The sequence below is a fragment of the Citricoccus parietis genome (genome assembly GCF_042433045.1).
Lineage (GTDB): Bacteria > Actinomycetota > Actinomycetes > Actinomycetales > Micrococcaceae > Citricoccus > Citricoccus parietis.
In genome coordinates this window covers 1-56,582 of sequence record NZ_JBHLWH010000030.1, presented here as the reverse complement: position 1 = coordinate 56,582, position 56,582 = coordinate 1, and the positions used below count along the sequence as shown (strand labels likewise).

The 56,582-nt window shown below is 71.0% G+C and carries 48 protein-coding genes and 3 tRNA genes (1 of these 51 running past the window's edge); 28 read left to right on the top strand and 23 right to left on the bottom strand.

Annotation, left to right across the window (positions count from 1 at the left end):
• Window positions 1–1,481, top strand: the 3' portion of a protein-coding gene (locus ACFFIO_RS11520) for a PhoX family protein (protein WP_378041931.1). The gene continues 721 nt to the left of window position 1, outside the view; 1,481 of the gene's 2,202 nt are visible here — the last part of the coding sequence; the start codon falls outside the window, past its left edge; the stop codon is at window positions 1,479–1,481.
• A gap of 141 nt (window positions 1,482–1,622) precedes the next feature.
• Window positions 1,623–3,575, top strand: a complete 1,953-nt coding sequence (menD, locus tag ACFFIO_RS11515) for a 2-succinyl-5-enolpyruvyl-6-hydroxy-3-cyclohexene-1-carboxylate synthase (RefSeq protein WP_378041929.1) — start codon at window positions 1,623–1,625, stop codon at window positions 3,573–3,575.
• Between the two features lie 37 nt (window positions 3,576–3,612).
• Here the strand turns inward: menD and ACFFIO_RS11510 are convergent, their stop codons facing one another.
• Window positions 3,613–5,034, bottom strand: a complete 1,422-nt coding sequence (locus ACFFIO_RS11510) for an isochorismate synthase (RefSeq protein ID WP_378041927.1) — start codon at window positions 5,032–5,034, stop codon at window positions 3,613–3,615.
• A 65-nt stretch (window positions 5,035–5,099) separates the two neighbouring features.
• Between ACFFIO_RS11510 and ACFFIO_RS11505 the strand changes: the two genes are divergently transcribed.
• Together ACFFIO_RS11505 and ACFFIO_RS11500 are read left to right on the top strand one after the other, a co-directional pair.
• A complete protein-coding gene (locus ACFFIO_RS11505; RefSeq protein ID WP_378041926.1) occupies window positions 5,100–6,494 on the top strand; it encodes a geranylgeranyl reductase family protein in 1,395 nt (464 codons plus the stop codon).
• A 54-nt stretch (window positions 6,495–6,548) separates the two neighbouring features.
• Complete coding sequence (locus tag ACFFIO_RS11500) at window positions 6,549–7,616, top strand: polyprenyl synthetase family protein (protein ID WP_378041940.1); 1,068 nt, start codon at window positions 6,549–6,551, stop codon at window positions 7,614–7,616.
• A gap of 146 nt (window positions 7,617–7,762) precedes the next feature.
• Here ACFFIO_RS11500 and ACFFIO_RS11495 read toward each other — a convergent pair whose 3' ends face one another.
• From ACFFIO_RS11495 to ACFFIO_RS11465, 7 genes are read right to left on the bottom strand one after another with little or no spacing between them, the layout of a single operon-like run.
• A complete protein-coding gene (locus ACFFIO_RS11495) occupies window positions 7,763–8,248 on the bottom strand; it encodes an HIT family protein (protein WP_378041924.1) in 486 nt (161 codons plus the stop codon).
• Window positions 8,245–8,772, bottom strand: a complete 528-nt coding sequence (locus ACFFIO_RS11490; protein ID WP_378041923.1) for a hypothetical protein — start codon at window positions 8,770–8,772, stop codon at window positions 8,245–8,247. Before ACFFIO_RS11490 ends, ACFFIO_RS11495 begins: the two co-directional genes overlap by 4 nt.
• 22 nt (window positions 8,773–8,794) lie before the next feature.
• Window positions 8,795–9,736 (bottom strand): EamA family transporter RarD, encoded by a 942-nt coding sequence (gene rarD / locus ACFFIO_RS11485; RefSeq protein WP_378041921.1) that lies wholly within the window; start codon window positions 9,734–9,736, stop codon window positions 8,795–8,797.
• Window positions 9,733–13,872, bottom strand: a complete 4,140-nt coding sequence (eccCa, locus tag ACFFIO_RS11480) for a type VII secretion protein EccCa (RefSeq protein ID WP_378041919.1) — start codon at window positions 13,870–13,872, stop codon at window positions 9,733–9,735. The genes rarD and eccCa overlap by 4 nt, the downstream gene beginning before the upstream one ends.
• Window positions 13,869–14,990, bottom strand: a complete 1,122-nt coding sequence (locus ACFFIO_RS11475; protein WP_378041917.1) for a CpaE/TadZ family protein — start codon at window positions 14,988–14,990, stop codon at window positions 13,869–13,871. The genes eccCa and ACFFIO_RS11475 overlap by 4 nt, the downstream gene beginning before the upstream one ends.
• The gene (gene eccD / locus ACFFIO_RS11470) at window positions 14,990–16,342 is read right to left on the bottom strand and encodes a type VII secretion integral membrane protein EccD (protein WP_378041915.1); all 1,353 of its coding nucleotides are present in this window, start codon (window positions 16,340–16,342) and stop codon (window positions 14,990–14,992) included. The genes ACFFIO_RS11475 and eccD overlap by 1 nt, the downstream gene beginning before the upstream one ends.
• Window position 16,343: 1 nt before the next feature.
• Window positions 16,344–16,778, bottom strand: coding sequence for a hypothetical protein (locus ACFFIO_RS11465; protein WP_378041913.1), 435 nt, complete (start codon window positions 16,776–16,778; stop codon window positions 16,344–16,346).
• A 281-nt stretch (window positions 16,779–17,059) separates the two neighbouring features.
• Here ACFFIO_RS11465 and ACFFIO_RS11460 point away from each other — a divergent pair, with 281 nt between their 5' ends.
• From ACFFIO_RS11460 to htpX, 5 genes are all read left to right on the top strand, one after another.
• On the top strand, window positions 17,060–17,395 hold the full coding sequence (locus tag ACFFIO_RS11460; protein WP_378041912.1) for a cytochrome c oxidase subunit Vb family protein: 336 nt from the start codon (window positions 17,060–17,062) through the stop codon (window positions 17,393–17,395).
• 80 nt (window positions 17,396–17,475) lie between these two features.
• The gene (locus ACFFIO_RS11455) at window positions 17,476–17,781 is read left to right on the top strand and encodes a hypothetical protein (protein ID WP_378041910.1); all 306 of its coding nucleotides are present in this window, start codon (window positions 17,476–17,478) and stop codon (window positions 17,779–17,781) included.
• Between the two features lie 308 nt (window positions 17,782–18,089).
• On the top strand, window positions 18,090–19,487 hold the full coding sequence (locus ACFFIO_RS11450) for an FAD-dependent oxidoreductase (RefSeq protein ID WP_378041908.1): 1,398 nt from the start codon (window positions 18,090–18,092) through the stop codon (window positions 19,485–19,487).
• Complete coding sequence (locus ACFFIO_RS11445) at window positions 19,487–20,806, top strand: MFS transporter (RefSeq protein ID WP_378041906.1); 1,320 nt, start codon at window positions 19,487–19,489, stop codon at window positions 20,804–20,806. Before ACFFIO_RS11450 ends, ACFFIO_RS11445 begins: the two co-directional genes overlap by 1 nt.
• Before the next feature lie 147 nt (window positions 20,807–20,953).
• Complete coding sequence (gene htpX, locus ACFFIO_RS11440; protein WP_378041904.1) at window positions 20,954–21,823, top strand: zinc metalloprotease HtpX; 870 nt, start codon at window positions 20,954–20,956, stop codon at window positions 21,821–21,823.
• A 53-nt stretch (window positions 21,824–21,876) separates the two neighbouring features.
• On the opposite strand, the gene ACFFIO_RS11435 is transcribed toward htpX, so the two are convergent.
• On the bottom strand, window positions 21,877–22,365 hold the full coding sequence (locus ACFFIO_RS11435; protein ID WP_378041903.1) for a hypothetical protein: 489 nt from the start codon (window positions 22,363–22,365) through the stop codon (window positions 21,877–21,879).
• Between the two features lie 28 nt (window positions 22,366–22,393).
• Window positions 22,394–22,882: a YajQ family cyclic di-GMP-binding protein gene (locus ACFFIO_RS11430; protein WP_159552472.1), complete on the bottom strand. Its 489-nt coding sequence runs from the start codon at window positions 22,880–22,882 to the stop codon at window positions 22,394–22,396.
• Between the two features lie 241 nt (window positions 22,883–23,123).
• Here ACFFIO_RS11430 and ACFFIO_RS11425 point away from each other — a divergent pair.
• Window positions 23,124–23,205: transfer RNA gene (locus ACFFIO_RS11425), tRNA-Tyr, on the top strand.
• A gap of 61 nt (window positions 23,206–23,266) precedes the next feature.
• On the opposite strand, the gene ACFFIO_RS11420 is transcribed toward ACFFIO_RS11425, so the two are convergent.
• Window positions 23,267–24,199 (bottom strand): NADP-dependent oxidoreductase, encoded by a 933-nt coding sequence (locus tag ACFFIO_RS11420; protein WP_378041902.1) that lies wholly within the window; start codon window positions 24,197–24,199, stop codon window positions 23,267–23,269.
• A gap of 48 nt (window positions 24,200–24,247) precedes the next feature.
• Window positions 24,248–24,745, bottom strand: coding sequence for a hypothetical protein (locus tag ACFFIO_RS11415; RefSeq protein WP_378041901.1), 498 nt, complete (start codon window positions 24,743–24,745; stop codon window positions 24,248–24,250).
• 220 nt (window positions 24,746–24,965) lie between these two features.
• On the opposite strand from ACFFIO_RS11415, the gene ACFFIO_RS11410 reads away from it, so the two are divergent.
• Window positions 24,966–25,364 (top strand): thioredoxin family protein, encoded by a 399-nt coding sequence (locus ACFFIO_RS11410; RefSeq protein ID WP_378041899.1) that lies wholly within the window; start codon window positions 24,966–24,968, stop codon window positions 25,362–25,364.
• Here the strand turns inward: ACFFIO_RS11410 and ACFFIO_RS11405 are convergent, their stop codons facing one another.
• Window positions 25,365–26,369, bottom strand: a complete 1,005-nt coding sequence (locus tag ACFFIO_RS11405; protein ID WP_378041898.1) for a DNA-3-methyladenine glycosylase family protein — start codon at window positions 26,367–26,369, stop codon at window positions 25,365–25,367.
• Between the two features lie 141 nt (window positions 26,370–26,510).
• Between ACFFIO_RS11405 and ACFFIO_RS11400 the strand changes: the two genes are divergently transcribed.
• Window positions 26,511–28,013: a cystathionine beta-synthase gene (locus ACFFIO_RS11400; RefSeq protein WP_378041938.1), complete on the top strand. Its 1,503-nt coding sequence runs from the start codon at window positions 26,511–26,513 to the stop codon at window positions 28,011–28,013.
• An 11-nt stretch (window positions 28,014–28,024) separates the two neighbouring features.
• Window positions 28,025–29,212 carry a cystathionine gamma-synthase gene (locus tag ACFFIO_RS11395; protein WP_378041896.1) on the top strand — a complete coding sequence of 396 codons (1,188 nt, stop codon included), beginning with the start codon at window positions 28,025–28,027 and terminating at the stop codon, window positions 29,210–29,212.
• Here the strand turns inward: ACFFIO_RS11395 and ACFFIO_RS11390 are convergent.
• The 4 genes from ACFFIO_RS11390 to ACFFIO_RS11375 are packed head-to-tail and all read right to left on the bottom strand — an operon-like array spanning window position 29,209 to window position 34,153.
• Window positions 29,209–29,991, bottom strand: coding sequence for a sulfite exporter TauE/SafE family protein (locus ACFFIO_RS11390; protein WP_378041894.1), 783 nt, complete (start codon window positions 29,989–29,991; stop codon window positions 29,209–29,211). The genes ACFFIO_RS11395 and ACFFIO_RS11390 overlap by 4 nt on opposite strands.
• A gap of 21 nt (window positions 29,992–30,012) precedes the next feature.
• Window positions 30,013–31,554 (bottom strand): carboxyl transferase domain-containing protein, encoded by a 1,542-nt coding sequence (locus ACFFIO_RS11385; protein WP_378041892.1) that lies wholly within the window; start codon window positions 31,552–31,554, stop codon window positions 30,013–30,015.
• Window positions 31,551–32,726, bottom strand: coding sequence for a CaiB/BaiF CoA transferase family protein (locus tag ACFFIO_RS11380; protein ID WP_378041890.1), 1,176 nt, complete (start codon window positions 32,724–32,726; stop codon window positions 31,551–31,553). Before ACFFIO_RS11380 ends, ACFFIO_RS11385 begins: the two co-directional genes overlap by 4 nt.
• A gap of 56 nt (window positions 32,727–32,782) precedes the next feature.
• Window positions 32,783–34,153, bottom strand: coding sequence for an SLC13 family permease (locus tag ACFFIO_RS11375; RefSeq protein WP_378041889.1), 1,371 nt, complete (start codon window positions 34,151–34,153; stop codon window positions 32,783–32,785).
• A gap of 123 nt (window positions 34,154–34,276) precedes the next feature.
• Between ACFFIO_RS11375 and ACFFIO_RS11370 the strand changes: the two genes are divergently transcribed.
• The gene (locus tag ACFFIO_RS11370) at window positions 34,277–34,990 is read left to right on the top strand and encodes a FadR/GntR family transcriptional regulator (RefSeq protein WP_378041888.1); all 714 of its coding nucleotides are present in this window, start codon (window positions 34,277–34,279) and stop codon (window positions 34,988–34,990) included.
• Between the two features lie 19 nt (window positions 34,991–35,009).
• Here the strand turns inward: ACFFIO_RS11370 and ACFFIO_RS11365 are convergent, their stop codons facing one another.
• Window positions 35,010–35,591, bottom strand: coding sequence for a hypothetical protein (locus ACFFIO_RS11365; RefSeq protein WP_378041886.1), 582 nt, complete (start codon window positions 35,589–35,591; stop codon window positions 35,010–35,012).
• Between the two features lie 372 nt (window positions 35,592–35,963).
• Here ACFFIO_RS11365 and ACFFIO_RS11360 point away from each other — a divergent pair, with 372 nt between their 5' ends.
• The 6 genes from ACFFIO_RS11360 to ACFFIO_RS11335 all read left to right on the top strand — a co-directional run bounded on the left by ACFFIO_RS11360 (window position 35,964) and on the right by ACFFIO_RS11335 (window position 43,573).
• On the top strand, window positions 35,964–37,901 hold the full coding sequence (locus tag ACFFIO_RS11360) for a DEAD/DEAH box helicase (protein ID WP_378041885.1): 1,938 nt from the start codon (window positions 35,964–35,966) through the stop codon (window positions 37,899–37,901).
• A gap of 101 nt (window positions 37,902–38,002) precedes the next feature.
• Window positions 38,003–38,074 (top strand) — tRNA-Thr (locus ACFFIO_RS11355).
• Between the two features lie 56 nt (window positions 38,075–38,130).
• Window positions 38,131–38,204: transfer RNA gene (locus tag ACFFIO_RS11350), tRNA-Met, on the top strand.
• Window positions 38,205–38,344: 140 nt separating this feature from the next.
• Window positions 38,345–39,754, top strand: a complete 1,410-nt coding sequence (locus tag ACFFIO_RS11345; RefSeq protein WP_378041883.1) for an MFS transporter — start codon at window positions 38,345–38,347, stop codon at window positions 39,752–39,754.
• Complete coding sequence (locus ACFFIO_RS11340; protein ID WP_378041881.1) at window positions 39,747–41,981, top strand: molybdopterin oxidoreductase family protein; 2,235 nt, start codon at window positions 39,747–39,749, stop codon at window positions 41,979–41,981. The genes ACFFIO_RS11345 and ACFFIO_RS11340 overlap by 8 nt, the downstream gene beginning before the upstream one ends.
• Window positions 41,978–43,573 carry an FAD-dependent oxidoreductase gene (locus ACFFIO_RS11335; RefSeq protein WP_378041880.1) on the top strand — a complete coding sequence of 532 codons (1,596 nt, stop codon included), beginning with the start codon at window positions 41,978–41,980 and terminating at the stop codon, window positions 43,571–43,573. The genes ACFFIO_RS11340 and ACFFIO_RS11335 overlap by 4 nt, the downstream gene beginning before the upstream one ends.
• Here the strand turns inward: ACFFIO_RS11335 and ACFFIO_RS11330 are convergent.
• From ACFFIO_RS11330 to nirB, 3 genes are read right to left on the bottom strand one after another with little or no spacing between them, the layout of a single operon-like run.
• The gene (locus ACFFIO_RS11330) at window positions 43,545–44,687 is read right to left on the bottom strand and encodes a uroporphyrinogen-III synthase (protein ID WP_378041878.1); all 1,143 of its coding nucleotides are present in this window, start codon (window positions 44,685–44,687) and stop codon (window positions 43,545–43,547) included. The genes ACFFIO_RS11335 and ACFFIO_RS11330 overlap by 29 nt on opposite strands.
• Window positions 44,684–45,529 carry a uroporphyrinogen-III C-methyltransferase gene (cobA, locus tag ACFFIO_RS11325; protein ID WP_378041877.1) on the bottom strand — a complete coding sequence of 282 codons (846 nt, stop codon included), beginning with the start codon at window positions 45,527–45,529 and terminating at the stop codon, window positions 44,684–44,686. Before cobA ends, ACFFIO_RS11330 begins: the two co-directional genes overlap by 4 nt.
• Window positions 45,526–48,165: a nitrite reductase large subunit NirB gene (gene nirB / locus ACFFIO_RS11320; RefSeq protein WP_378041875.1), complete on the bottom strand. Its 2,640-nt coding sequence runs from the start codon at window positions 48,163–48,165 to the stop codon at window positions 45,526–45,528. Before nirB ends, cobA begins: the two co-directional genes overlap by 4 nt.
• 185 nt (window positions 48,166–48,350) lie before the next feature.
• On the opposite strand from nirB, the gene nirD reads away from it, so the two are divergent.
• The 8 genes from nirD (at window position 48,351) to ACFFIO_RS11280 (ending at window position 53,675) form a co-directional block, all read left to right on the top strand.
• Window positions 48,351–48,737 (top strand): nitrite reductase small subunit NirD, encoded by a 387-nt coding sequence (gene nirD / locus ACFFIO_RS11315; RefSeq protein WP_378041874.1) that lies wholly within the window; start codon window positions 48,351–48,353, stop codon window positions 48,735–48,737.
• Complete coding sequence (locus tag ACFFIO_RS11310) at window positions 48,734–49,504, top strand: sirohydrochlorin chelatase (RefSeq protein WP_378041873.1); 771 nt, start codon at window positions 48,734–48,736, stop codon at window positions 49,502–49,504. The genes nirD and ACFFIO_RS11310 overlap by 4 nt, the downstream gene beginning before the upstream one ends.
• The gene (locus tag ACFFIO_RS11305) at window positions 49,453–49,707 is read left to right on the top strand and encodes a hypothetical protein (protein WP_378041871.1); all 255 of its coding nucleotides are present in this window, start codon (window positions 49,453–49,455) and stop codon (window positions 49,705–49,707) included. Before ACFFIO_RS11310 ends, ACFFIO_RS11305 begins: the two co-directional genes overlap by 52 nt.
• 38 nt (window positions 49,708–49,745) lie before the next feature.
• On the top strand, window positions 49,746–50,192 hold the full coding sequence (locus ACFFIO_RS11300; RefSeq protein WP_378041936.1) for an FAS1-like dehydratase domain-containing protein: 447 nt from the start codon (window positions 49,746–49,748) through the stop codon (window positions 50,190–50,192).
• Window positions 50,193–50,197: 5 nt separating this feature from the next.
• A complete protein-coding gene (locus ACFFIO_RS11295) occupies window positions 50,198–50,623 on the top strand; it encodes a MaoC family dehydratase (protein ID WP_378041869.1) in 426 nt (141 codons plus the stop codon).
• The gene (locus ACFFIO_RS11290) at window positions 50,620–51,741 is read left to right on the top strand and encodes a UDP-N-acetylmuramate dehydrogenase (RefSeq protein WP_378041867.1); all 1,122 of its coding nucleotides are present in this window, start codon (window positions 50,620–50,622) and stop codon (window positions 51,739–51,741) included. The genes ACFFIO_RS11295 and ACFFIO_RS11290 overlap by 4 nt, the downstream gene beginning before the upstream one ends.
• An 82-nt stretch (window positions 51,742–51,823) precedes the next feature.
• Window positions 51,824–52,636 (top strand): SGNH/GDSL hydrolase family protein, encoded by an 813-nt coding sequence (locus ACFFIO_RS11285; RefSeq protein ID WP_378041866.1) that lies wholly within the window; start codon window positions 51,824–51,826, stop codon window positions 52,634–52,636.
• 76 nt (window positions 52,637–52,712) lie between these two features.
• Window positions 52,713–53,675 carry an NAD(P)/FAD-dependent oxidoreductase gene (locus tag ACFFIO_RS11280; protein ID WP_378041864.1) on the top strand — a complete coding sequence of 321 codons (963 nt, stop codon included), beginning with the start codon at window positions 52,713–52,715 and terminating at the stop codon, window positions 53,673–53,675.
• Here the strand turns inward: ACFFIO_RS11280 and ACFFIO_RS11275 are convergent.
• On the bottom strand, window positions 53,672–54,949 hold the full coding sequence (locus ACFFIO_RS11275) for an acyl-CoA dehydrogenase family protein (protein ID WP_378041862.1): 1,278 nt from the start codon (window positions 54,947–54,949) through the stop codon (window positions 53,672–53,674). The two genes, ACFFIO_RS11280 and ACFFIO_RS11275, sit on opposite strands and share 4 nt — an antisense overlap.
• Window positions 54,946–56,334: an NtaA/DmoA family FMN-dependent monooxygenase gene (locus tag ACFFIO_RS11270; RefSeq protein WP_378041860.1), complete on the bottom strand. Its 1,389-nt coding sequence runs from the start codon at window positions 56,332–56,334 to the stop codon at window positions 54,946–54,948. The genes ACFFIO_RS11275 and ACFFIO_RS11270 overlap by 4 nt, the downstream gene beginning before the upstream one ends.
• Window positions 56,335–56,582: the final 248 nt, after the last annotated feature.

Sequence of the window (56,582 nt, the reverse complement as noted above, 5' to 3'; positions counted from 1 at the left end):
CCGCCGGTTCGGACCTGCTGAAGACGAAGGACGACACCACCGGGACCAAGGTGCTCGGCACGTTGAACAACTGCGCCGGCGGCACGACCCCGTGGGGCACCGTGCTGTCCGGGGAGGAGAACTTCGACCAGTACTTCGTGGGCACCGGTGCCCCGGAACAGACCCGCATCGGCATCTCGCCCGGGCCGACCTCGCGCCGCTGGGAGACCGTGGACCCGCGCTTCAACCTGAACACCGAGGGTTACGCCAACGAGGCCAACCGCTTCGGCTGGATCGTGGAGATCGACCCGGAGGACCCGGAGTCCACCCCGGTCAAGCACACCGCACTGGGCCGCTTCAAGCATGAGGCCGGTACCGCGATCATCTCCCGGGACGGCCACGCCGTGGTCTACTCCGGTGACGACCAGGCCCATGACTACGTGTACAAGTTCGTCTCGAAGCAGAAGTACCGCAAGGGCAACAAGAAGCACAACATGACCCTGCTCTCCGAGGGCACCCTGTACGTGGCCCAGTTCTCCGGCAACTCCCCGGCATCCGAGATCGACGGCACCGGGGCCGTCCCCTCGGACGGCGACTTCGACGGCTGGGGCCGCTGGATCCCGCTGGTGAAGAACGACAAGTCCCTGGTGCCGGACATGACCGTGGACCAGGTGCTGGTCAACACCCGGCTCGCCGGGGACAAGGTCGGCGCCACCAAGATGGACCGCCCGGAGGACATGGAGACCAACCCCGTCACCGGCAAGATCTACCTGGCCCTGACCAACAACTCCGGCCGCACCCGCGACGGCGTGGACGAGGCCAACCCGGTCTCCAAGCCCGACGGCGGCAACCGCGACGGCCACGTCATCGAGATGATCGAACGCCGCGGGGACCACACCTCCGAGCGCTTCAACTGGAACATCCTGCTGCTCGCCGGTGACCCGGCCGCCTCCGACTCGGTGTACTTCTCCGGGTTCCCCGCGGAGAAGGTCTCCCCGATCTCCTGCCCGGACAACCTGGCCTTCGACTCCGAGGGCAACCTCTGGATCTCCACGGACGGCCAGCCCGGCAAGATCGGTTACTCGGACGCCCTGCACAAGGTCACCCTCGAGGGCCGCAACCGCGGCCGAGTGGAGCAGTTCCTGGCGGTGCCGGTCGATGCCGAGACCTGCGGGCCGGTGATCCACGACCAGGACAACTCCGTGTTCGTGGCCGTGCAGCACCCCGGTGAGGGCGGCGACTGGGGCGCCCACACCTCCTACTTCCCGGACTTCGTCCCAGAGGGCCCGCTGAAGGGGGACAAGGTCGCCGTCCCGCGCCCGGCCGTCGTCCAGGTCTTCTCCACCACGGGCAACAACGGAGGGGGCTGGGGCAAGGGCGGGAAGAAGCGCAACGGCGGCTTCCGCAAGGGCCACGGCAACAAGCGACGGGGCGACTGGAACGATGGCCGCGGACACGGTCGGGACAACGACCGAGGTCGCGGTCGGGACAACGACCGCTGACCGACGTCCCCGGCCGGAATCCCCGCGCGCACAGTGACGCCACCCCCACCGTAGTGACGTGGTGGCGTCACTGTGCGCTGAGGGTACAGATCGTCCACCGGAGTTCACCGCCTGCTCAGGCGGGCTCCGTAGGATGACGGTATGGAGCATTCCCGGCACGAGCCCAGCCCGCACAACACGACCCTCGCCCTGGACTCCCAGCGGGTGGCCCGGACGGTGACGGAAGCCCTGGTGGAGGGCGGTCTTCGTGAGGCCGTGGTGGCCCCCGGATCCCGCTCGGCACCGCTGGTCTACGCCCTGGCCGAGGCCGAGCGGGCCGGCAGGATCCGGCTGCACGTCCGCATCGACGAGCGCTCCGCCGCCTACACCGCGCTGGGGCTGTCCCTGGCCTCCGGCCGGCCGGTCGGGGTGGTGACCACGTCCGGGACGGCCGTGGGCAACCTGCTGCCGGCGCTCATGGAGGCCGACCACGCCGGGGTCCAGCTCGTGGCGTTGACGGCGGACCGCCCGGAGGAGCTGCAGGGCACCGGTGCCAACCAGACCACCCGGCAGGACGGGATCTTCCCGCAGCATGTGCGCTTCGCCGCCACCCTGAGCGGGGACGTGCCCACGGACGCGGACGCCGAGGAGGTGCCTGAGTGGCTGGCAGCGGAGGCTGCCGAGGTCACCGACGCCGATCCCCGGGGCACCGCCCTGCACCAGCACACCGAGCACCTGCGCTCCGTGGTGTCCCGGGCGATGCTGGCCGCCGGGGGCTTCGACACCGAGGACGTGGAGGGGTTCGGCGGGACGCCGGGCGTCGCCGTGCGGGAATCCGCGCCGGGACCGATCCACCTGAACCTGCGGTTCCGCGAGCCCCTGGTCCCCGCGGATCCTGACGGGACGGACGCGGCGGGGGCCGACGCCGGCTGGGTCCCGCCCGCCGGTGAGGAGGTCGTCACCGGGCCTTCCGGTCCGGTGACGGTGAACCCTATGGACCTCACCGAGCAACTCGACCTGGACGTGGCCGAGCTGGCCGAGTCACGCACCGTGGTGGTGGCCGGTCACGGCTCCGGACCCCTGCCTGCCGCCTTCGCGAACGCCCTCGGCCTGCCACTGCTCGCCGAGCCGAGCTCGAACGCCCGCTTCGGCCACAACGCCGTCGGCGCCTACCCGTGGCTCCTCGGTTCCGCCGGCGGGCTGGGGGAGGACTCCCATCCGCTGGCCGGCCGGATCGAGCAGGTCATCCTCTTCGGCCGGCCGACCCTGACCCGGCAGATCTCCGCGCTGCTGGCCCGGGCCGACCTGGCCACGGCGTTCCACCAGCCCGAGCCGGTGGCCTGGTTCGAGCCCGGTGCCCGCCGCGAACGTCCGGTGGATGACCTGGAGGAGCTGGCCGTCGTCGCCGGCCGTGGCCCCGCCGGCTGGCTGACGGACTGGCAACAGGCCGGGGTGCGGGCCCAAGCCGCCCTGGACGACGCCCTGGCCATCCGGCATGACGAGGTCGGCCGGCCTGGCGCGCTGCGCACCAGCCAACTCGTGGCCAGCACCGTCCGGGGACCCCTCGTGCTGGGCTCGTCCTCGGTGATCCGGGACGTGGACCTGTCCTGGCGTCCGCCCACGGTGCCGCAGTCCATCGTGTATGCCAACCGCGGACTCGCCGGCATCGATGGCACGGTCTCCACGGCCTCCGGCGTGGCGCTGGGCACCGGCCAGCGCACCGTGCTGCTGTGCGGTGACCTGACCCTGCTTCATGACGTGGGTGGCCTGCTGGTCGGGCCGGGGGAGCGGGAACCGGACCTGGACATCGTGGTGGTCAATGACGCCGGTGGGGCGATCTTCGCCGGCCTCGAACACGGCCTGGTGGCCCAGCGCGAGGGCATGGCCGAGGTGGTGGAGCGCTTCTTCGGCACCCCGCAGGACGTCGAGGTGCGCGCCCTGTGCGCCGCCTATGGCCTGGAGTGGATCCCGGTGGACAGCGAGGACGATCTGCTGTCCACCCTCGGTGGCAGTCCGGGTGCCGGCCGCCGGGTGCTCGAGCTGCGCTCGGACCGCTCCGCCCGTCCACGCGTCCGCCGCCAGGTGGAGGCCGCGGTCCGCGCGACGTTCCGGTAGGTCCCCGCCGGCCTCCCACACCGACGCGACTGAAGTACTAGGCCCGCAGTCCCAGCGCCTGCAGCATGGGCCGCATCTTGGCGGTGGTCTCCGCCAGCTCGGCCTCCGGGTCGGAGGCGGCGACGATGCCGCAGCCGGCATACAAGCGAACAGTGTGCTCGTCCTCCACCACGGCCCCGCGCAGTGCGATACCGAACTCGCCGTTCCCATTGCCGTCCAGCCACCCCACCGGCCCGGCGAAGAGTCCGCGGTCCAGGCCGTGGTCGGCGGTCTCCAGCCGGGAGATGAGCGCGGCGGCCGCCTCGCGCGGGGTGCCGCACACGGCCGCCGTGGGATGCAGCACCTCGGTGAGGGCCAGCGCCCCTGGCCCCGTGCGCCGCGCACCCTCCGCCCCCACGAGCCGGGCGAAGACGTCCGTGGCGAGGTGCCAGACATTGGGCAGCTCCAGGACGAACGGCTCGTCCGCGGCCTCGAGACTGGTGGTGAACGGTTCCAGGCGCTCGGTCAGTGAGTCCACGGCCAGCCGGTGCTCGTGGCGTTGTTTGGGATTGTCGGAGAGCAGCTGCCGTGCGTACTCGGTCCCGGCCGCCCCGACCGGTGCGCCCTCCCGGTCCAGGGTCCCGGCCAGCACCCGGGCCCGGGCGGTGTCCCCGTCCACCTTGACCAGCATCTCCGGGGTGGAGCCGATGAGCCCGTCCACGGCGTAGGTCCAGCAGTCCCGGTACCGCTCCGTCAGGGTGCGCAACACTCGCGCGACGTCGAGCGGGCCGTCGGAGCGGACCACGGCGTCTCGGGCCAGCACGAGCTTCGTCAGGTCCCCGGCTTCAATCAGCCGGACCCCGCGGGCGACGGCGGCCCGGTAGCCCTCCTGGGACAGCGCGCCATCGCTGAGCTCAAGACCGCCGGCCGGCCCGGCGTCTGCCCACCCGTCGCGCGACCCGCGCCCAGCCTCCGCGAGCAGCTCTTCCAGCCGTTGCTCGGCCTCGGCCTGACCGGGACGCCAACCGGCGGCGGCCCTTTGCGCGTTGGCCGGGCTGTCCAGGTCCACCTGCCAGGTCAGCCAGGACCGGCCGTGGGTGGAGCCGACGACGAACTCCGGGACCACGAGGACCGAGTCGACGGGGCTGTCGTCGGCGAAGGCGAATGCCGCGAAGGCGAGCGGGGAGCGCCGGGGCAGGCCGTCGTCGGGCACGGTGCTCCGGTCCGCACCCCCTGATTCAGCCGCCTCGGCCTCCGTGGCGGCCATCCACCAGCGGCGGGCCGCTTCGAAGCGGCCAGACCCGGTGGTGGTGAAGCGGGCGGCGGTCCCCAGCCCGACCATGCCCTCGCCGCAGCGGATCCACGCGCACTCGGTGCCGGTGGCCACGACCTCCGCGAGACCGGCACCGCCGGGAAGAGGGCGGGCATAGGTGACGGACGCCAGCCGGGGCGCGGGCGTCGCGGATCCAGGGTTGTTCATGACCTGTCAAGCCTACCGTCAGTGCCCTGGGCGGGTGCGCGCCGGTGCTCTGGGAGAATGGCGGGGTGGAACGCGCAACGACACCCGTCCAGACCCAAGTCCTCATCGCCGGCGGCGGCCCGGCCGGGGCCACGGCGGCATGGCACCTGGCGAACGCCGGCATCGAGGTCACGGTGCTCGAGAAGACGGCCTACCCACGCGAGAAGGTGTGCGGGGACGGGCTCACCCCGCAGGCGGTGCGGGAGATGAACCTCATGGGGATCCCACACGCCGCCGAGGACGGGTGGCAGCACATCAAGGGGCTGCGGCTGGTGGCCGAGGGCCGCGCGGTGGAGGTGCCCTGGCCGTCCACGCAGACGTGGCCGGGCTACGCCCTGGTGCGCACCCGCCACGACTTCGACGAGGTCCTGGCCCAGCACGCCCGGGCGGCCGGGGCCACCATCCTCGAACGGCACTCCGTCACCACCGTGCTGCGCGCCGAGGACGGGACCGTCAACGGCCTGCGCGCCGAGCTGTTGGACGGTCGCGGCCGCAAGACCGGTGAGTTCAAGGACTTCCACGCCCCGGTCGTCATCGCCGCGGACGGCAACTCCACGCGCACCGCCGTCTCCGCGGGCCTGGCCAAGCGGGACGACCGTCCGATGGGCGTGGCCGTCCGCGCCTACTACTCGGTCCCCGAGGGCGCCCCGCGCCACGGCGACGACTGGATGGAGTCCTGGCTGCAGCTGCCGGACGCCGCGGGCAACCTGCTGCCCGGCTACGGCTGGCTCTTCCCGCTGGGGGACGGCACCGTGAACGTGGGCCTCGGCATCCTGGACACCTCCCCGCAGTTCGGCAAGCTCGACTACCGCTCCATCCTCAAGGACTGGTCCGGTGCGCTGACCGCCACCTGGGGACTGTCCGAGGAGACCCGCACCTCGAGGATCCTCGGCGCCGCCCTGCCCATGGGCTTCAACCGGACCCCGCAGCACGTGCCCGGCATGCTGCTCGTCGGGGACGCGGCCGGCATGGTCTCCCCGTTCAACGGCGAGGGGATCTCCTTCGCCATGGAGGCCGCCCGCATCGCAGCGGACCTGACCGTCACGGCCCTGAAGCGCCCGACGGCGGCCGGCCGGGAGGCGGAGCTGGCCCGGTACCCGGTGCTCACCCAGGAGACCTGGGGCGGGCACTTCGCGCTCGGCAGCCGGTTCGCGGAGCTGATCGGCCACCCCGCCGTGCTGAAGGCCGCCCTGGCCACGGGAATGCGGGTCAAGCCGCTGCTGCGCTCCGTGGTGCAGGTCATGGCCAACCTCGTGGACGAGCGGGGCACCGCGCCGGTGGACCGGATGGTGCGGCTGCTGGAGTCCGTGGTCCCCGCCGCCACGACGATGAGGGCGGCAGCGGGGGCAGTGCCGGAGACCGCGTCCGCCGCTGCCATGCGGTCCGACCCGGATGCGCCGACCCCGGCCAACGTTGGTTAGGCTGGCCCGGTGACTTCACCCGAGCCCGTATCCCGCGCTGGCGTCTCCACCGGCATCTCCTCCGGCATCCCCGGTGCCCCCGTCGGCGGCCTGGCCCTGCCCGCCGGCTTCGAGAACCTCGCGGAGCACGGCGTCCTGCTCGACGTGGTCACCACCGCCCTCGAGCGGGTCGAGCACGAACTCTCCGAGGCCGTCACCAACACGGACCAGCTGGCGGACCACACCTCCCGGCACCTGCTGGAGGCCGGCGGCAAGCGGATCCGTCCCCTGCTGACCATCCTGTCCTCGCTGTTGGGCGAGCCCGGGGTCGGCACGGGGCAGGTCGGCGAGGTGGCCGCGGAGGTCCGCTCGGCCGCCGTCGTGATGGAGTTGACGCACCTGGCGACCCTGTACCACGACGATGTCATGGACGAGGCACCCGTGCGCCGCGGCGCCCCGGCCGCCCACCAGGTGTGGGGCAACTCGGTGGCCATCCTGGCCGGCGACCTGATCTTCGCGCGGGCCTCCCTGCTGATGGCGACCCTCGGCCCCGAGGCCGTGGCCATCCAGGCGCGCACCTTCGAGCGGCTGGTCATGGGTCAGCTCTGGGAGACCGTGGGCCCGGAGGAGCAGGACGACCACCTGGAGCACTACCTACGCGTGATCGGCGGCAAGACCGGTTCGCTGATCGCCTCCGCCGGACGCCTGGGCGCCCACTTCGGCGGCTGCGACGAGACCACCGTGCGGATCCTCGACGACTACGGCGAGAAGGTCGGCATGGCCTTCCAGCTGGCGGACGACGTCATCGACCTCACCAGCACCTCCCACGCCTCCGGCAAGACCCCGGGCACCGACCTCAAGGAACGGGTGCCCACCCTGCCGGTGCTGCTGCTGCGCCAGGCCGCCCCGGCCGATGCGACGGCGGCTGCCGTCCTCGAACTGGTGGACGGCCCCCTGGACACCGACGAGCAACTGGCTGCAGCGGTGGCCGCCGTCTCCGCGCACCCGGTGATCGAGCAGGCCTGGGACATCACCCGTGGCTGGGCCGCGGATGCCGTCGAGGCCCTGGCCCCGCTGCCGGCCTCACCGGTCAAGAGCGCCCTCGTGGCCTTCGCCGACTACGTGGTCGACCGCGACAACTGACGGGACGGCCGACCGGCCGACTGACCAGACGCCCCCTCTCGCTTTCAGTCGAGTTGGGGTGGGTCTGCGCGCCGAATACCCACCCCAACTCGACGCAAAGCGGACGCCGAGGGGAAGCGCGGGTGGGGAAGGGTGAGTAGGGCCAGTTAAGGCAGGCGGGTGGGACCGGCGTCGAGCACGGCCGCCAGTTCGCGGGCCTTGGCCGCCCGCACCTCCGGAGCCACCGGGTGGCGCAGGTGCCGGTAGAGCTGGTCGTCGTGCCAGCGCGGGAACACGTGCAGGTGGTAGTGCCACACGTGCTGGTTCCCGGCGGGCTCGTTGTGCTGGCGGGTGGAGATGCCATCGGGGGACCACGCCTGCTTCATGGCCAGCGCCACCTGGCGGGCCATCAGCCCGATCCGCTGCAGCACCCGGTCGGGGAGGTCGTACAACGTCTCGTAGTGCCCGCTGGGGGAGATCATGGCATGGCCCTCGTGGTCGCCGAAGCCGTCCACCGCGATGAAGACGATGACGTCCTCGTCCTGGTAGACGAGGTCGGCGAGCTCGCAGCGGTTCTCCGGATCGGAGACGTCACCGGCCACCAGGCCGCAGAAGGGGCACACATAGCCCTCGGGGGCGTGGCAGGCGATCATTCGTCCCCGGGGCTCTCGGGGTCCTCGGAATCCTCGAAGGTCCAGGCGAGCAGGTCCACCGCGAACTCGCTGAAGGTCCCGCCCTCACACGTCCACACGCCGTGTTCGGCGTCCGCCCCGGTGGAGCGGCGCCAGACCAGCGGGTCCGGCAGCTCGGCGTCCGCCACGGGCAGGCCCCAGACGGTGCTCTCCCCGGCGTCCTCGAGGAACATCAGGAAGCCGTCCCGGATCTCCAGCTCATCGGCGTCGAAGAAGAAGTGGTCGGTCTCCAGCAGGTCCGGGCAGTTCCCCAGGGCACGGTGGAACTCGTAGAGGGAGAGTGGGATCGGCACGCCGTCGGATTCACCGTCGGATTCACCGACGGCCTCCCGTGCGGCCTCGGCAGCGGGCGAGGCCTCCAGCAGGGCCTCCAGTTCCCCCGCGCCGAGTCCGTCCTCGGCAGTCCACGGCGTTTCCAGGTGGGTGGGGACGAGCTTCTGAAAGGTCGAGAGGAAGACGGCGGGAGCGGAGGAGTCTGCGGGCATGCCTCCAGTCTAGGGTCCCCTCCTACGGGCCGTGGCGCGGCCGGGGATTCCGCCGGGCCGCCCGCAGCGAGTCCACCATGAGTACCACGAGGGCACACCAGATGAGGATGAAGCCTGCCCACCGGCCGGTGCTCATGGCCTCCTGGAACAACAGCAGGCCGATGAGGAACTGGATCAGCGGGTTGATGTACTGCAGCAGCCCCAGCAGGGTCAGGGGCAACCGGCTGGCGCCCGCCCCGAAGAGGATCAGCGGGATGGCCGTCACCACCCCGGACAGGGCCAGGATCCAGAAGTGCCCGGCCCCGTGGGAGAGCAGCGTCATCTGGTCCGAGGCCGCCAGCCACCACATCCCGGCCAGGCTCACCGGCATCAGCAGGATCGTCTCGGCCCCCAGGGAGGCAACCGGGCTGACCGCGGTGGACAGCCGGCTCTTGACCACGCCGTAGCCGCCGAAGGTCAGGGCGAGCAGGATCGCGAGCCACGGGAACGCCCCGTGCCCGACCACCATGACCACCACGGCCGTGACGGACAGACCGACGGCCGCCCATTGGGCCCGCCGGAGCCGTTCCCCGAACAGCACGACGCCGGCCAGCACGGAGACCAGCGGGTTGATGAAGTACCCCAGGGCCGCCTCGAGGGTCTGGCCGGAGATCACGGCGTAGGTGTAGATCGCCCAGTTGCCGGTGATGAGCACGGAGGCCAGGGCGGTGGCACCGAGGCGCCGCCCGCTGCCCAGCTGCCGGCCGACGTCGCGCCAGCGCCGCAGGACGAAGAGCAGCACGGCGCAGGTTACGAGCGTGAAGGCGATCCGGGCGAAGACCACCTCGAGGGCGGAGGCCGGGGCCGTGGCCGCCATGTACAGCGGCAGCCCGCCCCAGAACGTGTACGCGCCGGCACCGTAGGCGAGCCCGGCCGGGGTGACCGGGCGCGGGGCGCGGCCGGCGGCGGAAGCGGAGGCGGTCACTCCGGCAGGTCACCGAAGAACGTCTGCACCGTCATCACGGGCTTGCCCGTCATCAGCAGCTGGCCGCGGCCGGGGGGCATCTTGCGGGCCTTGATCCCGTTGATGAGATTGCCCTCGCGGCGGTCGCCGGACATGATCAGCGCCGAGGTCCCGTTGTCCCGCAGGGTGGAGAAGAACGTCTCATACATGCCGCGGGAGGCGCCCCGCACGCGGCGGGTCAGCACGAAGTTGATCCGCAGTTCCGCGGCCATCGGGATGAAGGGTACGAAGGCGCCGAGTGGGGACTGCCCGCCGCCCACCGTCAGCACGTCGTAGTCGTCGATCAGGGCCACGATCCGCGTCTGGCGCTGGACCGTGGTCTGGTCCTCGTCCGGGTCCTGGCGCTTACGCAGCTCGTTGATCACGGCGCCAGCCAGATTCTTGGCGACCTCGGCGTTCGTGGCGTAGCCGCCCAGGTAGTCGTCGGGCACGAGGTCCCCGAGCCCGCGGCGGGGATCGATGACCACGAACATCAACTCGTTGTCCCGGTGGTTCGCGGTGAAGCGGTTGACCACCTGACGCAGGACGTTGGACTTGCCGGATTCCTCGTCCCCCATGACGATCAGGTTCCGGTCCTGGCGTTCCAGGTCGAGGTACTCCACGCCGAGGTCCAGCTCCCGCAGGCCCAGCGGGAACAGGCCCTTCTGCTCCGGGGACGCCACCGCGGAGGCCTCCACCACAGAGGGCAGCACGCGGACCTTCATGGCGGCGCCGGTGGAGAAGCGGCCCACCTGCTCCACGAGGTCCTTCAGCCCGTCCGTGGCGGATTCCTTCTCGGCCTGGCCGTCGATCCGCGGCAGGGCCACGTGGCCCTGGAGCTTGAGTGGCATCAGGCCGCGGCCGGGGGCCTCCGGGTTCACGTTGGCAGCCAGCTTGCGGTCGATCTGGGAGTCGCCGGCCTCGGACAGCGCCAACTCGATGCGATGCGTGAAGTAGGTCTGGTGGGTGGCCCGGATCTCGTTGTTGCGGTTCACCGCCGAGATGATGTGGATGCCGTAGCCTCCGCCGCGGGTCATGATCTGGACCACCTTGGGCAGCAGGTCCTCGAACTCCTCCTGGAACTGGCCGTGGCCGTCCACCACCAGGAAGATGTCCGCACTGGGCAGCTCGGGCAGCTTTCCCTCGGCATGCATCCGCCGCATGGTCGGCAGGGAGTCGATGGCATGTTTCTCGAAGACCCGTTCGCGGTGCGAGAGCATCCCGAGGACCTCGTCCACGGTGCGTGAGACGACCTCTCCGTTGGTGCGGACGGCCACCCCGCCCACATGCGGCAGGTCCTGCAGCGGCAACAGGCCGGAGCCCAGCAGGTCGACGCAGTAGATGCCGACCTGCTGCGGCGAATGGGTCAGGGCCAGGGACGTCACGATGGTCCGCAGGGCGGTGGACTTGCCGGACTGGGGACCACCGTGGACGATCATGTTGCCCGAGCCGGAGGTGAAGTCGATCTCCCAGAGCCCCTGCCACTGGCGGGCCGGATCGTCCAGCAGACCGATGGGCACCGTGAGGTCGCCACCGGCAGGCAGGCGCAAGCCCTGTTCCGTGTTCTTCGGCTCGCCGACCACCTGGTCCAGGGTGCTCTCCACGGGCAGCGGGGGCAACCAGATCGGCTGCACGGACGGCGGGTAGGTCCGCAGCGTGTCCATCATGGTGGACATCACGGTGGGACCGGTGGAGCGGCGTGCCGGGGCGTCCTTCTTCGGGGCCGGGGCCGCCGGCTCGCCCGGCACGCCGGCGGCCTGCTGCTCTGCGAGGACCAGGGCGTAGTCCGTGGCCTGCAGCACCGGCGGGATCTCGTCCCCCAGGTCCTCCTCTTCGTCCTCCTCGAAGACCTCGTCCGCCAGCGGGCCGGAGACGTAGCCGGACTTGAAACGGGAGTACACGGTGGTGTCCACCTTGAGGTACCCATAGCCGGGCAGTGGCGGCAGGTGGAAGGCATCGGGGGTGTCCAGCACGGTGCGGGACTCGGACTCGGACAGCGTGCGCAGGCCGATGCGGTAGGACAGGTAGGTCTCGAGGCCACGCAGCTTGCCGGACTCCACCCGCTGGGAGCTCAGCAGCAGGTGTACGCCGATCGAGCGGCCGATGCGTCCGATGGACAGGAACAGGTCGATGAAGTCCGGGCGGGCGGTGAGCAACTCGCCGAACTCGTCGATGATGATGACCAGGTGCGGCAGCGGGGGCAGCGGTTCGCTGCCCGGCGTCCCCTGCTTGCCCTGCCTCTTGGCCAGTTGTTCGTCCCGGTGGATCTGGTAGTCGGTGATGTTGGCGATGTTGCCGGCGGCCTTCAGGACCTCCTGCCGACGCAGGATCTCGCCGTTGAGCGAGGCATACACGCGTTCGACCAGGGTCAGGTCATCGGAGAGGTTCGTGATGATGCCCGTGACGTGCGGTGCGCCCTCGAAGGGGGCGAAGGTCGCGCCGCCCTTGAAGTCGACCAGCACCATCGCCAGCGAGTCCGGTGAGTGGGTGGCCAGCAGGCCGAAGACCAGGGATCGGAGCATCTCGGACTTGCCGGAGCCGGTGGCGCCCACGCAGAGACCGTGCGGTCCCATGCCGAGCTGCGCGGCCTCCTTGAGGTCCAGCAGCACCGGCTTGCCCTTGTCATCCGGTCCCAGCGGCACCCGCAGGAAGTCGGCCTGGGAACGGGGTCGCCAATTGCGCTCGACGTCGGCCCGGTCCAGCGCCGGGGACAGGTGCAGCATCTCCAGGAAAGAGGAGGAGGATGCCGCCTCGGCCCCGGTGTGCTCCAGGGATTCCAGCGCCAGCCGCAATGGTGCCAGCTCGGACACGAGTCCCTCGGCGGTACTGGCGTCCATGGGGTCCAGCTCGCCCTCGGTCCGGACCGGGTTCCCCTGGTCCTTGGTGCGGTCCTCGAGCAGGAAGTGGGGACGGGCAGCCGCCTCCTCCGCCTCTGCGGTCCCTGCGGCGTTGGTGGAGTATGCGGCCCCGGACCGGCCCGCGCCGCCGTCGGTGAGGGTGATCCGGTAGTTCACCTCGGAGGGTTCGTGGAGCCGGTCCGCACACAGGTGAAGGGCGGTGATGGCCCGCGCCGGCAGGCCGAAGTGGGAGTCCCCGAAGGCGAGGTCACCGGCGGTCTGCCCGTAGCGGTCCACGATCACGATCAGACGGGGCAGCAGGGATGGGCCCCTGGTCATCTCGTCCCCGTACTTGTTGTACTCGCCGGCCACCTTGGACCGGTACTGCAGGTCCTCCTCCAGCAGCTCCAGCAGCGAGTCGTGGTCCGGGGCGATCAGCTTGACCGGTCCGGTGAAGTGCCGGTGCGAGTTGTCGTCCAAGTGGGGGAGCAGCTCCAGCCAGTCCCAGTCGGCGCGGTTGGCCTCGGGCGTGATCAGGGCGATGCGCACGTCCTCGGGAGACTGCAGTGCTGCGGCGCCGGCCACCAGCGAGCGCACGAGCTGCAGCTCCGGGTCGCGGGGGCCGACGAGGGACACGTTGCCCGCGGAGTCCAGCGGCAGGTTCACCGGCATGTCCGGGGCGGTCTCGAAGCGGTCCTTGAGGCTCTCCGCCTCACGGAGCAGGAACTCGTCCTGCAGCGAGGTGGCGGTCTCGATCAGGGAGATGTCGATGTCCCGGGTGGGGCGCCGGCCTGAGCCGATGCGGATGCGCAGGAAGTCCTCGTGGTAGCGGCGCCGCTCCCAGACCCGCGCCGGGTCCCGGACGATGTCGAACAGGGCGGTGGCGGGCGGGGAGGAGGCCCGGGCTGCCAACTGCGCCTGCTGCTCGTCATCCCGCAGCCTCACCCGGGTCCGCTCGAGGTAGCGGGCGTAGGTGTCCCGCATGCTCTTGCGCTGGCGCCCGGCCTTGCCGCGCTGCGAGAACATCATGACGACGCCCACGATCAGGGACAGCGCCATGGCGATGGCCCCGACGGCAGCGAAGGGGCTCTGCCGGAAGGTCATCATGACCATCATGGAGCCCCCGGCGGCGACCATCGGCAGCAGGCGGAGGAAACCTCCGGCCCCCTCGCCCTCCGACTGGGACGGATCGATCGGCTGGGGACCCTCGATGCGGAAGGGCTGGTAGAGCCGGGCGGGCGCCGAGGTGCGGGCGGGGCGGTGGATGACCTTCTGCGTCACCAGGCGACCCCCTGCCGGGCACGCGTGGAGGCTCCCGTGGACGGGCCTGTGGCGGTGCCCGTGGTACCCGTGGTGTTCGCGGCGGACAGGACCTGGGCGGCGAGCTCTGCGGCCGCCAGCCGGTTCTCCGGCAACAGCAGCGGCAGGCTGATCCCCACCCCTCCTGCGACGTGGCGATCGTGCCGCACGGCAACGGCGCCCACCCCGAGCCGGGTCAGGGCGGCGGCCTGGGCGAGCGGGTCCAGCACCCCGTCCCGGTCCGTGCCCACGACGGCGGCCACCACCGGGATGGCCGAGAGGAAGGGGTCGGTGAGCCAGTGGCGCAGGTAGCCGGCGGCCTCATCCACGCCGGACGCCGTGGCGGGCACCACGAAGATGGCGGCATGGGCGCGGGTCAGCATCGCGGCAGTGTCCGGATTCTCGGTGCCGGTGGGGCAGTCGATCACGGTGACCGGGAAGTAGCGGGACAGACCGGACAACAACGTGGTCGCGGCGCTCTGCCCCAGGGGGCCACCGGCCACCCGCGGGCCGGTGTAGTGGAGGTCGTTCACCCCGAGGGACATCAGCGAGGTGACGGCGTCGAAGGTGGTCGAGTCCATGGCGGCCAGTTCGGCGGCCAACCGGTCCGCGCCGTGCGACGGGCGGTGACCGAGCCGCAGGCCGAGCGATCCGAGGGCCGGGTCCAGGTCCAGTGCGGACACCGGCTCGGGACGCAGGGCGGCGAAGGTCGAGGCCGTCAGGGCCGCCACCGTGGTCTTGCCGGCGCCGCCGCGCAGGGAAACCACAGCGATGCGCCGGCCGGTGGTGACGGGGGACTGGACCACCTTGGCCGAGGCGGCCAGCCGGTCGCCGGTCCGGTCATGGCCCCACAGACCGCCCAGCGCGCGCCAGCCACGAGCCCACAGGGACAGCGCCGGGCGGCGCGAGTAGTCGCGCTGGACCCGGGACGCCACGGACTCGAAGCCGGTGCCCGGATCGTCCTGGGCCCGGGCCAGGCCCCGGCGCAGGTCCGAGCGGCTGGACCACAGCGGATCTGAGCCGTCTGTGGGGCTCGCACCGGGCCGTGGCCGGGTCGGGGCGGGGCCGGCGTCGTTCCAGGGATCCAGGGGAGCGGACATCAGAAGGTCTCCAACAGGGTGGCGTAGATCCCGTAGTAGCCGATCAGCAGCGGGATGGGGGCGAGCAGGGCGATGGCCTCGAGGGTGTCCCCGGCCTTGCGCATCCGGGCCTGTGAGTGGTCTGGCAGGTCAACGGACAGCCCGGCGCCGATCACGAGGGCCAGCACCAGCAACAGGACCAGGAACACGCCCTCGTAGTCGGGCTGGAATCCGATGGCCAGGCGGACCAGGGAGAGGACACCGAGGCCGGTGGCCAGGTACAGCGGGATGCGCTGGGCGGCCAGGGGGAAGGAACGGGTGCGCAGCCCGAGGGCCAGGACCAGGCTGGCGAGGAGGGGCAGGGAGAAGGGATAGGCCAGGGTGTCGCCGCCGACCAGCCACAGGGACAGCGCGGCCGAGGCAGCGCAGATGACGGCGCTGGCGATGAGGCCGCCGTGGGCGGATTCGATGGCCCGGTCCACGTCCCGTCGTAGCACCGTGGAGCCATTGGCGTGTCGATCGTCCATGCCGGCCAGGCCTGAGACGCCGAGGGCGATCTTGGGCAGCATGCCCAGCACCAGCAGGGTGGCGATGCCGGGGATGGCGGCCGCGCCGACCACCGGATCGGAGGTGCGGTCCCCGATGGCCCACTCGGCCAGCGGGGGCGAGACGGCCCAGACCGCCACGAGGACGCCGGTCACCGCGGCCGCGATGAACATGGACAGCGGCCGGTTGACGATGAATCCGAGGACTCCCAGCACGACGGCGGCCAGGGCACCGACGGCGATGTACCCCCACGGAGCGGTGAGACCCAGTCCCGTCAGGCCGGAGAGGGCGAACAGGGTGCCGGCACCGGCGAGAGTCGCGGCGACGGCCTGCTGTCGGCCCGGCGAGGAGACCACGGCGGCGCCGATGAGTGCCACCGTGGCCAGGGCGAGGTTGATCCAGTCCTGGAGCTCCGGGGTGTAGGTCGCCAACAGGGACGTGATCGCGAACCACGCGCCGAGGGCGGCGAGCAGCCCGCAGCTGATGTACTTGTAGTCCGGCGACCACCGACCGGGCACGGCCTCCGTGGCGTCCGAGACGGAATCGTTGAGATCGTAGACGATGGGCGCGGGCGGGGCCTCGGTGCGGGAGACGAGGCGGAGGCGCTCGCCGTCCAGGACCTCGGACTCGCTGAGGGTCTGGCTCGGGGGGATCTCGTCACCGTCCGGCCGGACCAGCAGCTTGGTGCCCAGGGAGTCCTCCGGCTGATCGTTCAGCACGTCCAGGATCTGGGGCAGGAGGGTTCCGAGCGGAGTGTCCGAGGGCAACAGGAGGTCCGCATTGCGCCGCTGGCCCACCAGGGTGACTCGCGTATAGGGGGTGGGCACGTCAGGACCTCCAAGGGATCGGCGGCAGGGCGGTGGGGTCAGTGGGTGTGGCGGGCGCAGCGAGTGCGGCGGGCGCCGCGGGGGGAGCGAGGTCCGCGAGCACCGCGGTGTCGGAGGGGGACACCACGGCAGGCGCGTGCGCCGGGCGCTTCTCCACACCCTGCGACGGTGACTCTGGTTGGACGACCGCGTTGCGCTGCTGCTGTTGCTGGTCCCGCTCCTCGCGTTCGGCCAGCCAGTTGCCGATGATGTTCACGATGAAGGAGATCCCCACGCAGAAGGCACAGGCCAGGGCAGCGAGGATCAGGCCGTAGACGAAGAAGTTGGTCCGGTCCTTCCACCGCCGCTCGGTGGGGTTCAGCCCGAACAGGAACGAGGCGCTCAGCCGCTCGCGACGTACCTCGACCGACTCGATGAGCTGCGAGTCGAAATCCATGGCCACAGCCGGTGCCCCCTCCCTCCGGTCTGCACCGGGCTCGTCCTGGCCCGGCACACCCCCGGTGCCGTGACCTCCCTCATCATTCCAGCATTCTTACAAGGGCGGAAACGAGACCGGCGGACCGTGCATGGGGAGTTCTACCCATCGGATCCGGTTGACCGGACCTCACCGGGGCAGAAGGATGGAGTCATCGGGCCAACGGGTTGCGGAACGCAGCGCACGTCAGGCACACAGACAGCGGACCACCGGTCCGAGACAGAACCACCTAGGGGATAGACATGGCTACAGGAAGCGAACGACTTGAACTGCAGGAAGGCCTTGACGCCTTCGACAAGGCGGCCAAGGACTCCGGGGATTCGGGCGAACTCCTGATCGTGGAGCTGCACAACCTCGAGGACGCCACCGTGTCTCTGGAGAGCAGCTTCCAGGGTGCCGGCGCCCAGGCCTTCCGCAACTTCATCAACCGGGTGAACGAGTGCCAGGGACAGGTGATCGAGGCGCTGTCCCTGATCAACGTGGGCCAGGGCGAGCTCTACAAGGCCTACAGCGTCCAGGAGCAGACCGAGCTGGACGACGCCCGGGCCAAGGAACAGGGCGCCGAGCTGTCCTGGTGACGCCTCAGCGTCATCGTCGCAGTACCAACCGACACACTCCGCACTTCTCCGGGACTCCCGGAACCCGAAAGGAATAGACCATGGTTATCAAGTACGACGCCGGCGAAGCCGCAGCCTACGAATACCAGGTGGGCCAGATCGCCGACCGCATCGAGGGCATCATCGGTGACCGCGAGACGCAGAAGGCCTACATGGACGAGAACTTCCAGTCCAGTTCCAACTCCGAGGACTACCAGGTGGTGGAGCAGAAGTGGCTGGACGCCTGCGAGCAGGTCAAGCTGCTCGTCAAGGACGCCCGCGCTCTGATGGAGATGAACGACATCACCGCCGCGGACGCCGCCAAGGCCGCCGGTGCCGCCATCGGCGCGGCCGCGTACGGGGGCTGACCACAGCACCGCGTCACAGTCACCTCGTCTCGGCCACGTCACGGCCTTGCCGCCGCAAGCGGCACGCGCGGGGCCGGTCCACGGGGACCGGTCCCTTGGCGTTAAGCGTGAGGTGTTCCTCTGACAACGCCGGCAACGCCCGTACCGCGACGAGCTTCCGACGTGCATTGCATCACGGTGGTCGTGTGTATTTCGGTGGTCCCGGTAGAATGGACCGGTGGTGGCCCTTGAAGGCCGCCGCCGCGTGCCATCGTGATGGCCCTCTCGATGCCACATCGTCTTCTGGACCCTGCTGATTGGACAACCCTGTGACCGCTGCCGCTGCCCGCCCCCTGCGCCTCGCCATCATCGGTGCCGGACCGGCCGGCGTGTATACGGCAGACCTGCTGACCAAGGCCGAGCGGGACTTCGAGGTCAGCATCGACCTCTTCGACCGCTACCCGGCCCCCTACGGACTCATCCGCTATGGAGTGGCCCCGGACCACCCGAGGATCAAGGGCATCGTCAAGGCCCTGCACAAGGTCATGGACCGCGGGGACATCCGCTTCCTCGGCGGCGTGGACTTCGGCACGGACCTCACCCTGGAGGACCTGCGCGAGCACTATGACGCCATCGTCTTCTCCACCGGTGCCGTCCGGGACGCAGACCTCTCCGTCCCCGGCGTGGACCTCGAGGGCTCCTTCGGTGGCGCCGACTTCGTCTCCTGGTATGACGGCCATCCGGACGTGCCACGCCAGTGGCCGCTGACCGCGAAGGAGGTCGCGGTGATCGGCAACGGCAACGTGGCCCTGGATGTGGCCCGCATGCTCTCCAAGCACGCCGACGACCTGCTGGTCACCGAGATCCCGGAGAACGTCTACGAGGGGCTCAAGGCCTCCCCGGTCACGGACGTGCACGTCTTCGGCCGCCGCGGACCCGCCCAGGTGAAATTCACCCCGCTGGAGCTGCGCGAGCTGGCGCACTCCAAGGACGTGGACATCGTGCTGTACCCGGAGGACTTCGCGTTCGATGAGGCCTCGGAGCAGTTGGCAGCGACGAACAACCAGGTCAAGACCATGGTCGGCACCCTGACCAACTGGCTCGTCGAGGACCAGGACTCCGGCGCCTCGCGCCGCCTGCACCTGCACTTCCTGCAGCAGCCGGTGGAGATCCTCGCCGGCGAGGGGGACGAGGCCGGCCAGGTCGCCGGCCTGCGGATGGAGCGCATGGAGCTGGACGGCACCGGCAACGTCACGGGCACCGGCGAGTACATCGACTACCCGGTCCAGGCCGTGTACCGGGCCATCGGCTACCACGGTTCCCCCGTGCCCGGGCTCGGCTATGACGAGCGCAAGGGTGTCATCCCCAACGACGCCGGCCGCATCCTGGACGAGAACGGCACCCCGGTGCCCGGCCTGTATGCCTCCGGCTGGATCAAGCGCGGCCCGGTGGGCCTGATCGGCCACACCAAGGGCGACGCCCTGGAGACCATCGGCTGCATGCTCGAGGACCAGCCCGACCTGTGGTCCGCGGCGAATCCGGACGAGCAGGCGGTCCTCGACCTGCTGGAATCGCGCGGCATCGAATACACCACCTGGGAGGGCTGGCTGAAGCTGGACGAACACGAGCTCGGTCTCGGTGCCACCGCCACCGGCTCCGGTCCCGTGCAGCGTGAGCGCGTCAAGGTGGTTCCCCGCGAGGACATGACCCGCATCAGCCGCGGCTGATGGCGCGGCTGCTCGCAGACCTCACCCCTCTGCGGGTCAGCCCCGCCTACCGGCGGCTCTGGATCGGGAACTCACTCTCGGCGGTGGGCACGCAACTGACCCTCGTCGCGGTCAGCCTTGAGGTATTCCACCTCACCGGTTCATCGCTGGCAGTCGGGATGCTGGGCGCGTTCGCCCTCGTGCCACTGGTGGTGGCCGGGCTCTACGGCGGGGCGGTGGCCGACCACGTGGACCGGCGCAAGCTCGCCCTGGCCTCCTCCTCCGTGCTGTGGCTGACCGCCGTCCTGATCGCAGCCCAGGCCTGGCTGGGGCTGGAGAGCGTGTGGGTGCTGTACGTGCTGGTGGCCGTCCATTCCGGGGCCTCCGGCATCAACCAGCCCACCCGCGGGGCCATCATCCCCGCGCTCGTGGGCCTCAAGCTGCTGCCGGCTGCCAACGCCCTGAACATGATGACGTTCTCCGTGGCGATGATGGTCGGGCCGTTGTTCGCCGGCGTCCTGGTGGCCCAGGTGGGCTACGCCTGGACGTACTCCGTGGACGTGGTGACCTTCCTGGCCGCTCTCTATGCCGTGTGGCGCTTGCCGTCCCTGCCGCCGCAGCGGCAGGAAGGTGCTGACTCTGCTGAGCCGGTTGAATCAGCGGGGGTCCGGCGCCGGGTCGGCTGGGGCTCCGTGGTGGAGGGGTTCCGCTTCCTGGGGTCCCGCCCCAACCTGCGGATGACCTTCATCGCGGACATCGTCGCGATGGCCACAGCCTTCCCGCGGGCGCTGCTGCCTGCGATCGGCGCGGTGGTGCTGGACGGCGGCGAGGCCGCCGTCGGGATCCTGCTGGCGGCCATGGCCCTCGGCGCCTTCCTCACGGGGCTGTTCTCCGGACCGCTGACGCGCATCGTCCGGCACGGGGCGGCAGTGTACTGGTCCATCGTTGCCTGGGGGCTGTCCGTGGCCGGCTTCGGCGTGGTGGTCTATCTGGCCGCCCGTGCCGGGGCCTCCGGTGGCGAGCCCCAGAATTACCTGTGGGTGGCCGCGGCCTTCCTGGCCCTGGCCGGCTGCGCCGACTCCGTCTCCTCGGTCTTCCGCAACACCATCCTGCAGTCGGCCACCCCGGACCATCTGCGGGGACGGCTGCAGGGCGTGTTCATCGTGGTGGTGGCCGGCGGGCCGAGGGTGGGGGAGATGTTGACCGGTGGCGCCGCCGAGCTGCTGACCGAGCCGGTGACGCTCATGGCCGGCGGGGTGCTCTGCGTACTCGGGGTCAGCACCCTGATGCGCTGGCAGCCCGGCTTCCTGAAGTACGACTCCCGCCATCCCGTTCCCTGAGCACCTCGATTCCCTGAACGTGTCGGCCGCCTGGCGTCCCTGGGCACCTCCCGCCTGGAATGTCCGGCCGGTGACGTACGTTGTACCCACAGACGTCTCATCGACCGTCTCTGAGTTTCCCGCACCCCCTGGAAGGACCGCCCCCGGATGCACCGGCATTACAACGGACTGAAGACCACCCTGCTGTTCGCCGGATTGTTCGCCGTGCTGCTGGCCATCGGCGGTGTCATCGCGGCCGGCACCGGCCGGGCCGTGTGGATCGGGGTCTTCGCCGTCATCGGGGTGGCATCCACGGCCTACAGCTACTGGAACAGTGACAAGATCGCCATCCGCTCCATGCGCGCCTACCCGGTCACCGAGCAGGAGCAGCCGGAGATGTACCGGATCGTCCGCGAGCTCTCCGAGGCGGCCCGGCAGCCGATGCCGCGGCTCTACGTGGCACCCACCGCCTCCCCCAATGCCTTCGCCACGGGCCGCAATCCGCAGAAGGCCGCCGTGTGCTGCACCGAGGGAATCCTGCAGATGCTCAATGCACGCGAGCTGCGCGGGGTGCTGGGGCACGAACTGATGCACGTCTACAACCGGGACATCCTGACATCCTCCATGGCGGCCGCCGTCGCCGGCGTCATCACCTCGGTGGCCCAGTTCATGCTGTTCTTCGGGGCCGGCCGGGACAACCGCGGCGCAAACCCCCTGGCGATGATCGCGCTGGCCCTGCTGGCCCCGATCGCGGCCTCGCTCATCCAGATGTCCATCTCCCGGACCCGGGAGTACGACGCGGACGAGGATGGTGCCCGGCTCACCGGAGACCCTCTCGCCCTGGCCTCGGCCCTCTACAAACTGCAGAACGGCATCCAGGCCGCGCCGCTGCCGTCCGAGCAGAGGCTGCAGAACACCGCACACCTGATGATCGCCAACCCGTTCCGGAACGTGCAGAAGATGTTCTCCACGCACCCGCCGATGAATGAGCGCGTCAAGCGTCTCGAGGGCATGGCCCGGGAGTTGGGCCAGGCCTGACGCGGCGGCTCGGCTGACCCGGCTCAGCTGACCCGGCCGGCCGCTGGCCATCGTCAGGACGTGGGCAGCAGCCCGCCGGCGCGCTCCCAGGCGCGAGCCAGGTGGTCCTTCACCGGAGCGGACAGCAACTCCTCGGCCGCCTTCTCGGCCTGACGGATCGAACCGCCGGCCGCCTGCCGCGCCTCCTCGGCGATGGCTCGCTGCTGACGGTGCCAGTCACGGTCCTCGAAGCGCGGTTCAGGCGCGATCGAGGCCAGCTGCGCGGCGATCCGGTTCTGGTTTCGCTCCGCAGCCCGCAACCGCTCTGGTTCCAGGACCTGATCGATGAAGCCTCCATGCACCACGAGGCCGATGCCCCCGTCGAGGCCGTGGCGTAGGGCCACGGCCAGGACGGTCTCCGCGGGGATGCCCGCGAGGCCGGGATCCTGTGCCACCCAGGCCTGCCGGGACAGTGGCCGGCCATGGCGGGTGTCCACGAGCACGTCGCCGAGGGTGGCCTGCAGGGTGCTGACGAAACCGTCGGGGGTGATCAGGTAGAGCATGGTGTCCTCGGTCGGTCGAACGGGCTTCTCAGCGGAAGTTGATGAACTGCAGGTCGGCGTCCTCGAAGTCCTTGAGCATGGCCATGGTGGCCTGCAGGTCGTCGCGGGACTTGGAGGAGACGCGGAGCTCGTCGCCCTGGATGGCGGCCTTGACGGATTTCGGGCCCTCATCGCGGATCAGCTTGGTGATCTTCTTGGCGGTGGGCTGGTCGATGCCCTCCTTGATGGTCGCCTCCATCCGGTACTCCTTGCCCGAGGCGTAGGGCTCGCCGGCCTCGAGGGACTTCAGGGAGATGCCGCGCTTGACCAGCTTGGACTGGAAGACGTCCAGGACGGCCTTGACACGCTCCTCGGAGGCGGCCTTCATCAGGATGGACTCGCCGCTGAAATCGACCTCCGCGCCCACGCCCTTGAAGTCATAGCGCTGGGCTATCTCCTTCTGGGCCTGGTTCAGGGCATTGCTGATCTCCTGCTTGTCGACCTTGCTGACCACATCAAACGTCGAATCGCTGGCCATGGCTCCTCTTCACTGTTGTGTCCGCCGCGATGAGAAGGCGGTGGACTCGGGTGGGACGTTCCTCGCGGACAGCCTACCGGTGGGCCCCGGTGCCGTGGCATACCGGGCCGGTGCCCGTGCGGGAGAGGGGCAAGACGGCGGGATGAAAGCGCCGATTCGAAATCCTGGCCAAGCTCCGGTAAAGTGGGTTGTCGCCGACCGAACGGACTGGTTCAGACCAGTTTCGCGCGGGAGGGGCCCCGGCAGATTACCCGAGCGGCCAAAGGGGGCTGACTGTAAATCAGCTGGCATTGCCTTCACTGGTTCGAATCCAGTATCTGCCACACGGCGGAAAACCGCGGGAGTCACCAGACTCCCGCGGTTTTCTCGTTTCCGGGTGTGCCCTCAGAAGTTCAGTACCAGGCGCCCACGGACGCCGCCGGCCTCCAGCCGTCGGTGGGCCTCCGGGGCCTGTTCCTTCGGCAGGGACGCGGCCACCCGCAGGCTCACCAGGCCGTCCTCCGCCTGTTGCCTGAGCGTGTCCAGCTTCTGCTGTTCCCGGGCGTAGTCCGCGACCAGGATCGGCTGGAACCTGACGCCACGTTCGCCCGGCTCGTCGTAGCCCCGGATGGTGATGACGGTGCCGCCGTCCCGGACGGCGGGGGCGACTGCGGCGTGCAGCATCGCTCCGTCGACGGCGCCGTCCACGCCGTCGGGGAACCGCTCACGGACTCGGTCGGCGAATCCTTCGCCGCGGGGAAGCACGACGTCGGCCCCCAGACCGGCGACCAGCTCCTGGTCCTTCGCGGCGGCATCGGCGACGACGGTCAGCCCGTCAGCCTTCGCCAACTGGACCGCGTATCCGCCCATGGCGCCCGCCGCCCCGGTGACGGCGATGACGCTGCCGGACGGCAGGCCGAGGGTGTCCAACGCCAACCGTGCGGTGAGCCCGTTCATGGGCAGGGTGCTCGCCTCCAGGTGGCTGGTGTCCCGGGGGGCGGCGGCCACGGACTCGGCCGGCACGACCACCTGTTCCGCGTAGGCGCCGTGGGCGCCGCGCGGCACGACGATCGCCATGACGGCGTCACCCACGCGGAGCGGGGTCTCGGTGCCGGGTCCGATCTCCTCCAGTATCCCGGCGACGTCCATTCCGGGGATCAGAGGTCGAGGCTGCCGGGACAGGTCCCGTTGTCCGGATCGGAGCAGGGTGTCCGTCGGATTGACGGCGGCCGCATGGACGCGGATCCGTACCTCTCCCTCCGCAACGGCAGGTTGGGGCAGGTCAACGACCTGCAGGGCGTCCGGTGTTCCTGGTTCATGGATTCCAATGGCTCGCATAACCCGCGCAACCGGATCTCCCGGAGGATTATTCCGCCTCAGTGTGACTCACGCCGCCATGGGCAGGGGCATCAGATCCCAGATGGTGCAGTAGGCGTGATCCGGGGCTCCCATGACGGACTCGTAATAGGCCCAGGCCCAGGCCGGGGCCCCGTTCGAATCGGGAGGGGCGGCCGGGCAGCCGCCGGGCTCCAACCAGCGGCCGTCCACGCAGATGAAGTCGAGATAGTCGGCCACGGAACCGTCCCGGGGCGGCTGGAGGGAGTCCTTGAGGTCCGCCGCGAGTGCCACCCCGTAGAGCTCCGTGGCGTCGGTGTCCAGGACCAGTCCGCAGTCCCGCTCGAACGCCTGCACCCACTCCATGGACTCGCGCAGCGCATGCTCCGGCTCCTCTCGGTCCACCACGACCATGACGGTCGTCCGCCGGCCGGGCGCCATGCGCCCCGGGCCGGACGGGCCGTGTTTGGGGTGCGGCGCCGACCTCGGGCGTTGTGGGGAAGGGCGCTGCTGGGAACGGCGCGGTTGCTGCGGGGCGTCGTGCGACATCGGGTGCTCCTCGGCTGATCGATCCAATGGGTCGGTCCTCTGCTGACCGGATGATCCGACGTTAGGAAGCCGGCCGGCCCCGCATCAGGGGTCCTTGGACCAACCGTGGGCAACGCGCGAGGCAGGTGGACACTGTGGAGGAGGGAGCCGGAGGAGGGAGTCGCCGTCGCCTGTGGATCTGGCTCCCGCGGCCCGACCGTCGGCCGTTAGGGTGGAAGGCATGGCAACCACCGAGATCACCGAAACCGGATTCGAACAGACCATCACCGAGAACGACATCGTCTTCGTCGACTTCTGGGCCGGCTGGTGCGGACCCTGCAAGCAATTCGCCCCGGTCTACGAGCAGGTGTCGGGCGAGCACCCGGACGTCGTGTTCGGCAAGGTCGACACCGAGGCCGAGCGGGGCCTCGCCGCCGCCGCGAACATCACCTCGATCCCGACCCTCATGGCGTTCCGGGACAAGGTCCTGGTCTACGCCCAGCCCGGCGCCGTCAACGCCACCCAGCTGCAGGAGCTCGTCACGGCCGTCAAGGGACTGGACATGGACGAGGTCCGGGAGAAGGTCGCCCAGAACCAGAATCCCGACCAGAACACCGATCAGAACTCCGATCAGAACTGACTACCGCCGCCGGTGGTCCGCCGGTGCCAGCCGCGGGCCGAACCGGCTGAACCGGACGCCGGACAGGCCGATGAGCCTGACCACGCGCTGCCGGTGGCCGGCCCACGGCTCCAGCAGCCGCAGCATCCCGGCATCGTCCGTGCGCCGGCCGGTCAGCGCCTCGCCCACATGATGGGCCAGGTGGTAGTCGCCCACGGCCACCGTGTCCGGGGCCCCATGGGTCCGCTGGACGGTCTCCGCGGCCGTCCAGACGCCGATCCCCGGCACGGCGGTCAACGTCTCAGCGGCGACCCCCGCGGGTAGGCCGGCCAGCCGTTCCAGGGCGCTCGCCCGCTCGGCCACCCGCAGCATCGCCCTCGACTGTGCGGGCTGGACCCAGCCGGCGTGCCAGGCCCAACTGGGGATGCGCCGGACGGCGTGGGCGGTCGGTGGCAGCAACATGCCCGGTGGTGCAGGAGCCGGGGCCGCCTCGCCGAAGCCCCGCACCAGCCAGCGCCACCCGGACCGGGCCTGGTCATGGGTGACCTTCTGCTCCAGGACCACGGTCAGCAGCTGGTCCACCATCCGTCCCGTGGCCGGCAGGCGCAGCCCGGGGTTCGCACGGCGGGCCCGCGCCACCGCATGCGGAAGAGCGGCTGCCCCCACTGTCCCGGTTGCCCCCGAGCCCCCCGCCGAGCGCGGGGCGAGGAGCGCGTCGAAGGCCGACCAGTCGTCGTCGAGCCCCAGCAGCCGGTGCGCGTCCGCCACCGCGGCCGTGGCTCCAGGGCCCCACGCGAGCACCGGGACCGGGCCCGGGACCAGCGCCGAGGGCGCCGGCCGGACGAGCACCGTCACCGGATCGCCCGAGGCCGGCACCCGGTAGCAGAGCCACACCCCATCGGGGCGGGACTGCACGGTGGGATCAGCATGTCCGCGCTGCAGGACGCCCAGGGTCAGGCGCACGTCCACGGGGACGCCGGGCTCCAGGACCATGGTGGCGTCCGGGGCGGGCAGGGAACCTAACACCCTGCCATTGTCCCGCGTTGAGTGGTCATGCGGATTCATGCTCTTGCCGCCCGAGGCGGCCGCGGCGGTACCGTTGAGCCCATGAACGCGCAGCCCGAGAACGCCGGCACTCCAGAGACCCCATCCGGCCACCCGCACGGCATGACCTACGCCGAGAACGTCCTCGGCCTCATCGGCAACACGCCGCTGGTGAAGCTGAACAGGGTCACCGAGGGGCTCAAGGCCACCATCCTGGTCAAGCCCGAGTACCTGAACCCCGGCGGCTCCGTGAAGGACCGCATCGCGCTGAAGATGATCGAGAACGCCGAGGCCGAGGGCAAGCTCTCCGCCGGTGGCACCGTGGTGGAGCCGACCTCCGGCAACACCGGAGTCGGCCTGGCCATGGTCGCCCAGCTCAAGGGCTACCGCTCCGTGTTCGTCACCCCGGACAAGGTGGGCGAGGAGAAGCGGGACGTCCTCAGGGCCTACGGCGCCGAGGTGGTGGTCACCAAGACCTCCGTGGCCCCCGAGTCCGAGGAGTCCTACTACGGGGTGGCCAACCGCCTGGAGCGGGACATCCCGGGTGCCTACCAGCCCAACCAGTTCTTTAACCCCTCCGCCCCGGAGTCCCACTACGAGACCACCGGCCCGGAGATCTGGCGGGACACCGCCGGCCGGCTCACCCATGTGGTCATCGGTGCGGGCACCGGTGGCACCATCACGGGCACGGGCCGCTACCTCAAGGAGGTCTCCGCGGACCGCGCCTCCGGCCCCGTCAAGGTCATCGCCGCCGATCCGGACGGTTCCGTCTACTCCGGCGGCACCGGCCGGCCCTACTCCGTGGAGGGCGTGGGGGAGGACATGTGGCCCGGCAACTATGACAAGTCCGTGCCTGACGAGGTCCTCGCCGTGGAGGACGCCGCCTCCTTCGAGATGACCCGCCGCCTCGCCGCCGAGGAGGGCCTGCTCGTGGGCGGATCCTCCGGGATGGCCGTCGTCGCCGGCCTCCGGGCCGCGCAGGACCTCGGCGAGGACGACGTGATGGTCATCATCCTGCCGGACTCCGGCCGCGGCTACCTCGGCAAGATCTTCAACGAGGGCTGGATGGACGAGATGGGCTTCGAGGCCTCCACGCCGGAGTCGGTTTTGCCGGTGGACCTGCAACCCGCGCACGACGCCGGCCCCGCGGACCCCGCGGTGTCCTCGCCCTCCGCGGTGTCCTCGGCTCCGGCGGTGCCCGACGCGTGGAAAGCGACGGTCGCCGACCTCCTGCGGGAGAAGTCCTCCTGGTTGCCCGGCGCCCTGCCGTCCGTGGTCACCGCCCCGAAGGACGCCACCCTGGCCGAGGCCATCTCCACCATGAACCGCTACGGCGTGGACGCCCTGCCCGTGGTCGGCGCACCCCGGGATGACCTGCGCGTCGGCGAGATCCTGGGCGCCGTGGACGTGGCCACCCTCACCGACCTGCTGGCCACCGGGCGGGCGACCGCCGCGGACACCGTGTTCGACCACGTCGGCGCCCCGCTGCCGAAGGTCAACGTCAACGCCCCGCTCTCCACAGTGCGCGAGGCCCTGCGCTCCGCCCCCGCCGTGATGGCCACCCACCACGGCGTGGTCACGGGCATCGTCACCCTGCACGACCTGCTGGCCCGCGTGGCCCGCTGAAAGGACTGGACATGACCAACGAGACCCCCCGCTACGAGGGCTTCAACACCCGCGCCATCCACGCCGGCCAGGCCCACGAGACGGTCTACGGCGCCGTGGTGCCGCCCGTGCACCTCTCCACCACCTATGCCCCCGAGGCCGTGGGGCAGCTGCGCCACGGCTATGACTACGGCCGCGGCACCAACCCCACCCGCGACTCCCTCCAGGAGCAGCTGGCCGCCCTGGAAGGCGGCGTGGACGGCCGAGCCCGCGCCTTCACCTTCGGCTCCGGCCTGGCCGCCGAGAACGCCCTGATCCACGCCGTGGCCGGCCCCGGCGCCCACATCGTCATGGGCAACGACGTCTACGGCGGCACCTACCGCCTGATCAACAAGATCCTGGGCCCCTGGGGCGTCACCCACACCGTGGTGGACATGGCGGACGTCTCCGCGGTGGAACAGGCACTGGCGGCCGTCGACGCCTCCGCCGCCCGGATCCTGTGGCTGGAGACGCCCTCCAACCCGATGATGAAGGTCTCGGACATCGCCGCACTGGCGGAGGCGGCGCACGCCGCCGGGGCGCTGCTGGTGGTGGACAACACCTTCGCGACGCCGTACCTGCAGCTGCCGCTGGAACTGGGCGCCGACGTCGTGGTCCATTCCACGACCAAGTACATCGGCGGGCACTCCGATGTGATCGGCGGCGCCGTGGTGGTCAACGACCCGGAGCTCGCCGAGAAGGTGAAGTTCCAGCAGTTCGCCGCCGGTGCGGTCAACGGGCCGCTGGACGCCTATCTGACCACCCGGGGGCTCAAGACGCTCGGGGTGCGCATGGACCGCCACAATGCGAACGCCGCCACGATCGCCCAGCACCTGCAGGGCATCTCCGGCGTGGAGCGGGTGCTGTACCCGGGCCTGCCCGACCACCCGGGCCATGAGCTCGCCTCCCGCCAGATGCGCGGGTACGGCGGCATGGTCTCGGTGCAGTTCACCGGCGGGGCGGCGGCCGCCAGGCAGGTCGCCGAGACCACCCGGCTGTTCCAGCTGGCGGAGTCCCTGGGCGGGATCGAGTCGCTGATGAACTACCCGGCCGAGATGACCCACGCCTCCGTGGCCGGCACCGAGCTCGCGGTGCCGGACAACCTGGTGCGCCTGTCCGTGGGCATCGAGGACGTGGCCGACCTGATCGACGACCTGGACCGCGCCATCGCCTCGCTCTAGGCAGCGTCCAGCAGGAGCCGGAGGGCGACGACGTAGCCGAAGAGGACCACGAGGACCCGGAAGACCGGCGCGGGCAGTCGCCGCCCGATGAGGGCGCCGAGCCAGCCGCCGACCACGGAGCCGATCGCCAGGAGACCGACGGCGGCCCAGTCGACGGGGGCGATCCACACGAAGATCAGGGCGGCCACGACGTTGGCCGCCAGCACGGCCACGTTCTTCAGGGCGTTGACCGTCTGGAGCCGTTGCTCCAGTCCCAGGGCGAGGCAGGCCACGAGCATGACGCCCTGGCCCGCCCCGAAGTAGCCGCCGTAGACGCCGATGACCGCTGACACCCAGGCCAGGGGCGCCGGGAGGCGGGTGCTGGTGCCGCGGGGCGCGTCCCCACGGCGTCGCGCCCGCCGCCGCAGGGCCCCGGAGATGACCGGCTGGGCGCCGACCAGGGTGGCGGCGAGCAGGATCAGCCAGGGTGCCAGCCGCGAGAAGGCCTCGGAGGGCAGGGAGAGGAGCAGCACGGCCCCGGCCACCGCGCCGACGGCGGTGGTCGCGGCGACGCCGATGACGAGCCCGCGCTGTCCCACGAGCTCGTGGCGGTACCCCCAGGTGCCGGTGATGTTCCCCGGCACGAGCCCGATGGTGTTGGAGACGTTCGCCACCACCGGCGGCAGGCCGACGGCCAGCAGGACGGGGAAGGTCACCAGGGAGCCCGCCCCGATGGCGGTGACGACCAGGCCCCCGCCGAGCCCGGCCGCGAGGATCGCGAGTGCCGTCAGCACGTCCACCGGCGCCTCCCTCCGGCCGCGTCAGCAGCCCAGTTGATGGAATCTGGCGGCCCTCAGGCCGAGCCGGTCGGCGTCGGGAAGGCAGACCGCCCGTGACAGCTCGTACTCTATGGCCGAGGCCATGGCCGTACAGAACCCGTGCGGGTCGAGCTCGGCGGGCGGTTCCTCCGGCACCACGTGGTCCACGAGCCCGATCCGGTGCAGTGCGGCGACGTTGACGTCCTGTGCCTCCGCCATCTCGGGGGCGTGCAGGGTATCCCGGTGCACGATCGCGCTGGCACCCTCCGGGGGCAGGGGCGAGAGCCACGCATGCTCGGCGGCGATGATCCGGTCGGCGGGCACCAGGGCCAGGGCACCGCCGCCCGCGCCCTGTCCCCAGAGGACGGACACGCTGGGCACCGGGGTCCCGATCAGGTCGGCGAGGGTCCGGGCGATCTCGCCGGCCAGCCCGCCCTCCTCGGCCTCGCGGGACAGCTCCGCTCCGGCCGTGTCGATGACGGTGAGCAGGGGCAGGCGCAGCTCCTGGGCCACCTGGACGCCCCGCCGGGCCTGGCGGAGGGAGGCCGGACCCATCTCCCGCTCCCCGGGACCCGGCCGCTGGTGCCCGACGACGACGCACGGCTGGGTGCCGAAGCGGGCCAACGCGAGGGTCAGCCCTGGATCGGCCTCGCCCTGCCCCGTGCCGTGCAGGACCACGGCGTCATCCGCGCCCTCTTCCAGCAGGCGCTGCAGGTCAGGCCGTCCGCGGTCGCGGGAACGCTCGATGGAGTGCCAGGTGGAGGTGGTGCCGGGGCCGGCAGCGGCGCTGGCCGGGGCCGGCGTCGGGCAGGCCGGACCGGACTGGCTGGACTGGCTGGACTGGCTGGACTGGGGAGCCGGGGCGACGATGCGCAGCACCCGGTCGAGCAGGTCCGGAAGGTCCTCGGGGGCGGCGACGCCGTCGATGATCCCCAGGCGGTGGAGGTTCTCCGCCGTCTGCACCCCGCTGGGGAACGGCTCTGAGTTGAGGGCCTCGAAGACCCGGGGCCCGAGGAAGCCGAGCAGGGCGCCGGGTTCGGCGAGGGTCACGTGGCCCAGTGACCCCCAGGAGGCCATCACGCCGCCGGTGGTGGGGTGCCGGAGGTAGACCAGGTAGGGCAGGCCTCGGTCCTTGTGCCGGTGGATGGCCTGGGTGATGTCCACCATGGACAGGAACGCGGGGGTCCCCTCCTGCATCCTGGTGCCGCCGGAGGCCGGGCAGGCGAGCAGGGGCAGGCGCTCCTCGGTGGCGCGTCGGACGGCGTCGGTGATGCGGCGCGATGCGGCACGGCCGATGGAGCCCGCCAGGAAGCCGAACTCGGAGGCGATCACGGCCACCGGTCGGCCGCGGATCAGCCCCCGGCCGGTCGTGACGGACTCGTCGGCCCCGGTGACGCGGCGGGCCTTCTCCAACTCGGCGGCATACCGGGGGCTGGTGGGAGGTTGCTCGGCCGGACGATCCCACGGCGTGAAGGTTTCCTCGTCCAGCACCAGGTCCAGGAGCTGTGCCGCGGAGCGCCGCAGCCTCACCTCGGTGCCGGTCATGCCAGCCACGACCGGATGGCCTCGGCGTCCCGGTCCAGCAGTGGCGGCGCGGTGTGGGCCCGCTTCGTGGTCTCCTGCCCCGAGGCCGCGTCGAAGAACCGCAGCGGGGGACCGGGGAGGTCGATGCCGCCGAGGAGGGGGTGGTCCACGGTGAGGCGCAGGCCCTGGGACTCGACTTGGTCCCAGGCATAGACCTTGTCCAGGGACCGCACCTTCCCGGCGGGGATGCCGGCCGCATCCAGCCGTTCCAGCAGTTCGGCGGGCGGGTGGGTGCTGAAGGCCTGTTCGATCACCTGGATGAGCCGGTCCCGGTGCTCCACCCGCAGCGCGTTCGTGGTGAAGTCCGGGTCCTCGGGATCGAGGCCGACGGTGGCGCAGAACGTCCTCCAGAGCCGCTCGTTGCCGACGCTGATCTGAACGCTGCCGCCCTGGCAGTGGAAGAGGCCGTAGGGGGCGATCGAGGGATGGTGGTTGCCCTGGGCCTGCGGGGTCTGCCCGGCCACGGTCTGGCGGGTCCCCTGGAAGGCGTGGACGCCGACCACCGCGGCGAGCAGCGAGGTCCTCACCACCTGCGCCTTCCCGGTCCGCTCGCGTTCCAGGAGCGCCGCCAGCAGCCCGTAGGCCCCGTACATCCCCGAGAGCAGGTCGGCGATCGGGACGCCCACGCGCTGGGGGTCGTCCGGTCCGGAGCCGGTGAGGGACATCAGCCCGGCCTCGCCCTGCACGATCTGGTCGTAGCCGCTGCGGGTGGCTTCGGGGCCGTCATGGCCGAACCCGGTGATGGAGAGGATGACGAGCCGGGGGTTGATCTCGTGCAGGGTCTCCACCGGGAATCCGAGCCGGTCCAGCACGCCGGTGCGGAAGTTCTCCAGCAGGGCGTCGGACCGCCGGACGAGCTCGGCCAGGGTGGCCCGGCCGTCCTCGCTCTTGAGGTCCAGGGCGATGGACTCCTTGTTGCGGTTGCAGGAGAGGTAGTAGGTGGCCTGGGGGTCGTCCTCCGGGCCCACGAACGGCGGGCCCCAGGACCGGGTGTCGTCGCCGGTGCCGGGGGTCTCGACCTTGATCACCCGGGCGCCGAGGTCGCCGAGCATCATTCCGGCGTGGGGGCCGGCCAGGGCGCGGGTGAGGTCGAGGACCGTGTAGCCGCTGAGCGGTCCCGCGGTGGTGGTCATGGGGTTCCTCTCCGGGTCGGTCCCGTGGTCGACACGTGGCTCGGGGCGGAGCCGGCTCACATCCATCCGGGGACCACCATGGTCAGCCAGGCGAGTGGCGGCGCGGCGACCACCACGATCGCCCCGTAGGTGAGGATCTGCTTGTAGAAGCGGTCAGGGTCCGTCCCCTCCGGTGAATTGGCGAGCACCAGGGCGCCGTTCGTGGAGAACGGGGACACGTCCACCACCGTGGAGGCGACCGCCAGGGCGCAGACGACGCCGATGGCGCTGACGGACCCGGAGTCGAGGAAGGGGACGGCCAGGGGGATCAGGGCCGCGAGGATGGCGGTGGAGGAGGCGAAGGCGGAGACCACGGCGCCGATGTAGCAGATCATCAGGGCGGCGAGCAGCGGCATGCCCATCTGGGCGACGGCGTCGGAGACGTACGTGATGGTCCCGGCCTCCTGGAGTGTGCCGACGAAGGTCAGCATGCCGCAGATCAGCAGCACGGTCGGCCAGCTGATCTTGTTGACCGCTCCCTTCTGGGCCTTCGGTGAGAGCAGTGCCAGGATGACCGCGATGGTGATGGACACGAAGCCGATGTCCACCTGGAATCCGAGGGCCACCACGGCCAGGGCCACCAGGCCGAGCATGGTGGCGACCTGGGGGAACGTGACCCTCTGCGAGGAGGACGAGGAGGAAGACGGCCCGTCGCCGGCCGGGTCCCGGGGGCCGTAGGTGCCGCTGCCGGACCCCTTGAAGTCGACGCCGGCCGCGCGTGCGCCCACGGAGGCGTGCAGACGGGCGTCCGAGACGGACTCGGCGAACTCCGTCACCCGGGTTCCCACGAGGGACCTGCCGCCGAGGACCAGGAACAGGACGACGGCGATGACCGCGTTGAAGATCAGGGAGCTGAGGAACAAGGCCGTCGGGCTGAACGCGAAGCCCGCGTCGGCGATCAGGCCGTTGACGATCACGCCGTAGACGGCGATGGGGGAGAAGCTTCCGGCCTGGGCGCCGTGGACGATCAGCATGCCCATCATCAGGGGGTTGATCTTGTACTTGGCGGCGAAGTTGAGGCCGATGGGGGCCATGATGGCCACCGCGGCCGGGCCGAGCGCGCCCACGGCGGTGATGACCGCGGTGAGGGTGAACATGACCCACGGGATGAGGGCGACCCGGTTGTCCACGAGTTTCACGGCCCGTCTGACCAGCAGGTCGATCGTGCCGTTGTTCTGGGCGATGGCGAAGAGATAGGTGACGCCCACGAGGGTGAGGAAGAGGCCACCGGGGAAGTTGGCCATGATGTCATCGGCCTCCATCCCCAGGAAGAGCGCTCCCAGGACGAAGGCGCCCACGAACGCCAACGCCCCCATGTTGATGGGCAGCACGGTGGCGAGGATGAACATGGCGGCCAGGATGATGATCGCGATGATGGGTTCTGACATAGGGATGCCTTCCAGGGGGCGCGTGAGGTGGATCACTCTGCTAGTGGCCTAACCTCCTAGACTCTTGAACCGGTTGTCAATATGCTGTGACGAACTCACGGACGAGGGCGCGGGAGGCCGCAGATGACGGAACAGGGCAGGGGCCATGGGGCGCGCCGTGTCACGCGTGCTCGGCTGTACGAGCAGCTGATGGAACGGATCCTCGAGTACATCGATGAGGAGGGCCTGACGCCCGGCGACCGGCTTCCCTCGGAGCGTGACCTGGCCGAACAGTTCGGCGTCTCCCGGGCGACCCTGGCTCAGGCCCTGGTGGCCCTGGAGGTGCTCGGCGTCATCGATGTCCGCCATGGCACCGACGCCGTCCTGGTCTACCGCCCGAATGCGACCACGCTGCTGCGGCAGTTGAGTGACCATCGGAGCCTGCTGCCGGAGATCGTGGAGGCCAGGAGCACCGTTGAGGTCAAGCTCGCGGCCCTGGCGGCCGAGCGACGGACGGAGCAGGACCTGGCGGCGATCGACGCGGCCATCCAGGTGATGGCGGGCGAGATCGAGCAGGGTGACCGGGGAGTGGGTGGCGACGAGAGGTTCCACGGGGCCATCACCCAGGCTGCGCATTCCGGGGTCCTGGCGCAGATGATGGACTTCTTGAGTGAGAGGATCCGGGAGACCCGCATTGAGTCTTTGGGGCAGCCCGGGCGCCCGGAAGTCTCCCTCGAAGCGCACCGGGCTATTGCGGAGGGCATCCGCCGGGGCGATCCGGACGAGGCAGCCCAGGCGATGCAGCGGCATATCGACGTCGTCTCCGACGTCCTGCTGCTCCGTGACGCCGAGGGCTGATCACCGGCAGCTCAGCGGCTCAGCGCAGGAATCGCCGTAGCGGCGGGAACCACAGCAGGGCGGCGCCGGCCAGCAGCACCAGGGCGAGGGCCAGGAGCAGGGGGTGGCCGCGGATGATCAGGGGGACCCCGACGATCACGGCCACACCGGTCAGCAGGCCGACCGCACTGCGCCGGGACCGCAGCAGCTGGACGGCGCCGGTGCCGGTGGCGAGGGCCAGGACGCCGGCCAGCCCCGCCAGGACGAACTGGCCCGTGGTAGTGGCCTCCGGCGCGGCGAGGTCGAGTCCTCCGGCGGTGCCGGCCGGGGCGTTGAGCCCGGACAGGAGGAAGGCCGTGGCCACCAGGGCGAAGAGCGCGGTGGCTATGACCCACCACCAGCGGGCCACCTTCAAGGCGGTGGGTGTGGCGGCTTGGCGTTCAGCCGCGGCGCGCTGCTCGGCCGCGCGGCGGTCCTCCTGTTCCTGGCGCTCTGCGCGGGCGCGTTCGGCGTCGTCCCGGGAGGCATCGAGGAAGGAACGGGTCGCACGGCCTGCGGCACGGGCGAAACGATGGTGGGGCTGTGGGCCAGGGGATTGCGGTCCAGGGGTCTGCTCGGGCACGTGACGAGCCTAACGGTTCGGCCCGATCCCGCGGCCGCCGTGATGCGTTAGACTTGAGGGACCATTCCGGTCAAATCCCCTGTGCATGCCCCGCTGTTGAATACTGCAGCAAGGCATCAAGTTGTGTGGCTCGCTTTCGGCAACGTGTCGGCTGTGCGGGCGGCCGGTCCCGAACCCCCTTCCGTTCCTCCGCTGCTGAACTGTGCCGCCCCTGCGGCCCGGGACGCCAGCGGAACCGGCAGGGCGGGGACCGCCAGGAGAAATGGAACGGGCGTGATGTTGGACCACGCCACGGGGAGCACCGGAGAGAACCAATCCGATGCGTTGCGGCACCCAACCGGCCGCAATCACCGATCCCCGTGAGGAAATACCGTGTCTGAACACGCCCAAAACGAAACCACCCAGAACGCCGAGATCACCGAGAACTCGGAGATCGCCGAGAACTCGGAGAACACCGAGAACGGCGAGAACACCGAGTCGGCAGAGTCGGGCGTCCCCGCGTTCGCTGATCTCGGCATCGACGGCCGCGTCCTCGCCGCCATCTCCGACCTCGGCTATGAGAACCCCTCGCCGATCCAGGCCCAGACCATCCCGCTGCTGCTCAGCGGCCGTGACGTGGTGGGCCTGGCCCAGACCGGCACGGGCAAGACCGCCGCGTTCGCCGTGCCGGCCCTGTCCCGCCTGGCCGAGACCGCTGACGTCAACGGCCCGGCCAACACGCCGCAGATCCTCGTGCTGGCACCGACCCGCGAGCTGGCCCTGCAGGTCGCCGAGGCCTTCACCACCTACGCCAAGCACATCAAGGGCGTGACCGTGCTCCCCGTGTACGGCGGCGCCCCCTACGGCCCCCAGCTCTCCGGCCTGCGCCGTGGCGCCCAGGTGGTCGTCGGCACCCCGGGCCGCGTGATCGACCACCTGTCCAAGGGTTCCCTGGACCTGTCCAACCTGCAGTACATGGTCCTGGACGAGGCCGATGAGATGCTGCGCATGGGCTTCGCCGAGGAAGTGGACCAGATCCTGTCCGCCACCCCGGACCAGAAGCAGACCGCGCTGTTCTCCGCCACCATGCCGCGCGCCATCCAGCGGATCTCCGGCAAGTACCTCAACAACCCCGTCGAGGTCTCGGTCGCCGCGAAGAACACCACGGCCGGCAACATCCGCCAGCGCTTCATGCAGGTCACCGGCTCCTGGAAGCTCGAGGCCATGACGCGCATCCTCGAGACCGAGGAGCATGACGGCGTCATCGCCTTCGTCCGCACCCGCAACGCCACCGAGGAGCTCACCACCAAGCTCAACGCCCGTGGCTTCCGGGCCGCCGCGATCTCCGGCGACGTGGCGCAGAACCAGCGCGAGAAGACCGTGGACAACCTGCGTTCGGGCCGCATCGACATCCTGGTGGCCACCGACGTGGCCGCCCGCGGCCTCGACGTCGAGCGGATCAGCCACGTCATCAACTACGACATCCCGCATGACACCGAGGGCTATGTCCACCGCATCGGCCGCACCGGCCGCGCCGGGCGCTCCGGCGATGCCGTGCTGTTCATGACCCCGCGTGAGAAGTACCTGCTGCGGGCCATCGAGAAGGCCACCCGCCAGACCGTGGAGCAGATGAACATGCCCTCCGTGGCGGACGTCAACAACTCCCGTCTGGGCCGTTTCAGCGCCCAGATCACCGAGACCCTCTCGGCGGGCGATCTGGACGTGTTCCGCGGCCTCATCGACTCCTACGTGGCGGAGAACGACGTCAACGCCGAGGACGTCGCCGCGGCGCTCGCCAAGATGGCCCAGGGCGGCCGCCCGCTGCTGGCCGAGGAGCAGGACATGCCCCCGGCCAGGATGGAACGCGGTGGCCGGGAGGACCGTGGCGATCGTGACGGACGCGGCTCCCGCGGCCCGCAGCGCGGCCCGGCCGAGGGCAATGCCACCTACCGGATCGCTCTGGGCCGTCAGGACCGCGTGCAGCCGGGCAACATCGTGGGTGCCCTCGCCAACGAGGCCGGACTGCGTTCCAACCAGATCGGCCACATCGACATCCGCTCCAACCACGCCCTCGTGGAGCTGCCGGCGGACCTGACCAGCCAGCAGTGGGATGCCCTGGGCAACACCACGATCAACGGCCGCCCGATCGAGATCCAGAAGGACAACGGCCGTCCGACGAACGCCGAGCGCGAGGGCAAGCCCTTCCGCTCCGGTGGCGGCGGCTACAAGGGTGGCCACAAGGGCGGCTATGGCGGTCACAAGGGTGGCGGCAAGGCTGGATTCAAGGGCGGTCGGAAGTCCTTCGAGAAGCCCTCACGCGACCGGTACTGACGGGTACTGACCGGTCAGAGGTCGGCGGAAGCCGGCCGAACGACCGTGGAACCACCTCGATTTCATTCGTACGGAAATCGCTGGTAGAGTTTCACGTCGTTGCCCCGATAGCTCAGTGGTAGAGCGCAGTCTTGGTAAGACTGAGGTCCCGGGATCGATTCCCGGTCGGGGCTCTGAATGAGAGCCCGTGCGTTGCGAGATGTCGCGGCCACGGGCTGACTCATTCCATGGCGGCGTAGCTCAGCTGGTTAGAGCGCACGACTCATAATCGTGAGGTCGGGGGATCGAGTCCCCCCGCCGCTACGGAACAGGACCTGGACCCTCGGCGAGGATCCGGGTCCTCTTTCGTCTCACCCTGTTCCCGGCACCCGGTGAGATTCCTTTTCCCTCGCGGAAATCTCCCGGCGACGCTGACGGAAACACCCCCTTGGCAGGGTGGCGTCATGGCCATCACCCGCACAGCAGCCAGCACGGACCCCACCACGAACACCTCCGAGGCGCCGCCCACGGACCGGCTCGTCATGGGCCCGGGCCGCTGGATCAGCAACTGGCAGCCGGAACACCCGGACTTCTGGAACGGCCCCGGACGGCCGGCCGCCCGGCGCAACCTCCACTGGTCCGTGTTCTGCGAGTTCCTCGGGTTCGCCGTCTGGCAGCTCTGGTCCGTCACCGTCGTCTTCCTGCCCGCCGCCGGCTTCGACCTGAGCACCTCCCAGCAGTTCTGGCTCGTCTCCCTACCACCGCTCGTCGGGGCGGTGCTGCGGGTGCCCTACAGCTTCACCGTGGCCCTGTTCGGCGGCCGCAACTGGACCGTCATCTCCGCGCTGCTGCTCTTGATCCCGACGACGGCGCTCGCCTTCGCGCTGTCCACCCCGGAGACCCCGGTGTGGGTGCTGTACCTCGTGGCCGCCCTCGCTGGCTTCGGCGGCGGTAGCTTCGCCAGCTCCATGGCCAACATCACCTTCTTCTTCCCGGCCCGCGAGAAGGGGGCCGCGCTCGGGCTCAACGCGGCCGGCGGCAACATCGGCGTGGCAGTGGCCCAGTTCCTCGTCCCCCTCGCCGTCACCCTGCTGGCCTTCGGGACCTTCGGGCCGAACCTGCCCATGGCCGGGCTGATCTGGATCCCGTTCATCCTGCTCGCCGCCTGGGGCGCGCACCGCTACATGCACAACCTGTCCCACGCCCGCAACGACCTCAAGGGCTCGCTGTCCACCCTGCGCGAGCCCCACCTGTGGCTGATCGCCGTGATCTACATCGGGACCTTCGGTTCGTTCATGGGCTTCGGCTCCGTGTTCCCCACCCTCATCTCGCTCATGTTCCCCGCGTTCACGAGCCTGGAGCTCTGGGGCGCCGCCATCTCGATGGCCTTCCTGGGGCCGCTCGTCGGCTCCCTGGCCCGCCCCTTCGGGGGCAGGCTGGCCGACCGCCGCGGCGGGGCCCGCGTCACCCTGGGCTGCTTCATCGCGATGTCCGCCGTGACCGCCGCCGTGGTGCTCACCCTGCCGTGGCAGAACTTCTGGCTCTACCTGGGCCTGTTCCTGGCATTGTTCACCCTCACCGGCATCGCCAACGGCTCCAGCTACCGGATGATCCCGCTGGTCTTCCGCCTCACCGTCCCCGCCGGGGACCCGGTCGGCCATGAACGCAAGGCCTCCGCCGCCCTGGGCCTGATCGGGGCCGTCGGGGGCTTCGGCGGCTTCATGATCCCGCAGGTGCTCCGGGCCTCGCACAGCGCGAACGGTTCCTTCGACGCCGCCTTCTGGGTCCTCGCCGCCCTGTACCTGGGACTGGCCGTGTTCACCTACCTCGTCTACCGCCGCCCCGGTACGGCACTGGCCCGAGCCAATGTCTGAGCTGGCCACCACCGCGCCCGCCCCCGCGCCGACCCCTGCAGCCACAGCCACCCGGACGCACTGCCCGTACTGCGCGCTCCAGTGCGCGATGACGCTGACCCTCGAGCCCGCCACCAGTCCCACCACCCGCACCACCATCCCCGTCACCGTCACGGGCGCCGAGTTCCCGACCAACCGCGGCCGGCTCTGCCGCAAGGGCGCCACCTCCGCCGTGCTGCTGGGGGACCGGCCGGACCGGCTCACCACCCCGCTGATCCGGGACAGTGCAACCCTCCGTGAAGCCACCTGGGATGAGGCCCTGGACCTCGTGGCCTCCCGGATCACGGCCCTCCAGCAGAGCCACGGCCGGGACGCCATCGGGGTCTTCGGCTCGGGCTCGCTGACCAACGAGAAGGCCTACACGCTGGGCAAGTTCGCCCGGACCGCGCTGCGCACCTCTCGGATCGACTACAACGGGCGGTTCTGCATGGCCTCCGCCGCCAAGGCCGCCACCGAGGTCCTCGGCCTGGACCGGGGCCTGCCGTTCCCGCTGACCGACCTGGACGCGGCCTGCACCGTGCTGCTCCTCGGCTCCAACGTGGCGGACACCATGCCGCCCTTCGTCCAGCACCTGGAGAAGGCCCGCAGCCACGGCGGACTGATCGTGGTGGACCCCCGCCGCTCGGCCACCGCGCAGCTCACCGGCGATGGCGCCGGGCACCACCTCGCCCCGGCTCCCGGCGGGGACCTGCCCCTCTTGCTGTCCGTGGCCCACGTCCTCCTCGCCGAGGGGCTCGCGGACGAGGACTACCTGTCCCGCCGGACCACGGGACTGTCGTCGTTCCGCCGGTCCGTCGCCGACTGGTGGCCGGAACGGGGCCAGAGCGTCTCCGGGATCTCGGCCGGGCGCATCCGCTGGCTGGCGAGGCACCTGGCGGCGGCCGCCCGCGCGTCGAAGGCCGGTGGGGATCCGGTCTTCATCCTCACCGGCCGCGGCGTGGAACAGCACAGAGACGGGACGGACACCGCCAAGGCGGCCATCAGCCTGGCCCTGCTCCTCGGCCTGCCCGGAACCCGGCACGGCGGCTACGGCACCCTCACCGGTCAGGGCAACGGCCAGGGCGGGCGGGAGATGGGCCAGAAGGCGGATCAGCTGCCCGGCCTGCGTTCCATCACCGACCCGGCCGACCGCGAGGCCACGGCCCGGCACTGGGGGATCCCCGCGGACGCCCTGCCCGGACCCGGCCTGCCGGCCACCCAGCTGCTCCACACCCTCGGGACAGAGCACGGCGTGAAGGCCCTGCTGGTGCACGGTGCCAACGTGGTGGTCTCCGCCCCGGACGTCCAGCGCGTCCAGGAGGGGCTGCGGTCCCTGGACCTGCTGGTGGTCTGCGACTTCTTCCGGTCCGAGACCGCTGAGTTCGCGGACGTCGTCCTGCCGGTCCTGCAGTGGGCGGAGGAGGACGGCACCCTGACCAACCTCGAGGGCCGCCTGCTGCGCCGCTCCCGGGCCGTGGACGGACCGGAGGGGGCCCGCTCGGAGCTCTGGATCCTCGCAGAACTCGCCCGCCGCCTGGACAGTGCCGTGCCGCTGGCCTCGGAGCCCGCCGAGGTCTTCGAGGAGATCCGCCGGGTGACGGCGGGCTCCCGGGCCGATTACTCCGGCGTGGCCTGGGACCGTCTCGGCGAGGTCGCCGCCTACTGGCCCCTCGACGATCACGACCCCGGCACCCACCCCGGCCCACAGGAGGTCACCGTCTCCGGAGAACCCGTCATCGGCGCCCCCCGGGTCTTCACCGAGTCCTTCGGCCACCCGGACGGCAAAGCCCATCTGGGGCCGATCCTTGTCCGGGACCCGCAGCCTCCCTCGGCCCAGGGGCTCACCCTGACCACCGGGCGGCTGATGGAGCACTACCAGTCCGGGACCCAGACGCGCCGGGTGCCGGATCTGCTCGGCGTGCACCCCGAGGCCACCGTCAGCGTCCACCCCGCCACGGCCGGCGGGCTCCGGCTCGTCGAGGGCGCCCACGCCGAGCTGCGCAGTACGTCGGGGAGCATGCGGGCCCGCGTGGTGTTCGATTCCGGTCTGCGCACCGACACGGTGTTCGTCCCCTTCCACTTCGCCGGCCGGGGCGCCGCGAACCGGCTGACGGCCGGCCTGCTGGATCCCCAGAGTCAGATGCCGGAGTTCAAGAACACCCCCGTGACCCTGCACCCTGCGCCATTCGTGGACGGGGCACGGTCATGAGCCGCGGGCCACTGCGGATCGTCGTGGTGGGCGGCGGCCCGGTGGCGGCCCGGCTCGTCCAGGAGCTGCGCCCGGCCCTGGAGGCGGGTGCGGCCCACGTGACCATCCTCGGGGAGGAGCCCGTCCCGGCCTACCAGCGGATCCGCCTGGGGGATGTGGCCAGCGGCCGGGTCGACGGCGCCGCACTGTCCCTGCTCGACGCGCAGGACGAGGAGCTGGCCGGCGTCGTGGTCCGATGCGGGGTCAGGGTGGTGGCCCTCGACCGGGACCGGAAGACCGTGATTCTCGACGGGACCGGAGGCCCCTCAGTCCCCTATGACCGGCTCGTGCTGGCGACCGGCGCCCAGGCCGTCATCCCGGACTTCCCGGTCTCCGGCACCGTGGGACGGGGCATCTCCGTCCCGGCGGCCGCGGGGCTCCGTCCGGTCGGCGTCATGGCGCTGCGGGACCTGGCCGAGGCCCGGCGCCTGCACCAGGCGGTCCGGGACGCCGAGCCGGTGGTGGTGCTCGGTGGCGGCGTCCTCGGCGTGGAGGCGGCCCTGGCGCTCGCCGAGGTCGGTGCCGCGGTCACCCTGCTGCACCGCGGCCACGTCCCCCTGGGAGGTCAGCTCGATCCCGACTCCGGCCGGCTGCTGCTGCGCCAGCTCCTCGCCGCCGGCATCCAGGTCCGGCCGGACTGCGGGGTGCAGGAACTCGTGGTCGCCGCCCGCGCACAGGACCGGGCCACAGCGCACGACGGCGTCCCTCACCTCACCGCGATCCGCACCACCCAGGGGCGCCGGATCCCGGCCACCCTGCTCGTGGCGTGCACGGGGGTGCGCCCCCGTGACGAGCTCGCAACGGCCGCCGGACTGGACACACTGCCCCGCGGCGGGATCGTGGTGGACCGGAACGGACGCTGCCCGGATGATCCGTCCGTCTTCGCGGTGGGCGACTGCGCCGCGGTCCTGGGGTCCCAACCGAGTGGACTCATCGGGCCCGGCTGGGACCAGGCCCGTGCCGCCGCCGGTGCCCTCCGGGACGAGGCCGGCGTCCCGGAGGCGGTGGAACGCGATGCCGCCGGCCGTCCCGTCCCCACGCCCACTCCCACCCCCACCCCGGCCGGCCGCCTGGACCCCATCGTGGTGAAGTCCCACACGCTGTCCGTCGCCTGCGCGGGTGATCTCACCGCAGACCCGTGGGACCCGCAGGGCCCGAGCGTGTCCACGTGGGCGGACCCGGAGGCGGGGCAGTACCTGCGTATCGTCACGCAGGGGGCCCGGTTGCTGGGGTTCGTGGCCATCGGCCTGCCCCGCTCGGCGGCGGAACTCTCCCGGCACGCCCTCACCGGAACCCTGCCCGTGGCGGACCGCTCCGCGTTGCTGGCGATGGAACACGCCGCCGCGGACCGTGAGCTGGGACCGGAGGACGTGCTGTGCCGGTGTTCGGGGGCCACGGCCGGACAGGTCCACGAGGCGGCCCTGGAGTGCGCCACCGTGGACGAGGTCGGCGGCCGCTGCGGTGCGGGAACCGGCTGTGGGACGTGCCGGGGCCGGATCGAGGCGCTGCTGGCGGGACCGCCGGTCAGACAGCCAGCCGGTAGCCTCGCTTGACCACGGTGGCCACCAGTCCCGGAACCGGCAGCTGCTGGCGCAGCCGCCAGACCAGCATCTCCAGGGCATGCTCGGATTCGCACTGGCGCAGGGCCTCCAGTAGGTGCCCGCGAGAGAGCACGGCTCCCTGGGCGTCCACCAGTTCACGGAGCAGGGCCATCGGCCCCGGGGCAAGCTGAACGGGATCGGCCGCGTGATCCACCAGGTGCACCTGCGCACCGCGGATCTCCACGGGCCCCCACTGGGTCCGGATGCGCAAGACCTGCTGCTGCTCCAAGTGATCGCACACCAACCGGATCATCGCGCCGAGGCGCCACCGGGAGGGAATCAGTGGTTGGAGTCCGGCCTCGTGCAGCGGCCCGGCGGTGACCTTCCCGACGACGGCCGCCGCCACATCCGTCCGCAACGCCTCGAGGAGGGGGTCCAGCCGGCCGTACTGCTGGGCGACGGCGAGGAAGGCCTCCACCGCCGGGGCCGCCGTGAAGGTGAGCACATCGAGCTGGCGGTCGATGGCGGCCTCGATCATCCGCAAAAGCGCCGAGTCCTCCGTGGGCCGGGCCCACGTGTAGGGCATCACCGTCAGCACGCGGGCACCGGCCTTCTCCAGCCGGGCGATCTGGTGATGGTCCAGCATCCCGTGCAGCTGGAACGCCACGGTGCGACCGGACAGGTTCCGTGCCAGGAGCAGGTCCACCACGGACGCCGTCCGCTCGTCCTCGGGTGAGCCGACGTCGTCGAGCCCAGCGGCCCGGACGGCACCGCGGGCCTTGGAACCCCGGACGAGGATGGCGGCGGCAGCGAGGGTGCGGTGCAGGTCAGTGCCGAGCCCGTAGGCGTCCGCTGCCTCCATCCACCGGCGCATCCCGTACGCCGTGGTGATGACGGCGTAGTCCGGCAGGGCCCCGATGACACGGCGGGTGTCCCGGTGCAGGGTCACGGACTCGGTCAGCGGGGCGATCCGCAGGGCCGGGGCGTGCATCACCTCGGCACCGCGGCGCTGGAAGGCGCTGATGAGCTCCTCGCTGCGACGATCCGAGGTGACGCCGATCCGGAAGCCGGCGAGCGTCGGTGGCAGGACCGGCGCCACGGAGGTCACGGTGGCCGGCTCACTCATGCGTTGTCCACGAGATCGGTGAGCCCAGTCAGCCCGGTCAGTTCCGTCAGCCCGGTCAGCCCGGACCAGGGCAGTTCTGCCCCGGGGGCCAGCCGCACCACCTCGCCGATGACCAGCACGGCCGGTGAGGCGATGCCCTCCACCGCCGAGGCCAGCAGGATCTGGTCGAGCGGGGCCAGGCAGACCCGCTGCTGAGGGGTGCAGCCGCGTTCCACGAGGCCTGCCGGCGTACGGGCATCCAGCCCGTGCCGCATCAGGCCGGCGGCGGTGTGGCCCAGGGTGCCGATGCCCATGAGCACCACCACCGTCCCGCCCTGGCCGCCCAGCTGGGCCAACCCGGCCAGTTCCTCCTCGCTGAGGGGATCGTGTCCGGAGACGACTGTGAAAGACTTGCTGATCCCGCGGGCGGTGACGGGAATCCCCGCCGCGGCCGGAACGGACACGGCCGAGGTGATGCCCGGGACCACGGTCACGGGCACCCCGGCCTCCTCGCAGGCGGCGGCCTCCTCGCTGCCGCGGCCGAACACGAAGGGGTCCCCGCCCTTGAGGCGGACCACGCGCAGCCCGGCCAGTGCCGAGGCCACGAGCAGCCGGTTGATCTCCGGCTGCGGCACCTTGTGGTGCCCGGGCCGCTTGCCGACGTCCTCCAGCCGGGCCCGGGGGGCCCAGACGGCCAGGTCCTCGCTCGGGGCCAGCCGGTCGAAGTACACGACGTCGGCCTGCCGCAGCAGGCGCAGCGCCTGCACCGTCAGCAGGTCGGCCGCACCCGGGCCACCGCCGACGAGGGCCACGCTGCCGGGGGCGAAATCCGTACCTGTCGTTGCGCTCGTTGCCGGGCTCATCGCTGGCCTCCCCGCACCGGAATCCGCGGGCCGGCCACCACGACGGGGCCGGCCTCCGGTGCGCCCGGTACGTCTGGCACGCCCGGTGCGTTGACGAAACCGCGGAACCGGCGCAGCCGTTCGGGGTCCTCGAGGGTCGCCGCCCACTCGTCCCGGTAGGTCTCCAGGTGCTCGGCCACGACCTGCTCCAGGTCAGCGGCGATCCCGAGGGTGTCCTTGACCACCACGTCATGGACGTGATCGAGGCCCCCGGGCAGTTCCTCCATCCACCGGGCGGTGCGCTGGAGCCGTTCGGCGGTGCGGATGTAGTAGACCACGTACCGGTCGATGTACCGCAGCAGCGTCTCATCGTCGAGGTCCTTGGCCAGCAGCTGGGCGTGGGCCGGGGTGGCGCCGCCGTTGCCGCCCACGTACATGTTCCAGCCCTCACTCGTGGCGATGACGCCGACGTCCTTGCCGCGGGCCTCGGCACACTCACGGGCGCAGCCGGAGACGCCGAACTTCATCTTGTGCGGGGAGCGCAGGCCCCGGTACCGCTCCTCGAGCGTGATGGCCATGGCCACGGAGTCCTGCACGCCGAAGCGGCACCACGTGGAGCCCACACAGGACTTCACGTTGCGCAGCGCCTTGCCGTAGGCCTGGCCGGACTCGAAGCCTGCCGCCACCAGGCGCTCCCAGATGCCCGGCAGCTGATCCAGGCGGGCCCCGAACAGGTCGATCCGCTGGGCGCCGGTGATCTTGGTGTAGAGCCCATAGTCCCCGGCAACCTCGGCGATCACCGCGAGCTTGGCGGGCGTGATCTCGCCGGCCGGGATGCGGGGGACCACGGAGTAGGTGCCGTCCTTCTGCATGTTCGCCAGGGCGCGGTCATTGGTGTCCTGCAGGCCGCCGCGGTCCCCGCCGAGGATGTACTCCCCATGGAGGGTGGCCAGTACCGAGGCCGCCACGGGCTTGCAGAGATCACAGCCGAGGTTCACGGACGGGTCCGCCGGGGTGCCGAAACGGGCGACGATCTCGCTGAACGTGGTCAGCCGCGTGGTGCGGACGGCCTCGAACATCTCGGACCGGGACAGGGCGAAGTGCTCACACAGCGCCGTGGAGACCTCCATTCCCAGCTCGGCCATCTGCTGCTCCATGACCTTCTGGGCCGCGGGCAGGCAGGAACCACACTGGGTCCCGACGCCGGTGCACGCCTTGAGTGCCCCGAGGTCCGGGCACCCGCCGCACACGGCGGCGCGCAGATCGCCGGCGCTGACGTCCCGGCAGGAGCAGATCTGGGCGTCGTCCGGCATCTGCAGGTCCACGGGCGCCCCGTTGCCGGCGGCGGACAGGAAGGCCCCGGCCTCCCCGGGAAGCTCCCGCCCCAGCAGCGGCCGCAAGGACGCGTAGGGGGCCGCATCGCCCACGAAGATCCCGCCGAGCAGCGTGCGGGCATCCTCGGACACCACGAGCTTCTGGTAGAGGCCGCCCGTGGGATCCGCGTAGACGACCTCGAGGGCGCCGGGGGCTGCAGCGAAGCCGTCGCCGAAGCTGGCCACGTCCAGCCCGGAGAGTTTGAGCTTGGCCGCCGTGTCAAAGCCGGGGAACGTACCGGTCCCGCCGCACAGCCGGTCGGCGACCACCTCGGCCATCGTGTTGGCCGGTGCGACCAGGCCCATGCACTCGCCCTCGAAACTGGCGGCCTCGCCGATGGCCCACACGTGCGGCGCCGAGGTGGCGCACCGCTCGTCGATGACGAACCCGCCCCGTGGCCCGAGCTCGAGGATCCCTGCCCCGAGCTCGTCCCGCGCCGTGATCCCCGTGGCCGCGACCACCAGGTCCACCTCGAGGTCCTCGCCGGAGGCGAAGCGCAGGACCTCTCCCCGGGCTGACCTCTCGAGGGCGCTGGGCCGTTCGCCGAGCCGCAGGACGTATCCCTGACCGCGCAGCAGCCGGTTCAGCGTCCGTCCGCCGAACTCGTCCAGCTGGGCGTTCATGACCCAGGGCCGGGAGTGGACGACGGTGACGTCCGCGCCGAGCGTCCGCAACCCACCGGCGGCCTCCAGTCCCAACAGGCCGCCGCCGATCACGGCGGCGCGTGGCGTGCGCCCGAGCCGCTCGGCCAGGTCCGCCACGTGCTCCCGCAACCGGTCCACGTCCTCGATGGTCCGGTAGACGGTCATGTCCCCGGCCCCCGGGATTGCCGGCCGGGCGGCGTCACTGCCGGTGGCCAGGACCAGCTCGTCCCAGGGGAGGATGGATTCGTCTCCGGCGGCATCCCCGGTGCTGCCGACGTTGAGGGCCGTGAGGGTCCGCGCGTCAGGGTCGATCCCGGTGACCCGGGAGCCGATGTGCAGCTCGAGGCGGGAGTCCCCGGTGGGCAGGGGCTCCAGGGCCAGCGCGTCCTGGGGATCCGTGAACCGCCGGGACAGCGCCACCCGGTCATAGGGAGCCCAGGGCTCCTCGGCGAAGACCTCGATCCGGAGGTCATCCCCGCTGCGGGCCAACAGCGCCTCGACCAGCCGATGGGCAGCCGGGCCGCCACCGATCACGGCGATCGTCCTGGCGGTCGGCCGTTCGGTGGTTCGATCGGTGGTTCGCCCTGCGGGCTGCTCCGCGGATCGCCCTGCGGGCTGCTGGTCGGGTTGCACGGTCATGAGTCCATCCCCTTGCGTCGTAGGTCATTCACGCTAGGAGCCGGCGGTTTCCCTGCCGTGTCCCTCGTGTAACGGCTGCATGACGTGGGTCTCACACCGGTGGCCGGGGGCGGGGAGAGGACAACGTTGCACGCGCGAAACATCCCGCGAGACTCACGGAAACAACCGATTCCTACGGTGGGTCCATGACACTCACCGCTGTGCACCCGGACACCCACCCCGCCACCCACGCCACCACCGACTGGCAGCCGGTCTGCCCGCTCGAGGCGCTCGAGCCGCTGTGGGCGGAGGCGGCCCTCGTGGACCACGAGCAGGTCGCCGTGGTGCGGTTGCCCTCGGACGAGGTCGTCGCCGTCTCACACTGGGACCCGTACGCGAAGGCGCACGTGATGGCCCGCGGGATCGTCGGCTCGCGGGGCGGCCGCCCCACCCTGACCTCGCCCCTGCACAAGCAGGTCTACGACCTGGCCACGGGGGAGTGCCTCACCGATCCGGCGCTGAGACTGGCCACCTTTCCCGTGCGCGTGCGGGACGGGATCGTCGCCGTCGGACGCCATGAGCAGGCCGCATGACGGGAAATACCAGCCCCCTCACCCTCGTCGCCGTCTCCCACGGGACCGCGGACCCGGTGGGACAGGCTCGGATCTCCGCCCTCGCCCTGGCCGTCCGGCAGCAGACCGAAGGCGGGATCGAGGTCCTGCTGACGCACGTGGACGTCCAGACGCCGCAGGTGGGGGAGGTCCTGGCGGGCCTGCCGGCGGACCGGAGCGCCGTCGTCGTGCCCGTGCTGTTGTCCGGCGGCTACCACGTCAAGGTGGACCTCAGGCGTGCCGCCCGGGGCATCCCCGTGGCCCCCGCGCTGGGTCCGGACGAGCTCCTCGTCGACCTGCTCGCGCGCCGGGCCGTGGATGCCGGCTTCGTGCGCGGGCACCACCAGGTGGTCCTCGGCGCGGCCGGATCCACCGACGCCGGTGCCGTCGCCGACTGCCGCGCCGTCGCGTACCGCCTGGCCGAACGGCTCGGCACGCCCGTGGCCGCGGCCTACCTCTCGGCCGCGCAGCCCCGGGTCGCGGCCGCCGTCGGGGACCTGTGCTCTCGGGATCCCCGACGGCCGGTCCTGGTGCTCAGCTACCTCCTGGCGCCCGGATACTTCCAGTCGCTGCTGGTCTCCGAGGCCGCGGCTGCCGGGGCCGAGGCCACCACGATTCCGCTGCTGGGGCAGACCGGCGGGGTGCCCGAAGAGCTCGTGGATCTCGTGTTGAGGCGATTCAGGGATACGGTGGATGCGTGTTCAATCCCTGGGACAACGGCTCGAAGGCCTATCGCATCACCCTGCTGACCGGCACGGGACTCATCCTGCTCGGCATCGTGCTGGCGCTGATCGGCGGCGGGGTGCAGGTCCAGCCCATCCAGTGGGCCGCGATCGGCCTCATCGGCCTCGGACTCGTCACCCACCTCGTGGCGCAGGTGCTGCGGGCGCGGGACGCCCAGCGCCGCCACCGGCAAGCGCGAGAGACCAGGGCGGGAGCCGCCGAGCGGTAGGCTGTAAGCCGATGTCACCGGACCTGAGGAGTACCGCAGTGGGCGTGAACCCGGACCTGCAGGGGCGGACCTATCCGCCCACCGAGCCCTACATCGTCGGGCGGGAGAAGATCCGCGAGTTCGCCACGGCCGTCCAGGCCACGCACCCCGCGCACACGGACCTCGCCGCCGCCCGGGGTCTCGGTTACTCCGATCTGGTGGCCCCGCCCACCTTCCTGGTGACGCTCGCGCAGAGGGCCGAGGCCGCCGTCGTGGCCGATCCGGATGCCGGCATCGACTTCTCGAGGGTGGTCCACGCGGACGAGCGCTTCACCCACCGGCGCCCGGCCGTGGCCGGCGACGAGCTCATCGGGGCCACCACGGTCGAATCGGTCAAGTCGCTTGGCGGCCACACCATGGTCACCACGGCCACCGAGATCACCACCACCGGCGGCGAGGCCGTCTCCACCGTGCGGTCCACCCTGCTGGTCCGCGGAGAGGAATGATCACCATGGAGAAAGGCGATTCCATCGGCTCCACCACCGTCACCCTCTCCCGGGCCGACCTGGTCCGCTATGCGGGGGCCTCGGGCGACTTCAACCCGATCCACTGGTCCGAGTCCACCGCCCGTTCGGTGGACCTGCCGGGCGTGATCGCCCACGGCATGCTGACCATGGGCGCCGCCGTCCAGCTCGTCACCGACTGGTGCGGGGACCCCGGCGCCATCCTCGACTACCAGACCCGCTTCTCCGCCATGGTCCCCGTCGACGAGGCCGAGGGCGCCACCCTGACCGTCTCCGGCAAGGTCGGCAAGATTGATGACGACGCCGGCACGGTCCGGATCGACCTCAGCGTCACCGATGCCGGGCATGGGGACGCCAAGCTCCTGACCAAGGCTCAGGCCGTCGTCCGGGTCTCGGAGGGGACCGCCGCGTGAGTGGGCGGGTGGCCACCACGGGGCCCGCGGGGATCGAGGCGGGCGTCCGCCTGGCCGAGTACACCACGAGCCGGGTCGGAGGCCCTGCCGCCGGGTGGATCGCGGCAGAGTCTGCCGAGGCCGCCACGGAGGCCATCCGGTCCGTCGATGCTGCCGGCACGCCCCTGTTGATCCTGGGCGGCGGATCGAACACCCTGATGGCCGACGCCGGCTTCCCCGGCACCGTGGTCCAGCTCGCCTTCCGGGGGGTCCAGGTTGTGGAAGAGACAGGCGAGTCGGTTCTCGTTCGGATGGCCGCCGGTCAGGACTGGGACGAGGCCGTCGCCTGGACGGTGGCGCAGGGCCTGACCGGGCTCGAGGCGCTCTCCGGCATCCCGGGCTCCGCCGGGGCCACCCCGGTACAGAACGTGGGCGCCTATGGCTCGGACGTCTCCCGGACTCTGGTGTCCGTCCAGGCCTGGGACCGCCAGGCGGGCGAACTGGTCGAGCTGAGTCACGAGGACCTGCGGTTCGGGTACCGCGACTCCGTCATCAAGCGGAGCATGCTGGACTCAACTCCCCGCTGGGTGGTGCTCTCCGTGGACTTCCGGCTGCACCGCTCGGGAAGCATCGCCCCGGTCCGCTTCGCCCAGCTGGCCCAGGCCCTCGGCGTGGACGAGGGGGAGTCCGCCCCGCTGGAGACGGTCCGCCATCAGGTGCTGCGGTTACGGGCCGGTAAGGGGATGGTCCTGGACGCCCAGGACCAGGACACCTGGTCCACGGGCTCCTTCTTCACCAACCCCATCGTCCCCGCGTCCGTCCGGGCGCACCTGCCCGCCGACGCCCCGGCCTACGGTGCCGGCCAGGACGAGGACGGAGAGAAGCTGGTCAAGCTCTCCGCCGCATGGCTCATCGACCGCGCCGGCTTCGGCAAGGGCTTCGGGCTGGGACCGGACGAGCAGGCCATCGCCGGCGCCCGCGCGTCGTTGTCCACGAAGCACACGCTCGCCGTGACCAACCGGGGCCATGCGAGCACGGCGGATCTGCTGGCGATCGCCCGCACGGTGCGTGACGGCGTCGAGGCCCGGTGGGGCGTGCGCCTGCACCCCGAGCCGGTGCTCGTGGGGTGCGTGCTCTGACGGATTCCATTAGGGCAGACTTCGCGTGGCCGTCACCGGCCGGACACCGTCCTGAACGGCGGCTCCTCTAGCGTCGTCCCCCATGGGATTGTTTGTGGCCATCGGAGACTCCTTCACCGAGGGGGTGGGGGACTGGGACACCCGGCACCCCAACGGGGTGCGCGGCTGGGCGGACCGGGTGGCCAAACAGCTCTCCAAGGCGGACCCGGACAGCCGCTACGCCAATCTGGCGATCCGCAGCCGGCGCCTCGCGGGGGTCGTGGAGGAGCAGATCGAGCCGGCCCTGGACCTGAAGCCGGACCTCATCAGCTTCTATGCGGGCGGAAACGACCTGCTCGAGCTGCGCAAGGACCTGGGTCCCGTCCTGCAGACGTACACCCAGGCGGTGGAACGCCTCGTGTCCTCCGGGGCGCGCGTGCTCCTCTTCACGGGGTTCGACATCCCGCTGCATCCCGTGCTGGAGCCGTTCAAGCGCCGGAACTGGGCGTTCAACGACCACGTGCGGCAGATCGCCCGCCGGCACCCGGACAACGTGACCCTGGTGGACTACTGGACGTGGGACGCATACCGTGACCGCCGCATGTGGGACATCGACAAGCTCCACATGAACCGCGCCGGACACCGGTACATGGCCATCCAGATCCTCAACATCCTGGGGGTCCGGCACCAGCTGGAGTTCGAGCCCTTCGGGCCCAGCGAGCGGGTGGGGCCCGTCCAGGCCGTCAGCCGGGACGTGGAGTGGCTGCGCCAGTGGGTGCTGCCCATGTTCGGCCGCCGGTTCCGGGGGATCACGCTGGGCGATGAGCTGCAGCCCAAATGGCCCGAGCCCATCCTGCCCGCCGACGGCATGAAGAAGATGTACCGCAAGCGGCGCAGGCTGCTCGGCGCCGACTGACGGGCGTCCCGAGGACAATTTTGCTGTTCGGCAAGAATGTTTGCCAATTGAAGGTCCCGCCTTCAGGATGAGTGGCATGACCTCAACACACGACACCTCAGCAGCCCCCGAACTCGACGTCCTCGTGGCCGGCGGTGGCGCCGCCGGACTCGCCGCGGCGGTGACCCTCGCGCGGTCGCGGCGCACCGTCACCGTGGTGGATTCCGGCAGTCCCCGCAACGCCCCGGCCGAGGGCGTCCACGCACTGCTGGGCCGCGAGGGCATCAGCCCCGCCGAACTGCTCGCCGCCGGCCGCCGCGAGGTCGCCGACTACGGGGGAGAGATCCTGGACGGCGAGATCACAGCGGTCCGCCGCCTGGAGGACGGACGTTTCGAGGCGACGCTGGCGGGTTCAGCGGGCGCGGTCCTCACGGCCAAGAACCTGCTCATCGCCACGGGCCTGACGGACGAGCTGCCGGAGATCCCCGGCCTGGCCGAGCACTGGGGCCGGGACGTGATCCACTGCCCCTACTGCCACGGCTGGGAGGTCCGGGACCGCTCCATCCTGGTCCTGGGGACCAGCCCCAACTCCGTGCACCAGGCCATGCTGTTCAGCCAGCTCAGTGACGACGTGACGTTCCTGGCCCACTCCGGCCCCGTGGACGCGGAGGGCGCTCGGACCCTGCAGACCCTGGGCATCGAGGTCGTGGAGGGGCAGGCCGCCGGAGTCGAGGTCGGGTCCGGTGCCGACGTCGAAGCCCAGGAGGGACGGGTGGCCGGGATCCGGCTGGCGGATGGCACTGTGGTGCCGGCCGAGGTGATCGTGGTGGCACCGCGGATGTTGGCCCGGGCCGAGGTCTTCGAGGACCTGGGGCTTCAGATGGAGGAGAACCCGATGGGCCGCTTCATCGCGGTGGACGCCGCTGGCGGGACGGGTGTTCCCGGCGTCTGGGCCGCCGGCAACGTCGCGGACCTCTCGGCCCAGGTCGGCGCCGCGGCGGCCGCCGGGACCATGGCCGCCGCCCGGCTCAACGCGGAACTGGTGATGGAACGGCTCTAGTGACCCGCTTGTCCCGTTTGACCCGCTTGCCCCGTCAGGATCCGGGCCGTCGACTCCGCCGGTGACGTGCCGTTGAGCAGGTAGTCGCCGACCACGCGCTGCCGGAGGATCGCCGGATTGTGGGAGCTGATGGTGCGGGCATTGCGCCAATGGCGGTCCAGGGCTCGCGAGGTGGAGGTGGCCGAGGCGCCGCCGACCTCGAAGACGCGGCCCACGGTGTGCAGGGCCAGCTCGATGACGGTGCCCTGCACGGCGAACAGGTGGGCGTCACCGGCGGCATGGTCGGCCGGATCACCGGAGGCCAGGGCGCGGTCCAGGGAGGCGGCCGCAGCGAGGACGGAGGCCTCGATGGTCTTCACCGCGCCGTAGGTCTCCCCGACGACCTGCTGCACCATGGTGTCCTCGGTGAGGGCGATCGTGGGGTTGAACAGGTTGCGGGACCGCGAGGTGATGAAGGCCGTGATGTCCCGGTGCGCGGCCTGGACGATGCCGGCCAGCGCAGACAGGTGGGTGAGCTGGTAGACGGCGTGCTGGACGGAAGGCCCAGCGGATTCGTCCACTCGCGGGTTGATCAGCTGTGGGTCGGCCGGCACGGCGGTGAACGTGGCCGTCCCCGAACCGGTCAGGCGCTGGCCGAAGCCGTCCCAGTCGTCCTGGATGTCCACGCCGGGGTGGTCGCGGCGGACCTGGACGGAGACCAGCGGCGGCAGCGCGGTGTCGGTTCCGGAACCGCCGCCCCGCCGGTCGGCGGCGCTGACGAAGATCCAGTCCGCGTAGATGGACCCGGTGGAGTAGTACTTGGTGCCGGTGAGCTCCACCCCGTCCGGAACCTCCTGGGCGTCGTGGATATGGGTGGCCGGCGTCGCGAAATGGCCGGTTCGCTCACTCTCGGCATTGCCGACCATGACCCCGGTGGCCAGTTCGGCGAGCCAGAACGCCCGGTAGTCCCCGTTGGCGTGACTGAGCACGAACTCCACGAAGCCGATGTGGCCGCGCCAGGCCTGCACGAGGTTGGAGTCCGCGGCGCCCAGGTCGATCAGCAGCACGGCCAGCTGCTCCAGGGAGGCCCCGAAGCCGCCGTGTTCGCGGGGAATCCGCACTCGGCCGAAGCCCGCCTCCTTCAGCCAGCCGACCTGCTCGTACGGCAGCACTCGCTGCTCCTCACGCGCCAGCACCCCCTCGGAGATGCGGTCGAACACCCGTGCGAAGTGGCTGCGGAGTTCGGCGGTCGGGATGGAGGTGTGACCCGGGGTGGACAGGATGGTGGTGCTCATGCGGTGGCCTCTTCCCAGGTGCGTGGTCCGTTGCTGAAGGCCCCGCGGTACGCCGCGGCCGGGTGCCGATCGTTGAGGCGGTCCTCGCCGAACAGTTTCCTGCGGTAGGACCCCTCCCCGTACGCGGTCTTGGCCAGGCCGCGCTCGCGGAGCACGGGGATGACCTTGTCGGCGAACTCGGCGTAGTCACCCAGCACGTAGCTCATGACATTGATCCCGTCGACGCCGGCGTCGCGCCATTCCTCGAGGGCATCGGCGATCTGCTCCGGCGTGCCGACCAGCGGATTGCTGCGCAACTCGAGGGCCAGGTCCTCGACGATGGGCTCGCGATCGGTGATCCGTGACCGGGCGCGTTCCACGGTGCCCTGCATGGCCTGGGTCCGTACCCGGGACAGCGGGGTGTCCAGGGGATAGGCCTGGCCGTCGTCGTCGACCACGGCCATGTGGGCCAGCAGGCCGGCCACGCTGACATAGGAGTGCACGAACTCGGCTTTGTCCTGCGCCTCCTCCTCGGTGTCCCCGACGATGAAGGACAGGCCGGGGAAGAACTTCAGGTCCTCGGGACGGCGGCCGGCCTCGACGGCCAGGGCCCGGGTCTGGGAGATCTGCTCCGCGGCGCCGGCCGGGGAGTCCGGCATCAGGAAGACCCCCTCGGCATGTCGGGCCGCGAAGGCCCGCCCGGCCGCCGAGGATCCGGCCTGGTAGAGCAGGGGCGTGCGCTGGAGGCTGGGGGAGGGCAGGTGCGGGCCCTCGACCCGGTAGCGCGGCCCCTCGTGGAAGATCTTGTGGACCATTGCCGGGTCCGAGAATCGGCTGTTCGCCTTGTCCTTGAGCAGTGCCCCCTCGTCCCAGGAGCCCTCCCACAGCTTGTAGGCGACCTCCACGTATTCCTCGGCCCACTCGTAGCGGCTGTCATGCTCCGGCAGGGACCTCAGACCGAAGTTGCGGGCGCCGTTGTTCTGCCAGCCGGTGACGATGTTCCAGGAGGCCCGGCCGCCGGAGAGGTGGTCGAGCGTGGAGACCTGACGCGCGAAGGTAAACGGGTGGGCCTGCAGGATGTTGGACGTGAACGCCAGGCCGATGTTCTCGGTGTGCGTGGCCAGGGCCGCCAGCAGCAGCAGCGGATCGTTGGAGGGCAGTTGCAGGCCCTCTTCCACGATCGTGTCGATGGGGACGTCCACGGGGCCGTGGTGGCCGGAGACGTCCGGGAAGAAGATCCCGTCGAAGGTGGCCTCCTCCAGCTTCTTCGCCAGGTCGATCCAGAGCCGCACGTCGTTGAACTCCGGGTCGATCGCGTCCGGCCGGCGCCACTGCCCGTGGTGGCCGTGGGAGGCCGTGAACATCGGGGCGGCGTTGAACAGCAGTGGCTTCGTCGGTGAGGTCATGGCGGCCAGTGAAGCAGCGCGGCTGCCGTCGCCGGCCATCGAGCGTCATCCGCCGACCACTGATCGACATCCGGCGCAACAATCTCCGGGTGGGACGGCCAACAGGGCCCGACCCCGTCCCAGATGACGGAGTCGGGCCCTGTGAGGAGTCCGTGTGATAGGCGGTCGGTGAGCCCTTAGATGTATCCGGCCATGAGGTTGGTGACGGCGTTTCGGGGTTGACGTGAGGGGAGCCTCCCGGTGAGGTG

What these genes read in the sequence shown, in the direction of transcription:
- ACFFIO_RS11430 (WP_159552472.1), bottom strand. Translation starts at nt 22,882, where the DNA reads ATGGCCAGCGATTCGACGTTTGATGTGGTCAGCAAGGTCGACAAGCAG.
- ACFFIO_RS11270 (WP_378041860.1), bottom strand. Translation starts at nt 56,334, where the DNA reads ATGACCTCACCGACGAAGCCACTGCTGTTCAACGCCGCCCCGATGTTC.
- ACFFIO_RS11275 (WP_378041862.1), bottom strand. Translation starts at nt 54,949, where the DNA reads ATGAGCACCACCATCCTGTCCACCCCGGGTCACACCTCCATCCCGACC.
- ACFFIO_RS11330 (WP_378041878.1), bottom strand. Translation starts at nt 44,687, where the DNA reads ATGAGTGAGCCGGCCACCGTGACCTCCGTGGCGCCGGTCCTGCCACCG.
- ACFFIO_RS11380 (WP_378041890.1), bottom strand. Translation starts at nt 32,726, where the DNA reads ATGACCACCACCGCGGGACCGCTCAGCGGCTACACGGTCCTCGACCTC.
- menD (WP_378041929.1), top strand. Translation starts at nt 1,623, where the DNA reads ATGGAGCATTCCCGGCACGAGCCCAGCCCGCACAACACGACCCTCGCC.
- ACFFIO_RS11340 (WP_378041881.1), top strand. Translation starts at nt 39,747, where the DNA reads ATGTCTGAGCTGGCCACCACCGCGCCCGCCCCCGCGCCGACCCCTGCA.
- htpX (WP_378041904.1), top strand. Translation starts at nt 20,954, where the DNA reads ATGCACCGGCATTACAACGGACTGAAGACCACCCTGCTGTTCGCCGGA.
- ACFFIO_RS11415 (WP_378041901.1), bottom strand. Translation starts at nt 24,745, where the DNA reads ATGTCGCACGACGCCCCGCAGCAACCGCGCCGTTCCCAGCAGCGCCCT.
- ACFFIO_RS11435 (WP_378041903.1), bottom strand. Translation starts at nt 22,365, where the DNA reads ATGCTCTACCTGATCACCCCCGACGGTTTCGTCAGCACCCTGCAGGCC.
- ACFFIO_RS11285 (WP_378041866.1), top strand. Translation starts at nt 51,824, where the DNA reads ATGGGATTGTTTGTGGCCATCGGAGACTCCTTCACCGAGGGGGTGGGG.
- nirB (WP_378041875.1), bottom strand. Translation starts at nt 48,165, where the DNA reads ATGACCGTGCAACCCGACCAGCAGCCCGCAGGGCGATCCGCGGAGCAG.
- ACFFIO_RS11280 (WP_378041864.1), top strand. Translation starts at nt 52,713, where the DNA reads ATGACCTCAACACACGACACCTCAGCAGCCCCCGAACTCGACGTCCTC.
- ACFFIO_RS11295 (WP_378041869.1), top strand. Translation starts at nt 50,198, where the DNA reads ATGGAGAAAGGCGATTCCATCGGCTCCACCACCGTCACCCTCTCCCGG.
- ACFFIO_RS11445 (WP_378041906.1), top strand. Translation starts at nt 19,487, where the DNA reads ATGGCGCGGCTGCTCGCAGACCTCACCCCTCTGCGGGTCAGCCCCGCC.
- ACFFIO_RS11510 (WP_378041927.1), bottom strand. Translation starts at nt 5,034, where the DNA reads ATGAACAACCCTGGATCCGCGACGCCCGCGCCCCGGCTGGCGTCCGTC.
- ACFFIO_RS11465 (WP_378041913.1), bottom strand. Translation starts at nt 16,778, where the DNA reads ATGGATTTCGACTCGCAGCTCATCGAGTCGGTCGAGGTACGTCGCGAG.
- ACFFIO_RS11490 (WP_378041923.1), bottom strand. Translation starts at nt 8,772, where the DNA reads ATGCCCGCAGACTCCTCCGCTCCCGCCGTCTTCCTCTCGACCTTTCAG.
- nirD (WP_378041874.1), top strand. Translation starts at nt 48,351, where the DNA reads ATGACACTCACCGCTGTGCACCCGGACACCCACCCCGCCACCCACGCC.
- ACFFIO_RS11475 (WP_378041917.1), bottom strand. Translation starts at nt 14,990, where the DNA reads ATGTCCGCTCCCCTGGATCCCTGGAACGACGCCGGCCCCGCCCCGACC.
- ACFFIO_RS11400 (WP_378041938.1), top strand. Translation starts at nt 26,511, where the DNA reads ATGACCTACGCCGAGAACGTCCTCGGCCTCATCGGCAACACGCCGCTG.
- ACFFIO_RS11410 (WP_378041899.1), top strand. Translation starts at nt 24,966, where the DNA reads ATGGCAACCACCGAGATCACCGAAACCGGATTCGAACAGACCATCACC.
- cobA (WP_378041877.1), bottom strand. Translation starts at nt 45,529, where the DNA reads ATGAGCCCGGCAACGAGCGCAACGACAGGTACGGATTTCGCCCCCGGC.
- ACFFIO_RS11345 (WP_378041883.1), top strand. Translation starts at nt 38,345, where the DNA reads ATGGCCATCACCCGCACAGCAGCCAGCACGGACCCCACCACGAACACC.
- ACFFIO_RS11310 (WP_378041873.1), top strand. Translation starts at nt 48,734, where the DNA reads ATGACGGGAAATACCAGCCCCCTCACCCTCGTCGCCGTCTCCCACGGG.
- ACFFIO_RS11335 (WP_378041880.1), top strand. Translation starts at nt 41,978, where the DNA reads ATGAGCCGCGGGCCACTGCGGATCGTCGTGGTGGGCGGCGGCCCGGTG.
- ACFFIO_RS11460 (WP_378041912.1), top strand. Translation starts at nt 17,060, where the DNA reads ATGGCTACAGGAAGCGAACGACTTGAACTGCAGGAAGGCCTTGACGCC.
- ACFFIO_RS11395 (WP_378041896.1), top strand. Translation starts at nt 28,025, where the DNA reads ATGACCAACGAGACCCCCCGCTACGAGGGCTTCAACACCCGCGCCATC.
- ACFFIO_RS11455 (WP_378041910.1), top strand. Translation starts at nt 17,476, where the DNA reads ATGGTTATCAAGTACGACGCCGGCGAAGCCGCAGCCTACGAATACCAG.
- ACFFIO_RS11375 (WP_378041889.1), bottom strand. Translation starts at nt 34,153, where the DNA reads ATGTCAGAACCCATCATCGCGATCATCATCCTGGCCGCCATGTTCATC.
- ACFFIO_RS11370 (WP_378041888.1), top strand. Translation starts at nt 34,277, where the DNA reads ATGACGGAACAGGGCAGGGGCCATGGGGCGCGCCGTGTCACGCGTGCT.
- ACFFIO_RS11495 (WP_378041924.1), bottom strand. Translation starts at nt 8,248, where the DNA reads ATGATCGCCTGCCACGCCCCCGAGGGCTATGTGTGCCCCTTCTGCGGC.
- ACFFIO_RS11420 (WP_378041902.1), bottom strand. Translation starts at nt 24,199, where the DNA reads ATGCGAGCCATTGGAATCCATGAACCAGGAACACCGGACGCCCTGCAG.
- ACFFIO_RS11385 (WP_378041892.1), bottom strand. Translation starts at nt 31,554, where the DNA reads ATGACCGGCACCGAGGTGAGGCTGCGGCGCTCCGCGGCACAGCTCCTG.